We start from the raw sequence: 57,671 nt of genomic DNA, 5'->3' as shown, positions 1-57,671 counted from the left end.
CTCGACCGCGGCGTCGTCGAGGATGCCGGTGCGGACCGCGGTCGGGCAGAGGGCGGTGACGGTGACGCCGGTGCCGGCGAGTTCGGCGGCCAGGGTCTCCGACAAGGCCAGCACCCCGGCCTTGCTCACGTTGTAGGCCCCCATCCGCGGTGCGGTACCGAATGCGGCGGCCGAGGCGGTATTGACGATGGCTCCCCGACCGGCCGTGCGCAGCCGCGGCGCGAAGACATGGCAACCGTGGATCACGCCCCAGAGATTGACGTCGAGTACTTCGTGCCATTGCCGGAGCGGCGTCTGGCCGATCGGCTCGCCGCCACGCCCGATACCGGCGTTGTTGATCACGATATCCGCGGCGCCACCGAACCAGTCCTCCGCCGTATCGGCGAGAGTGACCACCTGCTCCGCGACCCGGACATCGCAGTCGACACCCAGTGCCGTACCGCCCGCGGCGAGAATCTCGGTGGCGGTGTCGTGTGCCCGATCCGCTTCGATGTCGGCGCAGACCACCCGGCCGCCACGGTCGGCCAGCTCGCGGGCGAATGCGCGGCCGATACCGCTGCCCGCCCCAGTGACCACCGCGTCCGCACGTTCGGTGCGCCGTGGGGTACCGAATGGATTGAGTCGCATGGGAACTCCCGATGCCGTCGCCGGCCGGTCCGGGCCCGCGGAGGGCCGATCGGTCTGTCGAGCATGGCCAATTGGTGTCGAGCGCCACCATTGGCCGCGCCTGCCACCAATTAGGCGCGCGATACGGCAGAATGTCAACCATGAGTGCGCAACGGTCCGCGCGTAAGTCTCGGCCTCCGGCCCCCGCCGGTGGCGACCGGATCGCGCCCGACGCCCGCCCTGCCACCGGCCGGGACGGGCCGCCGCGCAGGTGGGGTGGACGCACCTCGGAACAGCGTCGCACCGAGCGGCGGGCCCGATTGCTGGCGGCCGCACTGGAGATCTGGCTCGAACACGGCTGGGCGGCGGTCACCATGCGGGGGGTCTGCGGGCGGACCGCGCTCAACGATCGATATTTCTACGAACATTTCGCCGACCGCGACGAACTGCTCGCCGCCGTCTGGGACGACGTCTGCACCGAGGTCTTCACGGAGCTCAGTGGGGTGGTGGCCGACGGGGTGGGCCGACCGCCCCTCGAGACACTGCACGCCGCGGTCGCCCGCGCGGTCGAATTGCAGCTCGCCGGGCCCGCTCGCATCCTGTGTGCCGACCACGCCGGTAGCGCGATCCTCGAGGTACGTCGCTCGACCATGCTCACCGACGCGACCGATTGGCTGATGGCGGCCGCGGAACCCTACCTGCGCCCCGGCGTGGACCCGCTCGCACTGCGGATGAGCACCCTGATGGGAATCGGCGGATTCCTGGAACTGCTCGCCGCGTGGCGGGCCGGCACCGTCGATGTCGACGCCCAACGGATCATCACCCACACCGGTGCACACGCCACCGTGCTGTCCGCGCAATACCTCGAGATCGCGCCGTCCTGACCGCAGTCACCGCTCGGGGGCGGTGTCGTTCGAGCAGCTCGCCCGTACGACGGTGCCGATCAGTGGGCCGGAGTTCCTTCGGCCGGGCGCGCGGTGTGTGCTGCCGCAACGAGTGTGGTGCGGGTGAATTCGTCCAACGGGTAGAACAATTCGATCGCCAGCTCGGACAGCATCACATCCGCCGGGGCACCGAAGGTGGCCATGGTGCTGAACATCGACAGTTCCCCCGCCGGGGTGCGGATCCGGATCGGCACCTCGAACGGGCTCACTGGCGCGGCATTGACTGTGGGCTCGGCTGCCGGCTCCGGATAGGCGCACACCTCGGTGTGCAGGTCTCGCAGCCGTTCGTCGCCGGTGCTGTCGACCTGGCGAATCAGCCGGTGCAGAAACAACTCTCGCACCTGACGCGCATTGGCCAGCTGGGCGGACAAGCCGTCGGGGTGCAACACCAGCCGAAACACATTCGGCTGCGGCCGGAGCAGCTGTTCGGGAATCCCCGTCATCAGCACGTCCATGGCGCGGTTGCCGAGCACCACGTTCCACAGCCGGTCGACGACCACGGCTGGATACGGCTCGTGCGTGGTGAGCATGACCTCCAGCGCCGAACGGACCGCACTCATCTCGCTGTCGTCGAGTGTGCTCTCACCGTAGGCCGGGGCGAATCCGCCGGCGAGCAGAAGGGTATTACGTTCGCGCAGCGGCACTTCCAGTGTTTCGCACAGGCGAAGCACCATGGCCCGGCTGGGTTGTGCACGACCGGTCTCCAAATAGGAGATGTGCCGGGCCGAAATGTTCGCACTCGACGCCAGGTCCAGTTGACTCAATCGCCGGCGCTGCCGCCACTGTCGCAGCAACTGCCCGGCAGCCGGCCTGGTCGTCGAGGAGGTCACGGCGGCAGCATAACGGCGCCTCGCGCAGCAGTTCCATAACCTCGGAGGTTATTGAGAATCAGCACAGGTGCCCGGCATCGTCGTGGGGAGCCGTCCGGTTCAGTGCTGACAAGGAGCAATTCATGACAACTCTTACCGTGCCCACGGCACGCGTGGACGTGCGCACCATCCTGCGAATCGATGGCTGGAGCACCGGTGTTTTCGGCCTCGTGATGCTGGCCCTGGCCTACCCGCTACGAGAGCCGCTCGGGCTGCCCACGGCATGGTCGATACCGTTCGGGGCGGCGATGCTGGGCGGCGCCCTCGCCTTGCTGCTGATCGCCGGTTATCCGGAGATTCAGGCAAGGATGGTCGCCGGTGTCATCGTCGTCAATCTGGCGTCGGCGGTGGGAATGACCGTCCTGACCGTGACCGGAATCATCGCGCTGACCGGCTGGGGTGTTGCCTTCATGCTGATCGGCGCCGTCACCGTGGCAGTCTTCGCCGAACTCGAATACGTCGCGATGCGGCGGTCGCGATAACCGGTGCAGCGAGCGTGGTGTGCTAGGCGAGTAGGTCGGCGTCGATGCCGTATACCCGTTGAGCATTGGTCCGGAAGACCTGTTCGAGTTCTTCCGCGCTGCCACCACGGTCGGCCAGGACGTCGACCACCGCTTGGGCACTGTTCGCCACCGTCGTAATCGGTTTGTCCACCGGATAATTCGAGCCCCAGATCAGGCGCTGGGCACCGAAGACGTCGAAGGCGTGGTGCAGCAGCGGCGCGGTCCGGTCGAGCAGTTCGGCCACCGTGGTGGTGCTGCCACGCATCGGCACCGGATGACCGAGAATCGGCATGCCCAGTCCGCTCACCTTCGCCACGACATTGGGATGGGTTGCGAGCGTGGCGATATCGTCGCGCCACCGCACGAACAGCTCCCGTCGCCGGCCGGGATGAGTGCCGGTGTCCTTACCGATCGGCCCGAAGATACCGGCCGGGGTGCCGAGATGGTTCAGCACGATGGTCACCTCGGGATAGCGGCTCGCGAGGGCGGTGACCTCCGGAATCTGATGGGAATACACCCACGCCTCGAACGACAGTCCACGCTCGGCGAGCACGGCGAAACCGTCCAGGAAGGAGCGTTCCGACAGCGCTCCCTCGCCCTTGCAGAACGACCGCACACCCGAATCCGGGTGATGGGCGACCATGGTCCTGATACCGCGGAACAGCGGTGATGCCGACTGGTGCGCATCGACGAGTGCGGCGAATCCGGGTGCCGCCGGATCGCCGCCGCCGACAATGGCACCCAGCGCGGGAGTATCGACGCCGAACGGCAGGCTGGCCACCCAGCGCGTCTCGTCGGCCTTCGCGTCCGGGGCGCGGCCCGCCCATTCGACCTCGATGTGCACGATCGCCTCGACGGGCACCGCCTCGGCATCCGCGCGGTAGTCGGCGGGCAGATACGGGTGCAGGTAGGCGTCGGGCACCCCGACGAAATCACGATCCCGCTTGGGCGCCAGCCGGGACGCCTTGTCGACCGGCAACGGCACGAACCGGAACATCTTCGCCAGGGTGCTGAAATCCCGCGGTGTGGTGAGCGGGTCCCACTGGTGAATATGCGCGTCCACGACGCTGATACCGGCAAGGTTCATCGAAAGAGCTCCGTGGAAACCCCTGCCTTCAGGTGTGGGGAGGGGGCGGAGCTATGCGTTTTTCTGGTTCTCGACATAGCGTTTCATTGCCTCCGGGGTTGGGCCGCCGACGGCGGTGACGACGACGTACGAGTTGGTCCACAAGTTTGTTCGAGCCGCTGCTCGATGCGTCCGCCGAATGACTCGACGACGGCATTCCGGGCACCACGTGATCGGTGCAGCGGTAGACGACGTAGTCGTTCGAGCGGATCTCGCCCATCTGAACGGCATGTCGCTCAGCGCTGTATAGTCGAACGCATGTTCGAGATTGTGCGTTACTCCTACCGCTTGCGCCCCGGCGCGCGAGCGGTAGGCGCACTCGAATCCGAATGGCATCGGTGCAGATTCTTGTGGAACGAAGCCGTCTATCAGCAGCGTTCGGGACACAGACCGACATTTTCGAAGTTGTCGAAAATGCTCACCGAAGCGCGCGGCCGGACCGCGTGGTTGCGGGAAGGTTCTCAGGTCGCGCAGCAGCAGACCTTGCGGTGCTACGCGCAGGCACTTGACCATTCTTTCAAGGTGAAAGGTCGCGGCAAGCCGGTCCGGAAGTCCCGCAAGGTTTCTTTGCCGTCCCTGGATTACACGACGCGCGGCTTCTCGATCAAAGATCGAAAGCTCCGATTGCCCGGCAAAATATCGATCCCTGTGGTGTGGTCGCGAGAGTTGCCGTCCGCACCGACCTCGGTGCGCGTGTATCGGGATTCCCTCGGCCACTGGTATGCGTCGTTCGTTGTGCGTCGCGAGATAGACACCACCGTCCCCGCAGGAGTGGGGGCTATCGGTATCGACTGGGGTGTGTCCACCACCGCGACCACCACCGACCACGCCTACGACCTCCCATACGGAGGGTATCGGCGCCGTTGTGCCGCCGAACTCGCTCGAGCGCAACGGAAGATGGCTCGCCGTCGCCGTGCGCGTGGGCAAGCTCCGAGTGCCGGCTACCTGCGGGCTCGTCGCCGGGCCGCGAAGATCTTCAAGAGATCGGCCCGGCAGAACACGCACGCGGCTCGCGTGTGGGCGAAGCGTGTGGTTGCCGACCATCAGACGATCGCCGTGGAGGATTTCAAACCGAAATTCCTCGCCAAATCCACGATGGCCCGGAAAGCGGCTGATGCTGCGATCGGTGCTGCGAAACGAGAGTTGATCGAGCGTGCTACGCGGGCGGGGCGGAAGGTGGTGTTGGTTCCGCCCGCTTATACGACGATGACCTGTGCGAGCTGTGGTGCGAGAGCCAAGCAGCGGCTCGCGTTGGGTGTGCGTGTCTTCGAGTGTGCGATGTGTGGTCACACCGATGACCGAGATCGTAACGCTGCTCACGTGATCAGGGCGGCCACGGTAGAACTCGACCGTGTCAGTGTTGACGACGTAAGACATTGCCGGCCTCCCTCCGGGGCGGTTGGTGGTGCGGTCCGAGCTGGAAATCTCCCGGATTTATCCGTGGAGAAGAGTTAAGATCGCCTTCCGTCGCGTACGTACGACTATTCCGACCAGGGCATTGTCACATGGGAAAGGATCCGTGCGGGCCACATCGGCGACGGCGATCACACATTGCGGCGGTACTGTCCGCCGACGGCGAAGAAGCAGTCGGTGATCTGCTGCAATGTGCATACCCTGGCGGCGTCCATCAGCACGTCGAAGACGTTGTCGTCACCGCGGGCGGCGACCTCGAGCCGGGCCAGCGCGTCCCGGGCCTGCTCGCGGTGGGTCGCGGCGAATTCCTCGGTGCGCTGTAGCTGGGACCGCTTCTCGGTTTCGGTACCGCGCGCCAATTCCAGTACCTGGTGGGCCTCACCGTGCGGGTTCCGGAAGGTGTTCACTCCGATGATCGGCAGCGAACCGTCGTGTTTGCGATGTTCGTAGCGCATCGATTCATCCTGGATGCGTCCGCGCTGGTATCCGGTCTCCATCGCGCCCAGCACACCGCCGCGCTCGCTGATCCGCTCGAACTCCGACAGCACGGCCTCCTCCACCAGATCGGTGAGTTCGTCGATGATGAAACTGCCCTGCAGCGGGTTCTCGTTCATCGCCAGGCCCCATTCCTTGTTGATGATCAACTGGATGGCCAGGGCGCGTCGTACCGACTCCTCGGTCGGGGTGGTCACCGCCTCGTCGTAGGCGTTGGTGTGCAGACTGTTGCAGTTGTCGTAGATGGCGATCAGCGCTTGCAGCGTGGTCCGGATGTCGTTGAAGTTCATCTCCTGGGCGTGCAGCGAGCGGCCCGAGGTCTGGATGTGGTACTTGAGCTTCTGCGACCGGTCGCCTGCGCCGTACTTGTCGCGCAGGGTGATCGCCCAGATCCGGCGTGCCACCCGGCCGATGACCGAGTACTCCGGATCCATGCCGTTGGAGAAGAAGTACGACAGATTGGGTGCGAAGTCGTCGATATCCATCCCGCGGGCCAGGTACGCCTCCACATAGGTGAAGCCGTTGGCGAGGGTGAACGCGAGCTGACTGATCGGATTCGCCCCCGCCTCGGCGATGTGATAGCCCGAGATCGACACCGAGTAGAAGTTCCGAACCTCGTTGCGTACGAACCATTCCTGGATGTCGGCCATCATGCGCAGGCTGAACTCGGTGGAGAAGATGCAGGTGTTCTGGCCCTGATCCTCCTTGAGGATGTCGGCCTGCACGGTGCCGCGCACGGTGGCGAGCGTGCGGGAGCGGATCTCGGTGAGTTCCCCGGCATCGGGCTCGCGACCGTTCTTTTCCCCGAACCCGTCGACTGCCTGGTCGATGGCGGTGTTGAGGAAGAAGGCGAGAATCGTCGGTGCCGGCCCGTTGATCGTCATCGACACCGAGGTGGTGGGCGCGCTGAGGTCGAAGCCGTCGTAGAGAGCCTTCATATCGTCGACGGTGGCGATGGAAACCCCTGAGGTGCCGACTTTCCCATAGATATCGGGTCGTGGGGCCGGATCGTGTCCGTAGAGGGTTACCGAATCGAAGGCAGTGGAGAGCCGTTTGGCCTCGGCGTGCTCGGACAACACCTTGAATCGGCGGTTGGTCCGGAACGCGTCGCCTTCTCCGGCGAACATCCGGGCCGGGTCCTCGTTGTCGCGTTTGAAGGCGAAAACCCCACCGGTGAAGGGGAATTTCCCGGGCAGATTCTCCGACCGCAGGAAACGCAGCAGTTCACCGTGATCGGTGAAACGCGGGAGGGCGACCCGGGGAATCGAATTGTCCGACAGGGTGGTTCGCCGCAGCGGGGTGTGGATCTCGCGATCCCGGACCCGCACGACCTGTTCCTCGCCCCGGTAGGACTCGGCCACCTGCGGCCACTCCCGCAGCAGGGCAGCAGATTCCGCGGACAGCTTCGCACTCGCTCCCGCGAGGAGTGCGCGCAGCTCCGCCCGGGCCGCCTCCACCCGTGTGGCAGGGGAGTCGGTGCCGGACGGCCCGGTCTCGCCCTCGCTGTCGGCGCCGGGCAATTCGGCGAGGACCTGCTCGAACCGTTGCACCCGTTGCGCCGCGGCGACCTGACGCTCGGTCTCCGCGTGGTAGTCGCGCACGGCGTCGGCGATCTCGGCAAGGTAGCGCACCCGGCCCGGCGGAATGATCTGCGCGAACCGCGTGGAAGCGCGGGTGTCCACCGTCGGCAGCACCCCCGCCTGCAGCGGCAGTCCCCGCTCGCCGAGCAGGCCGGCCAGATGCTGGTAGAGCGCCGTCACGCCGTCGTCGTTGAAGGTCGCCGCGCTGGTGCCGAACACCGGCATATCTTGCGGCCCGGAGCCGAAGGCCTCCCGGTTGCGGACCAGCTGGCGGGAGACATCGCGCAGCGCATCCTCCGCGCCGCGCCGCTCGAACTTGTTGATCGCCACCACGTCGGCGAAATCGAGCATATCGATCTTCTCGAGCTGGGAGGCCGCGCCGAATTCGGGGGTCATCACATACATCGCGACGTCGACGTGGTCGATGATCGCGGCGTCGCCCTGCCCGATTCCCGGGGTCTCCAGGATCACCAGGTCGTAGCCGGCGGCCTTGCAGGCCAGAATCATCTCGTCGATATTGGTCGGCAGTTCGTGGGCGCCTCGGGTGGCCAGCGACCGGAAATAGATCTGCGGGCTGTCCAGCGAATTCATCCGGATCCGGTCACCCAGCAGTGCCCCGCCACCGCGCCTGCGGGTCGGATCGACCGCGAGGACCGCCACCCGCAGCTTGTCCTGCTGATCGGTCCGCATCCGGCGCACGAGTTCGTCTGTGAGCGAGGACTTCCCGGACCCGCCGGTGCCGGTGATGCCGAGCACAGGAACCGTGCGTCCGGCAGCAGCACTGCGCAGTTCGGCCAGGTCGGCGGCGGGAAGCGCGTCGGCTTGCAGGCAGGTGAGGGTGCGGGCCAGCGCGAAGCGTTCCCCGCCCAGTGTCGCGGCGACCGGCGTGGGCTCCGTCGACAGATCCACATCGCAGTCCCGGACCAGTTCGTTGATCATGCCCGGAAGTCCCAGTCGCTGCCCGTCCTCCGGCGAGAAGATACGCACCCCCGCTGCCGCGAGCCGCTCGATCTCCTCGGCCACGATGACACCCCCGCCGCCGCCGAAGATGTGCACGTGCCCGGCTCCGGCCTCGCGCAGCGCGGAGGCGAGATATTCGAAGTACTCGACATGGCCGCCCTGATAGGAGCTGACCGCGACCCCCTGCGCGTCCTCGGTGAGTACTGCGTCGACGACCTCGTGCACCGCGCGGTTATGTCCGAGGTGTATCACTTCGGCGCCCTGGGACTGCAGGATCCGGCGCATGATGTTGATGGCCGCGTCGTGCCCGTCGAACAGTGCCGCCGAGGTGACGAAGCGGACGGGATGGACGGGAACGTGCAGCTCGGCCATGTCATCCTCCAACCAGCGGCCGGACGGGCCGCAGCTACTTGGCGCTCCGATAGTAGGACGCCAAACCAACTCTACTGTGAGGTACGGCACTGCGCGATCCGTGGGGTGGATCACAGGGGTTCCAATACTTGGACGTCCAACTATAGGATGGCTGGGTACTGCGGCGCCTCGGCACGCATCGGCCACATTCGAGAACAGGACTGGCATGGTTCGCGAACTCACTCATTTCATCGGCGGGCAACAGGTCGCCGGAACCTCCGGCAAGTTCGGTGACGTCTTCAACCCCAGCACCGGTGCGGTGCAGGCCCGCGTTCCGCTCGCGAGCGTTGCCGAAGTGCAGGATGTGATCGCGAACGCCGCTGCCGCGCAGCCGATCTGGGCCGCGATGAACCCGCAGAAGCGGGCGCGGGTGCTGATGAAGTTCGTCGCGCTGGTGCAGGACGAGATGGATTCGCTGGCCGAACTGCTCTCGCGCGAGCACGGCAAGACCATTCCCGACGCGCGGGGAGATATTCAGCGTGGCCTCGAGGTGATCGAGTTCGCGATCGGTATCCCGCACCTGCTCAAGGGGGAGTACACCGAGAGCGCCGGCACCGGCATCGACGTCTACTCGATGCGTCAGCCGCTCGGCGTCGTCGCCGGTATCACCCCGTTCAACTTCCCTGCCATGATCCCGCTGTGGAAGGCCGGCCCGGCGTTGGCCTGCGGTAACGCCTTCGTGCTCAAGCCGTCCGAACGTGATCCCTCGGTGCCGTTGCGCCTGGCGGAGCTGTTCCTCGAGGCCGGCCTGCCGCCGGGGGTGTTCAACGTGGTCAACGGTGACAAGCAGGCGGTGGACACGCTGCTCACCGACGAACGCGTCAAGGCCGTCGGCTTCGTGGGCTCCACTCCGATCGCCCAGTACATCTACGAGACCGCCACCGCGCACGGTAAACGTGCCCAATGCTTCGGCGGCGCCAAGAACCACGCGATCGTCATGCCCGACGCGGACCTCGACGATGTGGCCGATCAGCTCATCGGCGCCGGATACGGCTCGGCCGGTGAGCGCTGCATGGCCATCTCGGTGGCCGTCCCGGTCGGTGAGCAGACCGCGGACCGGTTGCGCGCCAAGCTGGTCGAGCGGATCGAGAAGCTGACCGTCGGCCGCTCCGACGATCCGGGCGCGGACTTCGGCCCGCTGGTCGGCCGCGACGGTGTCGACCGGGTGAACAACTACGTCGGGATCGGTGTGGACGAGGGGGCCGAACTCGTCGTCGACGGCCGCGGCCTGACCGTGGCGGGTGCGGAGAACGGATTCTTCGTCGGCGCCACGCTGTTCGACCACGTCACCCCGCAGATGCGGATCTACCGCGAAGAGGTCTTCGGCCCGATGGTCGCGATCGTGCGGGCCGCCGACTACGAGGAAGCGCTGCGGCTGCCCAGCGAACACGAATTCGGCAACGGTGTCGCCATCTTCACTCGTGACGGTGACACCGCGCGCGATTTCGCCGCGCGCGTGCAGGTGGGCATGGTCGGCGTGAACGTCCCGATTCCGGTGCCGATCGCGTACCACACCTTCGGCGGCTGGAAGGCCTCCGGCTTCGGGGACCTCAACCAGCACGGCCCGGACTCGATCCGCTTCTACACCAAGACCAAGACCGTCACCCAGCGCTGGCCCCAGGGGCTGCGGACAGCACCGGTCGCCGATGCGGACGCGGACCACTTCTCCATCCCGACGATGGACTGATCATGTTCGTACTCGACGACGACGAACAGGCGATCGCCGATACGGCACGCGGTTTCGCCGACGAGTTGCTCGCCCCGAACGCGCTGGAATGGGACGAGCACAAACACTTCCCGGTCGACGTGCTGCGCAAGGCGGGTTCGCTCGGCATGGGTGGCATCTACGTCGGCGAGGACGTGGGCGGATCCGCGCTGCGCCGGCTGGATGCGGTCCGGATCTTCGAACAGTTGTCCACCGGCTGCCCGGCGATCGCGGCCTACATTTCGATTCACAACATGGCCGCATGGATGATCGACAGTTACGGCACCGCGGCGCAGCGGGATCGGTGGCTGCCCGGGCTCACCTCGATGGATCTGCTGGCGAGCTATGCGCTCACCGAACCCGGTGTCGGGTCCGACGCTGCGGCCTTGAGTACCAAGGCCGTTCGTGACGGCGACGATTATCTGCTCACCGGGGTGAAGCAGTTCATCTCCGGTGCCGGAAGTTCCGACGTGTACGTGCTGATGGCGCGGACCGACGATGCCGGTGCGCGCGGTATCTCGGCATTCATCGTGCCCGCGGATACCCCCGGACTCTCCTTCGGTGCCAACGAGAAGAAGATGGGCTGGAATGCGCAGCCCACCCGGCAGGTCATCCTGGACCAGGCCCGGGTGCCCGCGGACAACCTGCTCGGTGGCGAGGGCAACGGCTTCCGGATCGCGATGAACGGGCTCAACGGTGGCCGGCTCAATATCGCCGCGTGCTCGCTGGGCGGCGCGCAGACCGCATTGGACAAGTCCGTGGCATATATGGCCGAGCGCAAGGCTTTCGGCGCCCGGTTGCTCGACAATGCGGCACTGCAGTTCGACCTGGCCGATATGCGCACCTCGCTGGAGGCCGCGCGCACCCTGCTGTGGCGTGCGGCGGCAGCACTGGACGCCGATGCCCCGGACAAGGTGGAGCTGTGCGCGATGGCCAAGCGCTTCGGCACCGACGCCGGCTTCGAGGTCGCCAACAAGGCACTGCAACTGCACGGCGGTTACGGCTACCTGACCGAATACGGTATCGAGAAGATCGTGCGCGACCTGCGCGTGCACCAGATTCTCGAAGGAACCAACGAGATCATGCGGGTCGTCGTGGCCCGCTCGGTCGTCGGCGCGGCATGAGCGGTCAGGGCCCGGAGGAGGCAGCGTGCGTAACCACGGAGGGCCCCGCTCATGCCGAGTAGAAACAGCATGAGCGGTCAGGGCCCGGAGGAGGCAGCGTGCGTAACCACGGAGGGCCCCGCTCATGCCGCATAGGTACAGCATGAGAAGTAAGGAAAAAACGATATGAGCGAAGCGGAAGTACTGTTCGACAAGCGTGACGGCGTCGGCCTCATCACACTCAACCGGCCCAAGGCGATCAACGCGCTCAATCATCCGATGGCACAGGCGATTCTGGATACCTTGCGCGACTGGGCCACCGACGGCGAGGTGCGCACCGTGGTGCTCACCGGCGCGGGCGAGCGTGGTTTGTGCGCGGGCGGCGATATCGTCGCCATCCACACCGATGCGAAGAACACGGTGGCCGCGGGGGATTCGGCCTATGCCGGTGCCGAGTCGCCGTCCGGGCAGTTCTGGCGTGACGAGTACATTCTCAATGCCCTCATCGGCCGTTACCCCAAACCGTATGTGGCAGTGATGGACGGCATTGTGATGGGCGGTGGCGTCGGCCTGTCCGCGCACGGTCGGTACCGCATCGTGACCGAGCGGTCCATGGTCGGCATGCCGGAGACCGGAATCGGCTTCATCCCCGATGTGGGCGGCACCTATCTGTTGTCGCGGGCGCCGGGTGAGCTCGGCACCCATGTCGCGTTGACCACCGCGCGGATGAGCGCGGGTGACGCCATCGCCGCCGGTTTCGCCGACTATTTCGTGCCCTCCGACCAGATTCCGGCGCTGCTGGACGAATTGCGTCGAGCGGATGCCCCGGTGGCGCTCGCGAAGTTCGCTCAGCCCGCGCCGGAATCCGAACTGGCAGCCCAGCGCACGTGGATCGACGCCTGCTACAGCGCCGCCACCGTGGAGGAGATCGTCGCGGGACTGCAGCGCCACGACACTCCCGAAGCGGCCAAGGCGGCCGGTGACGTGTTGTCGAAATCGCCTGTCGCACTGAAGGTCACACTCCGTTCACTGCGCAATGCGCGTGGCGCGCAGAGCCTGGAGGAGGCGTTGAACGAGGAGTACCGCGTCTCCTCGGCCGCCCTGACCAGCCACGACCTGGTGGAGGGAATCCGGGCCCAGGTGATCGACAAGGACCGCAACCCCCAGTGGTCGCCCGCAACCCTGACCGAGGTCACCGACGCCTTGGTCGACAGCTACTTCGCTGAGCTCGGCGATCGCGAACTCGGGCTTACCCCACAGGAGCAGCGATGACCGACAATTGCGCAGCGGGTTGTCGCTGCGACCGGGTGCGGGTGTCCCGCAGAACACAGGAGCAGCGATGACCGACAATTGCGCAGCGGGTTATGGCTGCGACCGGGTGCGGGTGTCCCGCAAATCACAGGAGCAGCGATGACTTCCGCAGATAATCCATCCGCCCAGAAGGTGGCGTTCCTCGGACTCGGGCACATGGGTGGTCCGATGGCCGCCAATCTGGTGCGCGCGGGCTACGAGGTGTTGGCCTTCGATCCGGTTCCGGCTGCTCAGGATCAGGCCCGTGCCGACGGCGCCACCGTGGTCGATACCGCGGTGGCGGCGGCCGCGGAGGCCGAGATCGTGATCACGATGCTGCCCAACGGCCGCATCGTGCTCGACGTCTACGGCGACGTGTTGCCGGCCGCGAAGCCCGGGACCCTGTTCATCGACTGCTCCACGATCGATGTCGCCGATGCGAAGAAGGCTGCCGAAGCCGTTGTGGCAGCGGGGCATCGGGCGCTGGATGCGCCTGTGTCCGGTGGGGTCGGTGGCGCGACCGCGGGCACCCTCACCTTCATGGTGGGTGGCGAGGCGGCGGACTTCGACGCCGCCGCGGCGGTGCTCGACGTGATGGGTGGCAAGGTGGTGCACTGCGGCGGCGCGGGTGTCGGCCAGGCCGCCAAGATCTGCAACAACATGATGCTGGGCATCTCCATGATCGGCCTGTCCGAGGCGATCGTGCTGGGGGAGAAGCTGGGCCTGACCCACGACAAGTTCTACGACGTGGTCTCCACCGCGTCGGGCCAGTGCTGGTCGCTGACCACCTACTGCCCGGTGCCGGGCCCGGTCCCGACCAGCCCGTCCAACAACGATTATCAGCCCGGTTTCGCGACCGCTCTGATGAACAAGGATCTCGGTCTGGCTGCCAACGCGTTGCGTGACAACGGCGTCGACGGCCGTTTCGGCCTGCTGGCTGCTGAGATCTACGAGCAGTTCAACCAGGCGGCGGCCGGCAAGGACTTCTCCGCTATTGTCACCGACATTCGTCGCCGATCCGGACAAGAGCCGGGAAAGGACACACTGTGAGCGACTTCGAGACCATTCTGCTGGAGCGCACCGGCCGCGTCGCGGTGATCACCTTGAACCGACCGAAGGCACTCAATGCGCTGAATTCGCAGGTCCTGACCGACATCACGGCCGCGCTGGATGAGCTCGAAGCGGATGCCGGGATCGGTGCGGTCGTGCTGACCGGTTCGGAGAAGGCGTTCGCCGCCGGCGCCGACATCAAGGAAATGCAGTCCAAGTCCTATATGGACATGTACCTGACCGATCATTTCGCGGGCTGGGACCGGCTCAACGCCTTCCGTAAGCCGATCATCGCGGCGGTATCCGGTTACGCCCTGGGCGGTGGCTGCGAGCTGGCGATGATGTGCGACATCCTGATCGCTTCCGACACCGCGAAGTTCGGTCAGCCCGAGATCAAACTGGGTGTCATACCCGGCATGGGTGGGTCGCAGCGTCTGACCCGCGCGGTCGGCAAGGCCAAGGCGATGGACCTCATCCTCACCGGCCGCAATATGGGCGCCGAGGAAGCCGAACGTGCCGGCCTGGTCGCCCGCGTCGTCCCCGCCGCCGACCTGCTCGCGACCGCAATGCAGGCTGCCGAAACCATCGCGGGCATGTCGCTGCCGTCGGTGATGATCGCCAAGGAAGCCGTGGACCGCGCCTACGAGACCACCCTCACCGAGGGCCTGCGTTTCGAACGCCGCGTCTTCCACTCGCTGTTCGCGACCGAGGACCAGACCGAGGGCATGACCGCTTTCGTGGAGAAGCGGGCCGCCAACTTCGAACACCGCTGAGTCCGCGCACTACGGCCACCGGCCCGGCCGTTCCCCGCTTCGCAGGGAACGGCCGGGCCGGTAGTCGTTGTGCGGTGCCCGCATTCGCCGTTCAGCGCACCGGCACCATGGCGTCCTCGTAGCCGAGTTCCACATCGTGCGCACTTCCGGTGCCGGTCACCGTCACATTGCCGGTCACCGACGGGTAGCTGCGGGCGACCACGACGTAGTCGCCGGTGGGCAGATCGGAGACGACGTAGCGGCCTTCGGTGTCGGTGCGGGCGGTGGCGACCAGTTCGCCGGTCGTGTCCAGCACGCTCACCTGTGCGTTGGCGACCGCGCGCCCTTCGGCCTGTACCGCGCCGACCAGGGTTCCCATCGACTCGAGTTGTGCGTCGTACCGCATCAGGCCGGTGTCGGGCACCGTCAATGTTGCGGCGTTCGGGTGCATACCGGCGGCGACGACGGCGACGGTATGTGTTCCGGACGGAACGCCGCGGCAGACGTAGGTGCCGTCCTCGTCGGTGATCGCCGAACCCACGACCTCCCCGGACAGATCGGTCACCGTGACGATGGCACCGGACACGGGTGCGGCGCTGTCGCTGCGGCGCACCGAGCCCGCCAGTTCACCGGAACTCGACAGCGTCAGATCGACGCGCTGCGGCCGAGCGCCGATGACGACATTGACCGCCACCGGGCTGTGACCGTTCGCGGAGGCGATCAGCACGTAGCCGCCCGGGCCGGGTGCCGCGACGGCGTAGCCGCCGTCCGCGTCACCGATCGCCCGCGAAACCTGTTTGCCGTGCTGGTCGATCAGGGTCAGCACGGATGCCGGTACCGGTTGGCCGTTCTCCCGGCCGATCCGTCCGCCGATCGATGCACCGGGGGTGACGTCCGCAGTCGCGAGTTGCGCGGTGGCTTCGGGCACCACACTGCCGGGCAGCGGCGCGGGATCCTCGTCCGAGAGCACCGGCGCAACCGATTCTGCCTCGGCACGGTTCGCCCGCACGGTCGGCACGATCGCTGCCGCGGCCGCACCTAGTACGGCGACACCGCCGAGGAACCAGAACACATTCGTGTAGCCGGAGTCCGCGGCGAAGCCGCCGGCGGTATGCGCACCCGAGGTCAGGATGACCCCGGAAACCGCGCTGCCGATGGCGCCACCGACGGTACGGACATTGGCGTTCATTCCGGTGGCCGCACCGGTCTGAGCGGGCGGTACCGCCGCGACGATGATGGCCGGCATCGACGAGAACGCCATGCCGATTCCCAGGCCGAGCAGGGCGCCCGACACGTAGACGACCCAGCTCTGGTTGTGCCCGACCGCGAGCATCACGAATCCGGGAATCGCGATGACGGCGCCGATCAGGACGATGAATTTCGGGCTGATCCGGGCCGACAGTGGCCCGACCGCGAAACCGATGAGGAACATCGCCACCGACATCGGCAGCATGTACACACCGGACTGGGTGATACTCGCGCTCAGTCCGTAGCCGGCGGCGGCCTCCGGGGTCTGCAGCAGCTGCGGCAGGAAGGTCATCATCGCGTACATGCCGGCGCCGATCAGTACGGCGACCAGGTTGGTCGTCCACACCGCCGGGATGCGCATGGTCCGCATATCGATCAGCGGGGTGGCCGATTTCAATTCGACCACGATCCACAGTGCCGCGCAGACCACTGCCGCGACGAAGAGCCCGAGTGTGGGTACCGAACCCCAGCCCCACGACGGGCCCTGGCTGACGGCCAGCAGCAGTGCGATCAACCAGGCCGACAGCAGAAATGCGGCGAGCCAATTGATCCGGCCCGGACTGCGTACCGGAGATTCGGGAACGAACAGCACCGCGGCGACCGCGGCGATGGTCGTGATGATCATCGGCACCCAGAACAGCCAGTGGTAGTTCAGGTGATCGACGATCGGGCCCGCCAGGATCAGTCCGACACCCGATCCGACGGCGATCAGCGATGAGGCGATGCCCACCGCGCCGTGCAGTTTCCGCGCCGGGAACTCGTCGCGAATGATGCCGAAGGCCAGTGGAATCACACCGCCGCCGAGACCCTGGATGACGCGCGCGACGATCATCACCTCGACGGAGTCGGTGAGTGCCGCGATCAAGGAGCCGACCGCCAGCGCGACGAGCGTGACGACCAGCATGCGTTCCTTGCCGACCTTGTCACCGATGCGACCCAGAATGGGGGTCGCGACCGAGGCGGACAGCAGGTAGCCGGTCATCAGCCAGGTCGCGGTGGCCTGGGTGGTGTGCAAGGCCGGTATCAGCAGCGACAGGACCGGTACGACCATCGACTGCAATAGAGCGTATGCGGATATTCCGAGCAGTAGCACCGCGAAAACGACGTTGTAATGCGGGCGGGATTTGGCGAGCGCCACGAGTACGCGTTCCTCCCACGAGATGAAGCGGAGAAGTTCTCCGGTTAGGCACTTTAACAAGAAGCGGAGACATGCCTCCATTTATATTCCGTGTGATCTACACCTCGTCCGATGCGGGAATAACTAAGCGGAGAACGCGTCCGGTTGAGCCCCGGGTTAATATATGGACAAGTTCTCCGGTTATCTCGAGACCGAACGGAGAGTTCATCCGCTTCCACTGGAGGAATCGTGAACGCACTGTCGCCCGAGCGACCGATGCGCGCGGATGCGCGGCGCAACTACCAGCGCATTGTCGAATGTGCCCGGGAGGTCTTCGCCGAATACGGCCCCGATGCGCCCGCCGATGACATCGCGCGCCGCGCGTCGGTGGGGACCGGCACGCTCTACCGGCATTTTCCGAATCGCGACGCGCTGGTCGAAGCGGTCTACCGCTCGAGTATCGAAGCTCTGGCCGAACTCGCCCACGAATTGGCCGATACCCACACACCCCTCGCCGCTCTGGAGCAGTGGTTCCGCGCGCAGGTGCACTATGTCATGGACAAGCGCAGCGTGGCGGCCACCCTCAAGGCGGCGATGGACCACGGCTCGCCCACCTTCACGCTGTGCACGAAGCTGATCGTCGATGCCGCGGCCGCGGTGCTCGTCCCCGCACAGCGGGCCGGCCTGGTCCGCCCCGAACTCGAACCGCGGGATCTGGTTCGCCTCGGCCACGGTCTCGGTGTCGCCTGCGACACAGCACCCGCCGCTGCCGAACGTCTGATGACGGTCGCGCTGGCCGGACTGCGCACGCCGCCCGAGCGGTAGCCCTCATATTCGATTGCCCGGGCGGCGGTGCGGCCGTAGCCTCTCTCCGTTCGAATTCCACCGACGGAAATGGAGTGCATATTGTGGACCCCCTGACCGAACGCGAGATCCGCTCGTCGTTCGTCAACTGTTCCAAGGGCGATGCCAAACGCATGCCGGTCCCGCGCAACCTGGACGCCCAACCATGGGACGACCTGGACTTCTTCGGCTGGACCGACCCGGCGATGCCGGGTAGAGCATGGTTCGTGACGCCCTACGACGACCGCCTGATCGGGGTGGCGCTGCGTTACGAGCGCGGTGGCACCGCAAAAGCTCAGCTCTGCTCGATCTGTATGACCACACACACCGGCGGTGGAGTCTCGCTGCTGGCCGCGAGTAAGACCGGGGACTCCGGGCGTCGCGGCAATACCGTGGGCATACCGATGTGCACCGACCTGGCGTGCTCGCTCTACGCGCGCAACAAGAAGCGTCCGGCGCTGGGTAATCGCTACCGCGAGGATCTGACCGACGAGCAGAAGGCCGAACGCGTGCGAACCAACCTGCGCGCCTTCGTCGACCGCCTCTACACCTGATCCGAAGTCGCCGACCGAGAGGAGGTAGATGCCGTGCGCCGACACTTCAGACACGCAGGCACTACCCGAACGCCCCGAGACCGCACCGCCGGACTCGGGGCGTAGTTGTATCCGCCGGCCTCGGGGCGTAGTCGTTTCCCGGCCGCGCCTTTCGTGCGGAGTCGTATTCGTTCAGTCCGGAGTCGAGACCAGATATCGCTGCACGGTGGCGCCCACCGTGGTCACGATCTGCTCGCGCGACAACGCGACCACCGGTTCCAGTCGGAGCACATAGCGGCACAGCGCCAGTCCCAGAATCTGGCTGACCACCAATCCTGCCCGCCGCGGCGCATCTGCGGGGTCGCCGATCCGCATCACCATCGGCATCAACTGTCCGGCGAAGACCTGCTGAAAACGTTGCGCGACAGTGTCGTCGGAGACCGATGAGCGCAGCAGTGCCAGCAACAGTTCATTGCCGGGGGACGTCTCCCACAACTCCAGGAACCGGAGCGCCACTGCTTCTCCGAGTGCGTCCTCGGCGACCGCGCCGAGATCCGGTAGTCCCAGGTCGACATCCAATGCGGCGTCGAACAGCCCCTCTTTGCTGCCGTAGTAGCGCATCACCATCGATGGATCGATGCCCGCGTCGCCGGCGATCGCCCGAATCGTCGCCTTAGCGAAACCTTCTCGTGCGAAATGGCGGCGGGCGGCATCGAGGATCGCCGCCCGTGTCGAATCCGAACGGCGTGAGCCAGTCTCCTCGGTCATGCCAACAAGTGTAGGCCAACAAGTGTTGACTCGTGGTGTGGACCGGTCTACCGTCAATGCCAACAGTTGTTGGCAAACAGTCGTTGACACACTTGGAGTCATCATGAGCAGCGTCGTTCCGATTTCCGCCGATGTCGTCATCGTCGGCGCCGGTCCCGCCGGGCTGACGGCCGCAATCACCCTCGCCGACGCCGGCGTCGAGGTGGTCGTGCTGGATCGGCTGGCCGCCGGCGCGAACACCTCCCGGGCGGCGGTCGTCCATGCCCGCACCATGGAGGTGCTCGACGAGCTGGGTATCGCCTCGACCCTGCACGACCTCGGTATCGAGGTGCCGCATTTCGTCCTGCACGACGGCACCCGGCGCCTGGCCCGGATCGGATTCTCGGAGCTTCCCACCGAATTCCCGTACACCCTGATGGTCGGCCAGGAGACCACCGAGGCTGTGCTGCTCGACCGGCTGCATCGTGCGGGTGGCGCGGTACTGCGCCCCTACGAGGTGACCGCGACGATCCCCGGTGACGAGTCGGTGACGGTCGAATACACCGATACCGCAGGAACTTCCGGCACGATCCGGGCGCGCTACGTGGTCGGCGCGGACGGGATGCACAGCCGAGTCCGCACGGCGGCCGGGATCGGCTTCACCGGCTCGACCTATCCGGAATCGTTCGTCCTCGCCGATGTACGGATGCAGTGGCCGTCCTCGCGCGAGGAGGTATCCCTGCACGTATCTCCGGAAGGAGTCACCGTCGTCGCGCCGCTACCGGACGACGAGCACAACCGGTTCCGCGTGGTCGCCACCGTCGCCCGAGCTCCCGAACAACCGACGCTCGACCAGGTGCAGAACCTGCTCGACGCCCGCTGCCCCGGCGCCCGGGTACACGAGGTGCTGTGGAGCTCCCGGTTCCGGGTACACCACCGGATCGCCGACCACTACCGGGCCGGGCGCATCCTGCTCGCCGGTGACGCCGCCCATGTACACAGCCCCGCCGGCGGTCAGGGGATGAACACCGGTATTCAGGACGCCGCACTCCTGGGCAGCCTGCTGGCCCGGGTGCTCGGCGGCGAGCCGGACACACTGCTGCAGGACTACGAGCGAGCCCGCCGTCCGATAGCGCTCGGCGTGGTGCGTTTCACCGATCGCATGACGCGGATGGCGACGCTGCGTGCACGTCCGGCACGTGCACTCCGCAATGCCGCCATCCGGATCGCCACCCGTGTCCCCGCTGTCCGGAGGGCCCTGGCCTTCCGGCTCGCCGAACTGGCCACGCGCTGAACGACCTTCGAATTCCGTTGACCGAGACCAGGTGACGAATTGAACGCGGAGACGGGTAAACGTACCGGTGCGGGCCGCGAGGCTCGCATGTCGAAGGGACTTCGGATGAAGCTGGTGTACGCCCTGTGGGGCACGAATCTCGCGGATTCGCTGCGTTCGCCTGAGCTGCGATCTCAGCTCGCTGCGATGGGAGCGACCGCATTGCAGGTCAACATCCGCGATGCCGATGTGGCTGATGCGCAGATGCAGATCAATACGTACGACCAACCGGTCGCCGCGGTCGTCAGTGTCTGGACCGAAAGCGACAGCGACCCGGTCACCGAGGCCCTCGGAGCGATCTGCTCGCGGATCGACGGCTGGATCGTCGACGAACGCGAACCGTTGGTCGCGCCGGCGCCCGCCGAGGGCACCCGCTACGACGCGCTGGCCAATGTCGCCCTGCTGCGGATTCCGGAGGGACTCGAACGCGAACAGTGGCTGCGGCACTGGCAAGACGTGCACACCACTGTCGCTATCGAAACGCAGTCCACCTTCGGTTACGTGCAGAACGTAGTGGTCGAAGCCATTACTCGTGGCCCGCGGGTGGACGCGGTCGTCGAAGAATTGTTCCCGATGGCCGCGATGACCGACTGGCATGCCTTCTGGGGCAGCGGAGGTGACGAGGACGAACTGCGCCGCCGCGCCGCACGGATGGCGGAAAGCACCACCGTCTTCGGCGCAAATCGCAATGTCGACGTAGTCCCGACCAGCCGCTACCGCTACGACCTGACGACGGACTGATCCGCGCGACTCCTGCCGCGCCACAACCGAAGCCGATACCTCCGCGGTTCCGGCCGGACCGGCGCTCCCGGTAGTAACGGCGGCGAGGATAGGGTCGGCAATCGACCGCCCACCCGCGCCGCCGACCGCCAGGAGCGCCTATGACCGATAATTGCGTAGCCGATCATTGGCGTGACCGGGTGCGGGTGTCCCGCAGGCGGTGGGCGCCTATGACCGATAATTGCGTAGCCGATCATCGGTGCGACCGGGTGCGGGTGTCCCGCAGGCGGTGGGCGCCTATGACCGATAATTGCGCAGCCGATCATCGGCGTGACCGGGTGCGGGTGTCTCGATGACGTGCTGCGGCCCGAATCGCCGCCGTGTCCTGTCCGCCCTCGCTGTGGCGGCGGCCGCACCGTTGGCCGGTGCGCTGCCGGCGACCGCTGGTTCTGCTCGCGCGCAGGCGCATTCGCTGATCGCCACCGACCTGGAAGTCGTCACCGTCACCGACACCACGGCGATCTTCACCTGGACCACTCTCGCTCCCGGTGCCTCCGGAAAACCCGAGCCGGTAGATGCTGGAACCGAAATCCGTATTGCACCAGCCGATTCCCGCTCCCCGGCGAAACCGGCGACGATCACCGATACCGGCCCGACCCCGTATCACTTCGCGGAGGTCACCGGGCTCGAACCGGGCCGCCGCTACCGGTTCGAGGCCTGGTCCGACGGCGTGCTCGCGGTCGCGGCACCGGAATTGGTGACTCATCTGCCCGGCGCGCCCGAATGCACCGGTGAGTTCGGTACCGCGGTGCCACCGCCCGGGCGGCTGCTGCGCACCCTGGCGCTGTGCAACGACGTGCATTTCGGCGAGGAGATCAGCGGGCTGATCGTGGCGGGCCTGCCACCGGGGGTGCGTCAGGAGCCGGGCCTGACTCCCTATACCGAGGTCATGCTGGATGCCGTCCTCGACGATGTGCGCCGGCCCGACCGTGGCGCAGACCAGCTGATCCTGGCCGGGGATCTGACCTCGGAGGCGACGCCCGGGCAGAGTCGTGCCATCCGCGACCGGCTGGATCGGTGGGGCCGGGCGGGCCGGGACTGGTTCGCTGTCCGGGGCAATCACGACCGGCCGCATACCGGGGCCGAATACGGCGGCTGCACCACCATCGGCGCCGATCACCACGACTGCTGGGGTGACAGCTTCCACCGTCGGGGGCAGTTCACCGAAAACCGGCTCGGCGGGCTGCGGTTGATCGGGCTCGATACCACCTCGGACGGTGCGGGCGGAAGTATCGGTGCCAACCAGTTCGACCGGCTCCGCGAAACGTTGCGCCACGATCCGGACCGGCCGACCGTCGTCTTCGGTCATCATCCGGTGACCGCCGAATCGGGGCTGACCAATATCGCAGGACCGAGCTTCGTGCTGAACCGGTCCGATGCGCTCACCCTGCAGCGCCTGTACCAATCGACACCGGGGGTGTTCTTTCATCACGCCGGACACACCCACCGCAACCGCCGCACCCGCCCCGATCTCCCGCTGGATGTGGAATTCCTGGAGGTGGGCGCGGTGAAGGAATATCCCGGTGGATATACGCTGCTACGCCTGTACGAAGGCGGTTACACGGTGAATTTCTACAAGACCCGCACCGCGGCGGCCCGGCGCTGGAGCACCCGCAGCCGAGCCGAATATCTCGGCCTGATGCCCGAGTACACGCTGGGGACCACCGCCGACCGTAACCACGTTGTCCTCGGTGACCTTTCGGGGCTTTCGTGAAGATCGAGCGGCGCACACCATCACCGCGTCCGGGCCAATACACTCGGCGTATGGCCGCACCACGCCCGCTTCCGCTGGACCCGATCGAAGAGGCCCACCGTCAGTGGACCTCGCACGGCTGGGGCGACGTCGCCGACGGCATGGCCGCGGTGACCGCGCTGGTGCGGGCCCAGCAGATCGTCATGGCCCGGGTGGACGAGGCGCTGCGCCCGTCCGGGCTCACCTTCTCCCGCTACGAACTGCTGACATTGCTCAGTTTCAGCAAGACCGGCGCCCTGCCGATGGCCATGGCCAGCGCGCGCCTGCAGGTCCACCCCACCAGCGTCACCAATACCGTCGACCGGCTCGAGGCTGCCGCGCTGGTCAAGCGGGTTCCGCACCCCAGTGATCGCCGCGCGACACTGATCGAGATCACCGACGCCGGCCGGGAGCTGGCCGCGTCGGCCACCCACGAATTGAACGAGAAGGTCTTCGCCCGGCCGGGCCTGCCCCCGAAACGGGTGGAACTACTGCTGCAGTTGCTGGGAGAATTCCGACGCGAGGCCGGTGACTTCGACAGCGGCGAAACCCCGACACGCTGGGCTTGACCGCTGCGACCGGGTGGCGACATCCCGCTGGGAAACCTTCCCATCCGGGTCCTGAAGGTCCACCATGGACGCCATGGTGCTGGTCCTGGGGGTATCCGCGGGTGCCGGAGGCGCGCGGGCGATGCTCACCCACTCCGATCGACCTCATCTGCCTCCGATCGACCAGTGCACCGTCGAGCGCCGGGCCGGAGCAGGGGTCGAGGAGCCGGTCTTCGAGGCCATCGACTCGATGCGGCGCTCCGCCGTGCGTCGAGACGAATTCGTCACCGGCATCACGGTGACGGCACGCTGCACGCTGCACGCCGAGGCGCTGCGCGTCGCCTCCGGTCGCACTCGCCTCACCATTGCCGACGAGCCTCTCGCACAGCTGCGCTACCTGCGTTTCAGCGGCCGCCTGCCCGACGACGGGCCGGTTCTGCTCTACGACCTGGGTGCCTCCGGTCTCACCCTCACCGAGGCGGACTGCCGCACCGAGGCGATTCTCGCGGGCACCCACAGCACTCTGCTCGGTGGTGACACGCACGACGTGTTGCTGCGCCGGCAGCTGGCTCGAGGCGGAGTGGATATCGATTCCGCCACCTGCCGCGACTACAAGGAGCAGCTCACCGGCACCCCGGTGGTCACCACCGAGGACCCCGCATCGGGGACGAGAATCGTGTTGACCCGCAGCGACTTCACCGATCTCGTGGAAGCGGGCATCCACCATTCGGTGTCGTATGTCCGGCAACTGATCGAGGAGACCGCCGTGGCACCGCAGGCGGTGGTGCTGCTGGGCGGATGTACTCGCAACCCCGGTATCCGCGCCGCCTTGGAACAGCTGCTCGAACTGCCGGTGATCTACGACCCGGAACCGGAGTTCGTCTCAGCGCGCGGAGCAGTACTGCTGGCCAGCGAGCGGCCGGCGGCCCGGCGGCTGCGCGGGATCCGGTTCGCACCGCCGGATCGGGTGTCGACGGTCTCGCGACGCAAACTGGTCGCCGCGGCGGCGGTGACGGTCGCCCTCGGGGGAACGGTGACCGGGCTGCTGGCTACCAGCCACAATTCGGCACACCCCGGCCCCGGAACGGTCCCGGCCTCGCAGTTGGAGGTCGCGGGGAGCAGTTCGCCGCCGTCGCCGCAGCGGTGAGCAATACGCGCGGGGCCACCGCACTGTCGCCGCGCGCAATTCCCGTGTCGGCCGGGCACATTGCTCTGCACACAGCCCTGAAGCGAACCAATCGGTGTGGGGCCGCGATCTATCCTCGATAGAGATAGATCGCACGACGGGGCGAGGAAACTGATGGAAATTGCGGATAATGAGGTGCCGGTTTATCGGCAGGTGTTCCTCAAAGATCTGGAAGCCATCGCTGCGCTCGAAGCGGAGATCTTCCCTGAGCCGTACCTGTACTTCATGCTGCGCCAGCTCTTCGACATGCATGGAAACCAGTGGCTGGTAGCCGAATTGGGGGGTGAGCTGATCGGTTATGCACTGACTATGGTGCGGGATGCGAAGGCTTTGCTGTTCACCTTGGCCGTGGCCACCGACATGCAGCACTGCGGTTCCGGCCGGGCGTTGCTCGAACGCGCCGTGCAGCGGTGCATCGCGGCCGGCGCAGTCGATGTCGAGCTGACCGTGGATCCGGGCAACCGGTTGGCGCTCAACATGTTCGAGCAGGCCGGATTCATCTGCGTCGGATTCGACAGCAGTTACTTCGGACCCGGTTGCCCTCGTCGTCTGATGCGATATAGGTCACAATATCTGTAGTGGGTTTCCCGTCGGACCGCACCGCACTACCGGTAGGGTTTTTCTATGGGGGATTCTGCACCTTTCATCAAGACGTTATCCGCTCGAATCTCCCGCCGGGCAGAAGAACTCGCGAGCATGATCGCGAGGCAGGAAGTCCCGGAGGCGGAGCTGATCGGCAAGTTGTTCGACTATGCCGATATGTTCCAGAACAGCCTGTTCGAAAAGTTCGAGCAGCTGCCGCCCCGCCGCTCACGCAACAGTCGCGCGCTGCTGTTCGACGATCTCTACGCGGTCGTGCTGCCCTCGAACGGCCCGGCCGGCACGGATGACTCGGCCGACGCCGACGAGCGTCCCTCCGGGGCATTACTGGCGGCACTGCTGGCCGCCGAGTCCGAATACCACGGGCCGATCAGGCTGAACGAACAGCAGAGCCTGCACTTGGCCGAGGTCTACGAGGGTCTGGGAATGCAGCTCACCGGGCTGCCTCGGCATGCCGCAGTGGCATTCCAGCGCGCGAAGGCGCTGTACCGCACGATCGAGGACCGTGATGCAGAGGATCGCTGCGGACTGCGACTGGCCAAGACTCGTACTCGTACCGCGCAGGGCTGGCGATACTGGGTCGGCCGGCTCGCCGACGTGTCGTGTGGGTACGGGTATCAGCCGTTTCGGCTGCTCTTCTGGGTGTTGTTCGCGCTCGTGCTCGTCACTGTGCTGACCTTCAAACTATCGGCTTTGGGGTTCGCTGACACCCTGTACCTGTGCGTTACGGGTTTCCTGAATCCGGTCGGGTGGGGCGACCTGAACGAGTCGGACGACCTACGCTCTGCTGCCGCGAAGCCGCTGTTCGCGGTCGAGGCCTGGGTGGGTGCGGTGTCGATGTCTGTCTTCTTTGCCCTATTGGTACGCAAATGGTTTCGACTCTGAGGCGCGCCGAAACGGCACGGAGTTCGGCTGTGCTAATTTTTCTCCCGTCGCACAGCGGTGCCGAGGTACCGCTTGCGCGCGCTGCCTCAGGTGTAACCGATGAAAGGGTTTGCAGGCGATGAGGATCCAGCCGCGGCGCCAAATTCTGAACGTGTGGGCCTCGATGCTGGCCCACTGCTACCGCGACGGCGAATGGGTCTGGGGCGGGCAGGCCGGCACCAACTCCATCGGTGACGCCGAGCAGCTGCTGTGCATCCTGTATCCGGCCACTCAGATCGAAAGTTTCGCACTGCACGATCCGGATCGGATCGCCGACGACGTCCGGGATGTGCTGAGCCCGTTGGGCCGGCGCATCGGCCCGCGGGTCATCCAGATACTCGACGAGTATCTGCAGCGCTACGAACGCGACGGGCAACCGATCTTCTCGGCGGACAGTTACCTGCAACACCCGCAGGAGGCCGCACCGGTGCCGGCGCAGCGGGAACTCGACGTCGTCGACTCGTACTCCATGTCGCTGACCCTGTGTCTGGCCGGATTACAGTTCGTCCGCGAGGTCCGCTCGGTGCGCAACAGGCGTACCGAGAAGCGCATGGAAGCAGCCTTGACCCTGGTGCAGGAGCGGCTCGCGCGTCGCCTCACCGCGGCGATGGTCGGACTCATCCGCAGTTTCGTGGTCCGCTTCGTGGATCCGGGCAGCCCGGACGGCCGGGCGATGCTGAGTATGTTCAATCAGACCGGCGAGGAAACCGGTGCGGTGGTGGCCGCGGTCGCACGCCGGCTCGAACGGGTACGCACCCGGCTACGGGATGCCACCCTCACCAGGACCTCCGAAGACGACGAGGACGAACTCGAAGACACCGGCCTACTGTTCGAATGCGGCTGGAGCTGGGGGCTGGTCCGCGACGCCCAGGAGATCGGCTTTGTCGACACTCCGCTGTCCACCGCGGAAGGGTATGCCGCACAACGGCCGTACCTGTATTTCACCGCTGTGGCGCTGGACGGCATCAACGACCTGAGCCGCTCGAGCACCCGCGAACTCGACCTACTCGACGAAGAGCAGCGCCGCCTCGCCGGCGCATTGCAACTGCGCTGGGAGATCGCCCAGCGCTTCTGGTCGACGATGGCGCGTTTCGGTACCGGACGGTGGCCGCTGGAGGACATTCCCTGGCGCACCGCGGACGGCAAGGAATCGGACTATTTCAGTCTCTCCATGTCCGCGCTCCTGATCCAGGATCTCGTCTCCCGTGAGGCCAGCGATGACGATCTCACCAGGGCCACCCCGATTTTCGGTGAACTGGCTCGCCGGGGACGAATAACCAGCCGGTTGACCGAGGACGATCCCGCCCGCGCCCTGCACTTCCCGGGAGTGGCGCTGTCGCTGGAGGGCAGCGAAACGGTCGGTGACGGGCCGCAATTGACCTGGGTGGTGTCGGACTACGCCCCGACACTGTTGAAGCGCACCCTGCAGGCGGCGCAGCTGTCCGGCACCCTCGCCACCCGTGATCAGCTGCTCGAACTGTCTCAGGCGACGATGACTCACCTGGAGCGGCGTGCCTTCACGGCCGGCACCGCCAAGGGATTGTGGGATGACGCGGACCGGTACTTCGCATCGGAATCCTATGGTGGCGAGCGGGTGTCGGAATCGTCGGACAGCAACGACGTGCCGTCCTGGTATTTCACCGAGCGGATCATCGAATGCCTGGTCGTCGCGGCGAAGGCATATCAGGACCCGCCGTTGCGCTCGGCACAGTCGTCGGCGCGTTCGCGGGATCTGCTCAGCGAGGCAGACCACCTGCTCAACCAGAGGTTCCTGGACCTCAGCGAGAACGACCACACACCGAATCGGCAGGCGCTGGAGCGGATCGAGTTGAAGTTGTCGCGGGCCCGGACCTGGATCGAGGAGCGTCCCGGTACCGCGCACAGCCTGTGCGCGGAAGCGCTGCGCGAACTGGACGAGCTCGAATTCGCCACCTCCGACGCGATGCGGGGTGAGTGACGTGGGCGGACACGAACCGATCATTGTTTTCGCCACCTCCGACAAGGGCGGTACCGGCCGGTCGGTGACGAGCTGTAATCTCGCCTATCGGCTCAGCATCAAAGGGCACAATGTCGCCTACCTCGACTTCGACTTCGGCTCACCCACTGCGGGCGCACTGTTCGAGATCGAGCAACTGGAGCGGGGGACCGACAGCGGCAACGGACTGCACTCGTTTCTCACCGGACGAACATCGCGACTGGCCTCGCACGATATTCGTGCGGCGACCAACCGTAAGGATCTGCAGTCGCCCCGGCACCCCTACCAGCTCGCGTTGGTTCCGGGTGATCGTGGTGGCGGTGAATTCGGTGTGTCCGCCGCCGTGGTGCAACGCTGTATCGAACTACTGGTGAAGTGCAGGCAGGAATACGACATCACCTTCGTCGATCTCAGTGCCGGACGATCGGCGGCACTGGAAATCGTGCTCAGTGCGATGGCTGCGTCGCAGTTGCGGAATGCCGTGGCGCGCTGGCTGGTGTTCCACCGCTGGACTCGCCAACATATTCTGGCCGCGAACGGATTGGTGCACGGCGACCACGGGCTGAAGCAGAACAGTGAGAGTATCGGCTACGGTTCGGATCGGTTGCTGGATTCGCTCCGGTATGTGCGTACTGCGGTCCCCTCGACCGGTGTGGCCGGGCACGAGGCAGGTGGCAGCGGCCCGCAATGGGCCTGGCTGCGCAAGCAGGACAAGATGCTGGACAACCTCGCGCAGATCAACAAGATCGGTACCAGTGTCACGCTCGGCGAAACACCGATGGAGCCGGTGCTGCAATGGCGCGAGCAGGTGATTCTGGATGCAGATGTCGATGCGAAGATCGCCAACGCGCAAACCAGGGAGGCGTTCGTAGCACTGGCCGACGACCTCGTCGATGAAGAGACGTGGAAACTGGCGGGTGATTTCTGATGCCCGGCTTCGGAGCGGGGTACAGCGAGGCCACCGAGCAGGTGCGGATCGCCCAGGTGGAATTGGCGCACGTATCGATCGAGGCCGGGCACTTCTATATGAGTGATCTGACCAACGGCATCGAACCCATGCGGTCGCAGTTCCGGCGGGTGAAAAGACTGGTCGATCTCTACACCCAGGAGATGAAAGACGAGTTCGGCGACTCCGCGCGGATCAGTACCTGTTTCCTGATCGATGACTACTTCGGCTCTGATACCAACCCCGGCGAGATACTGGAGAAAATTCTGGCGGTGGCCGCCGAATACGAGCTCCGGATCGATTACTTCGGGCGTGAGGCCGGTTGCTGGAGATCGCGACGGTTCGTGAACGGGCAGCCCACCGAGTGGGTCGAGTTGGCCGAGATGGTAAACACATGGGTAGTCGACGACCCGGTCCCCGCGACATTCGGTGCATCCCCACCCGATGCACGGTCGGGTTGGCTGTGCAATGGCTGGCGCTCTTCGGTTTTCGAGGCCAAGCCCGCCATGCAGATGTCGCAGTACCGGCCGTCGAAGGAATTCGGCCGCCGGGAGCATTCGATATTCCTGGATGTCGAGATGTGGAGCGAGGTTCTCGACGAAGCAGGTAACAAGCGCTGGTCGTGTCCGTTTCTGGCCTCGATCTGGCAGCTGCTGCGTTTAGGACTGATCCGCGACCAGGGGGCTCCGGTCGCTCAGCCGCAGCCTCGCCCCGCCACGTGGCCGGACACCTGGGACGACCTGCCTACGGTGGTTCAGCTGGAACCCCGCGCGGCACCGTTCGCCGCCTACCAGACGCTCTCTATCCTGCCGCCCACCTATGTGAAGATCGAACATGCGGTGCGGACGATCCTCGACCATGTGAACATCGACGAGGAACTGAAGGCACAGCCGGTCGTGCGTGGTGCGGCCGAGGGGGTCATCATCCCCGAGCAGATCACCGACCGCCTGCAGCACGTCTTCCTGAACCGGGTCGTCAGTGCGGGGTCCGCCGATGGCTCATGAGGCGGGCTCGACCACCACGATTGTGAGCGGCAAGCCGGTCCTGGCCGTATTCGGCGAGGTCCAGACCTGTCTGCTGCCGTCGCGGGAGGTCCTCGATATCCCGGCGACCGTCGAACTGCTGAGGACGGTGAAGCTCGGCAGCGCGCCGACCTCGCGGGAACGGCCGGTGCCGCTCGTCATGTCACCGAGCCGGCTCGAGGGGGTGGATTGTCATCTGGCCCAATGCCGTCCGGACCGGACCAGCGGCAAACGGATACGCGGCATCGGCACCGTCAGCTCGCGGTCGGTGGTGATCGGTGGCCGGATTCTGCAGGCCTCCTCGCAGACCGAAGTGGTGCGAGGCACCGGATCCGACCGACGGCCGTGGTCCCACTATCTGAGCAAGCCGGGCACCATCGAGACGATCAGCGGGGCCCCCTCCGGTCGTGCCCTGGCAGATGGCTATCTGCATTCGCCGGCCGGCGAGCGGCCGGAGCTGGCCTCGATCTGCCAGCGAATGGCGAATCTGACGCGAGTGAACCCTCAGCTCGATCAGGAGATCCCCTTCCGCGGCGCCGCGACCACCCGGTTGCGCTGGGCGGCCGAGGTGGCCGCCCCGTCCGGCGATTCGCTGCCGTTCTCGTTCCGGCTCGACAACGACACGGTCCGAACGCTACGAATCACCGTGCTGCACGGTGATATCGCGGAAATACGCCGGTTCTGCGAGGATCTCGCGGTCCATGACTGGTTGCTGACCACGATCAGCCGCGTGGCGGGCGCCTCCGGTGGGTTCGGCGCCCGGCCGGGTGCAATGGCGACCGATCTCCTTCCGGTACTGGATGAATTGGTGCCGCTGTGGATGCCCGGGACACATACGGTGCCGGGACTGGACCGGATCTGGTCGGACCTGGAAGCCGACCCGGGCTTCACCCGGCAGTGGACTGCACGCGTGGGGCAGCTGCGGGACCGGATGGCCGGCGCGACGCTGAGGGCGTCGCAACAGGTGAAGGTGCACTAGGAGCACCCCGGGCCGGGGCGGGGATGCACCCCTTGTCGCGATGAGAGGCCTGCACGCGCGGGACTGCTGTACGTCGCGTGCGTGAAACCGGTCACATTCGAAGGTGGAGGATGTGCTTCCACGGGACGTGCTCACGGCACGATCCAGGGCGTACGGGCGGACGGTGACACACAAGGTGCTGCCGCTCGGCGAATCAACGCTCTGACGGTTGTTGCGCGTCGTCCGCGTGAGGTTGTGTCCACTCGTGACACTCGGGACGGCTGACCTCGCAAACGTGAAAGACCCCCGACCGGTGTGCTGGTCGGGGGTCTTTCGTGTGTGCCCTCGGCAGGAATCGAACCTGCGGCCTTCTGCTCCGGAGGCAGACGCTCTATCCCCTGAGCTACGAGGGCGGGGATTGGACCCGGTCGACACCTGTGTGCACGTCGTCCGATCGGGCGGGGAAAGCGTATCGCATCACACGGCGTGTGCCAAAAGGACGCTCCGAGCAGGGGACTAGTGCAGGGGGTGGTGCCGACCGGATGCCGTCTCAGCCCGCCGGGGCGGATTCGCCGGGGAGCGGAACGCCGGGCATGCCGGGGATACCTGGAATGCCGGGAATTCCGGCAGGTAGCTCATTGTTCATCTGGCCGGTGGGCGACTGCTTGCTGTCCTCGTCCTCGGCGTGGTGGCGGATCTTGGGGACGAAGTAGACCGCCAGGGTGACGACGAGGACCGCGATCACCACCACGGCGCCGATGAGCGTCCACGGCACCCGGCGTCTGGTCGCTGCCTCGGATCCGCCGCTGATCGCGCCGCCGGGGGCGGATTTGGCGGCGGCACGGATCGCCTTCGCTGATTTGGCGCTGGTGTTCGGCATCGGCGTTGCGCTCTCTTCGGTGTCGAGGGGGCGTGAGGGGGTGCCGTAGCAGGTGCCCGCTGGTAGCGCACACCCACTCGGACCATAGGATAGAGACTCGTGACTCCAGCTGACCTTGCAGATCTCCTTCGTGCGACCGCGGCGAAGGTGCTCGTCGAACGTGGATGCGACCCTTCGGTCCTGCCCGACGAGGTCAAGGTGGAGCGACCCCGGAATCCGGAACATGGAGACTATGCCACGAATGTGGCGATGCAGGTGGGCAAGAAGGCGGGATTGAATCCGCGCGAACTGGCCGGTTTGCTGGCCGAGGCGCTGGCCGCTGCCGAAGGGATCGATTCGGCCGATGTCGCCGGTCCGGGATTTCTGAATATTCGGCTGGCAGCGGCCGCGCAGGGTGCGATCGTGGAACAGATCCGGGCGGCCGGAGCGAAATACGGCACCGCGCAGTCGCTCGCCGGCACGAAGATCAATCTGGAGTTCGTTTCGGCGAACCCGACCGGCCCGGTCCACCTGGGTGGTACTCGCTGGGCCGCGGTCGGTGACGCGCTGGGCCGCATCCTGGCCGCGCAGGGCGCCGAGGTCACCCGCGAGTACTACTTCAACGATCACGGCGCCCAGATCGACCGGTACGCCGAATCGCTCATCGCCGCCGCGACCGGTGCCCCGACGCCCGAGAACGGCTACGCCGGTACCTACATCACGGATATCGCCGGCCAGATCACCGCCGCGCATCCCGATGCGGTCGCGCTGCCCGCCACCCAGCGTCACGAGCTGTTCCGGCACGAGGGCGTCGAGCTGATGTTCGCGCACATCAAGCAGACCCTGCACGACTTCGGCACCGACTTCGACGTGTACTTCAACGAGAGTTCGCTGTTCGAGTCGGGTGCGGTGGACAAGGCGCTGGAACAGCTGAAGGCGTCGGGCAACCTGTACTCCAAGGACGGTGCGTGGTGGATCGCCAGCACCGAATACGGTGACGACAAGGACCGCGTCGTCATCAAGAGCGACGGTAAGTCCGCCTACATCGGCGGCGATATCGCCTACTTCCAGAACAAGCGTGCCCGCGGATTCGACCTGTGCATCTACATGCTGGGCGCCGACCATCACGGTTATATCGGCCGGTTGAAGGCCGCTGCCGCCGCGTTCGGCGACGATCCGAACACCGTCGAGGTGCTGATCGGTCAGATGGTGAATCTGGTGCGCGACGGTGTCGCCGTGCGGATGAGCAAGCGGGCCGGCACCGTGGTCACCCTCGACGACCTGGTCGAGGCGATCGGTGTCGACGCGGCCCGCTACGTGCTGGTGCGTAGCTCGGTGAACTCCAGCATCGATATCGATCTGGATCTGTGGACCAAACAGAGCAGCGAGAATCCGGTCTACTACGTGCAATACGCCCACGCCCGCACCTGCGCGGTGCTACGCAATGCCGCCGATTTCGCATTCGACGGGGTCGAACCGGACCTGTCGCTGCTGACTGCCGACGAGGAGGGCGAGCTGATCCGCACCCTCGGCGAGTTCCCCGCCGTGCTGACCAGTGCGGCATCACTGCGCGAACCGCACCGGGTGGCCCGTTACCTGGAGGAACTGGCCGGTGCGTACCACCGCTTCCAGACCAACAAGACGCTGCGCATTCTGCCGCAGGGCGACGATCCGGTCACTGCGGTCAACGCCGCCCGCCTGCGGCTGGTGGACGCCACCCGCCAGGTGCTGTCCAACGGCCTGACGCTGCTCGGCGTCTCCACTCCGGAGCGCATGTGAGCAGCCGGCCCCGTCCCCTGGTATCGAGCGCCGAACAACGAGTTCGGCCGACCCTGAACACCCCGAGGAAGGAATTATCGTGAGTGCGCATCCGGCGGGTCCTCGGCATGCCGAGATCCCCCACGCCCCCAACCTGCCGGAGCGGCCCGCGGACTCCGGCGAGATGATCGTTCTTCCGGACAACGTCTGGCCCCGCAACGCCTCGCGCGACAGCGACGGTGTGGTGCGGCTGGCCGGTGTTCCGGTTACCGAGCTGGCCGCGGAGTTCGGCACGCCGCTGTTCGTGGTCGACGAGGACGACTTCCGCTCCCGTTGCCGGGACATGGTGCGCGCCTTCGGTACCGGTGCACGTGTGCACTACGCCTCGAAGGCCTTCCTGTGCGGTGAGATCGCGCGCTGGGTCCGTGACGAGGGCCTGCACCTGGACGTGTGCTCCGGTGGTGAGCTTGCGGTCGCATTGCACGGTGGGTTCCCGGCCGAGCGAATCGCGTTGCACGGCAACAACAAATCAGTGGCCGAGCTGGAGCAAGCGGTGGCAGCCGGTGTCGGGCACGTTGTGGTCGACTCGCTGATCGAGATCGAGCGACTGGAGTCGGTCGCGGCCCGTGCCGGAGTGGTGCAGGACGTTCTGGTCCGCGTCACCGTCGGCGTGGAAGCCCATACCCACGAATACATTTCGACCGCGCACGAGGACCAGAAGTTCGGTTTCTCGATCGCCGGTGGCGATGCCATGCAGGCTCTCGCTCGGGTCTTCGAGGCGGACAATCTGCGCCTGGTGGGCCTGCACAGCCATATCGGTTCGCAGATTTTCGATATCGACGGTTTCGAGATCTCCGCGCGGCGCATGCTGCGACTGTTGCACGATGCGATCGAGAAGTTCGGTGTCGAGCGCACCGAACAGATCGCGACTCTGGATCTCGGTGGTGGACTGGGTATTTCGTATCTCCCGAGTGACGATCCGCCGCCCCTGGACGACTTCGCGGCAAAGGTGCGCGACCTGGTCGAGGCCGAAGCCTCGCAGATCGGCTTGCCGACGCCGACCCTTGCCGTCGAGCCCGGGCGGGCGATCGCGGGGCCCGGCACCGTCACCCTCTACGAGGTCGGAACCACCAAGGATGTCACCCTCGATGCCGGGGCGCAGCGCCGCTACGTCAGTGTCGACGGCGGGATGAGCGACAACATCCGCCCGGCGCTGTATCAGGCGGACTACGACTGCCGGTTGGTCTCGCGCTCCAGCGACGCCGCCCCGGTGGTGGCACGGGTGGTCGGAAAACACTGCGAAAGCGGCGATATCGTCATCCGCGACACCTGGATGCCGGCCGACGTTGCCCCGGGTGACCTGGTCGCGGTGGCGGCCACCGGTGCCTACTGCTATTCGATGGCCAGCCGGTACAACATGTTGACCCGACCGGCGGTGGTCGCGGTCCGCGACGGCCGGGCCCGGCTGCTGTTGCGCCGGGAGACCGTGTCGGATCTGATGAGCCTGGAAGCGACGGAGGTGCACCCATGACCGAGGCAGTAAACCAGGCCCACACCGGTGGATTCGGAGCCGAGCATCCGATCGGTGTCGCCGTGCTCGGGATGGGCAATGTCGGCACCGAGGTGGTGCGGATTCTGCTCGAACACGCCGATGACCTGCGTGCGCGGGTGGGAGCACCGCTCGTATTGCGCGGAGTCGCGGTCCGGCGTACCGACGTCGATCGCGGCATCCCTGCCGAATTGCTGACCACCGATGCCGAGGCACTGGTCGCACGGTCGGACGTCGATCTGGTCGTCGAGTTGATGGGCGGGATGGATACCGCCCGCAAGGCGATTCTCGCCGCGCTGCACGGTGGTAAGTCCGTGGTCACCGCGAACAAGGCGCTGCTCGCCGATTACACCGGTGAGCTGGCCGCCGCCGCGGAGGGCAGCCGGGCCGATCTGTACTTCGAGGCCGCGGTGGCCGGTGCCATCCCGGTGGTGCGTCCACTGATTCAGTCGATGTCCGGTGACCGGGTGAACCGCGTGGTCGGGATCGTCAACGGCACAACGAATTTCGTTCTGTCAGCGATGGACGAGACCGGTGCCGACTACGCCGGCACCCTGGCCGAGGCGACCCGGCTGGGCTACGCCGAGGCCGACCCGACTGCCGACGTGGAGGGCTACGACGCCGCCGCCAAGGCTGCGATCCTGGCCTCGCTGGCCTTCCACACCCGCGTCACCGCCGCCGACGTGTATCGCGAGGGCATCACCGAGATCACCGCGGAGGACCTCGAGACCGCCGACGCGGTGGGATGCACGGTGAAACTGCTCGCCATCTGCGAGCGCATGCCCGGCACCGACCGGCTCGCGCTGGACGGTTCCGTGGTCGAGACCCCGAGCCTGGCCGATGTGGTCGCACCGCAGACCGGCGGTAAGGATCGGGTGTCGGTGCGCGTCTACCCGGCGCTGATCCCGCGGCGGCACCCGCTGGCGACGGTCAACGGCGCGTTCAATGCCGTGGTGGTCGAGGCGGAGAACGCCGGCCGGTTGATGTTCTACGGCCAGGGGGCCGGTGGTGCGCCGACCGCGTCGGCCGTGATGGGCGATCTGGTGATGGCCGCCCGCAACAAGTTCTACGGTGGCCGCGCCCCCGGCGAGTCGGTTTATGCTGAGCTGCCGATCGCACCGATCGGTGACATCCCCACCCGCTACCACGTGAACCTGCGGGTTGCCGACCGCACCGGGGTTCTGCAGGCAGTATCCGGCAAATTCGCCGAGCACGGGGTCAGCATCTCGACGGTCCGCCAGGAGGGATACGACGAGGGTGCGCGACTGGTGGTGGTCACCCACCACGCCCCCGAGTCGGCACTGGCCGCTACGGTGGCAGCACTTGCCGAGTTGGATTCCGTCACGTCTGTGACCAGCGTCTTGAGATTGGAAGGCACCGAGGAATGAGTCAGACAGGAGCGCCGCTGTCGGCAGGGGCCGTGCACACCCCCTGGCCGGGACTGATCGCCGCCTACCGCGATCGACTGGCGGTCGGTGCCGACTGGGAGCCGGTCACGTTGTTCGAGGGTGGCACCCCGCTGGTGCCCGCGCACCATCTGTCGGAGCTGACCGGCTGCGAGGTGTATCTCAAGGTCGAAGGTGCCAACCCGACCGGTTCGTTCAAGGACCGCGGGATGACCATGGCGATGACCGATGCCAAGGCTCGCGGCCAGAAGGCGGTGCTGTGCGCCTCCACCGGTAACACTTCCGCGTCGGCCGCGGCCTACGCCACCCGCGCCGGAATGCACTGCGCGGTGCTGATTCCGCAGGGCAAGATCGCGATGGGCAAGCTGGCCCAGGCCGTCATGCTCGGCGCGAAGATCATCCAGGTCGAGGGCAATTTCGACGACTGCCTCGAACTGGCCCGGAAGGTCACCTCCGATTTCCCCGAGGTCGGGCTCGTGAATTCGGTGAACCCGGCCCGCATCGAGGGACAGAAGACCGCTGCCTTCGAAATCTGCGACGCACTGGGCAAGGCCCCCGACGTCCATGCGCTCCCGGTCGGTAACGCGGGCAATATCACCGCGTACTGGAAGGGATACAGCGAATATCACACCGATGGCATCACCACCGGTCGGCCGCGCATGCTCGGGGTCCAGGCCGCGGGTGCGGCGCCCCTGGTCAACGGTGCTCCGGTGAAAGACCCCGAGACCATCGCGACCGCCATCCGGATCGGTGCGCCCGCGTCGTGGAACAGCGCCGTGGCCGCCAAGGAACAGTCCGGCGGAGCCTTCCGGGCCGCGACCGACGAGGAGATCCTGGCCGCGTACCGGCTGGTCGCCGGCCGCGAGGGTGTCTTCGTGGAGCCCGCGTCGGCCGCCAGCGTGGCGGGTCTGCTGGCGGCGCGCGCAGAGGGATGGCTCGAGCCGGGCCTGACCGTGGTCTGCACCGTCACCGGCAACGGTCTCAAGGATCCCGACACCGCGCTGTCGGGGATGCCACAGGTCCAGGCGATCGCGGTGGATCCGGTCGCGGTGGCGCGCGAGCTCGAGTTGGCCTGAGTTGCGCGCGCGTGAAGGTCAGCTGATGGCGCAGGTACGGACGCTCCCGCCCGGTATCACCGTCACCGCGCGGGTGCCGGCGTCCAGCGCCAACCTCGGTCCGGGTTTCGACTCGCTCGGTATCGCCCTGGGTCTTTACGACGAAATCGCGGTACGTACCACCGATTCCGGGCTTACCATTCGGGTGGAGGGGGAGGGCGCCGACGATGTCCCTTGGGGCCCTTCGCATCTGGTGGTTCGCGCCATCGAGCGCGGTCTGGAGGCTGCGGGCCTGTGGGCCGACGGTCTGGACGTGGTGTGCCGCAACGTGATTCCGCATTCGCGGGGGCTGGGATCCTCGGCCTCCGCGGCGGTGGGCGGGCTGGCCGCGGCGCGCGGGCTGGCCGCCGAATTCGATCCGGCGTTGGCCGGGTCGGATGCCGAACTGGTGCAACTCGCCTCGGAATTCGAAGGTCATCCCGACAACGCCGCGGCCAGTGTGCTGGGCGGTGTCGTGGTCTCCTGGACCGAATCCGACAGCGCCGCCGAGGTGGACGCCAACATCTCCGTGGAGCATCATCAGCGGGTTTACCGCGCGGTGCGGCTGGAACCACATGCCCGGCTGAAGGCCACGGTCCTGATTCCGCAGGAGCGTTCCTCGACCGCGCATACTCGGGGTCTGCTGCCCGATATGGTGCCGCACGGCGACGCCGCCTTCAACGCGAGCCGCGCCGCCCTGGCCGTCGTCGCGCTGACCGAGCGTCCCGATCTGCTGCTGCCGGCCACCCAGGACCGCCTGCATCAGGGCTACCGTTCCGCGGCGCTGCCGCTGACCACAGCCTGGATCGCCCGGCTGCGCACTGGGGGGCTCGCGGCAATGGTGTCGGGTGCCGGCCCCACCATCCTCGCGCTGGGAACCGAAGAATTTCCGGACGACCTGCGTAAACTCGCCGCGGAGGACGGTCTGCGGGTGGTCGAGCCCGATATTTCCGCGGGTGTTCGCGTGGATTGACGGCGTGGCCGTCTTGCTGACGTCGGCGGACAGAGCTATTCTGGGCTGGTCCGTACATCGTGCGCGTCAGACGCCGGTGCTTCATCAGGGCAATCGCTCCAGCAGGCTCCTTGCTCGAATCAGGTGGCTCGGGGGCTCGAATCACTCGGGACTTCGGCTTCCATCTAGGGGATAGCGACTGGAATGATCAATCCCATTCAGTGAACCGGTGTCCGCGACCAGGTGGTTATCCCATCGGTCAGGCGGGGTAGGCGATACGGCATCCGAGCTCGGCACGGTGATCGGGCTTCGGGACGACCCCTCGAATATGCACACGGCAATCGAGGGAAGGAAAGGATCTCCGTGACAGATACGGACCTGCTCGCGACACCCGGGGTGGACACTGCAAATCCCTCGGACGGCCGCGAAAGTGACTCCGGACAGATTTCGAAGATGAGCGAACATACCGACGTCGCACGATCGGGGCTGACTGGAATGTTGTTGCCGCAGTTGCGTGCGCTTGCCGGAGAGCTCGGTATCCGAGGTACATCCGGGATGCGTAAGGGCGATCTCATCGCCGCTATCAAGGAAAATCAGGCCGCTGCCGCCGGTAAGCCGCCGCGCGGTGGTCGTAGCGATGCGAAGGGCGCCGACAAGAAGAACGCCGCGGCCCAGCCTGCGGCGGACGCGGCGGATTCCGCTGCGAAGTCCGCTCCGGACGCCGGCGCCGCCAAGGCCGAGACCTCCGCGAACGCTGCCGAATCGACCGGTAAGGAGCGTGCCAAGAGCGAATCGCCGCGCGGTGGTTCGCGCAACGGTCGTGGTCGCCAGCAGACGCTCGACGATGTCGCTGCGGAGCCCGCGCCTGCCAAGAGCGAGCCTGCCAAGAGCGAGGCCGCGTCGGCGTCGAAGAACGAGGCGGCGGAATCTGCTGCGCGCCCGGCCGATTCGGGCGACGAGTCCGGTCGTGACGGCGGTCAGCGGGGGCGGGGCCGCCAGCGCCGCGGCCGCGACCAGCGTGGCGACGGTGACAACCGCGGCGGTGATGCACGCTCGGATCACAAGGGCGAGTCGAAATCCGATTCCGGTGACGGCAAGTCCGATCAGGATCAGGGCGAGCGTCGTCGCGATCGCAACCAGTCCGGCGGTGGCCAGAATCAGTCCGGTAACGGGCCGGCGCGCGGTGGCGACGACGAGGAAGGCGGCCGCGGACGTCGTGGCCGGCGCTTCCGCGAGCGTCGCCGTGGCGGGCGCGACCGTGACGGTGGTGACGGTCGCGACGTCGAGCTGCGCGACGACGATGTCCTGCAGCCGGTTGCCGGCATCCTCGATGTGCTCGACAACTACGCCTTCGTTCGTACCTCCGGTTACCTGGCCGGTCAGAACGATGTGTACGTCTCGATGAACATGGTGCGCAAGAACGGCCTGCGTCGCGGTGATGCGATCACCGGTGCGGTCCGCGCCCCTCGCGAGGGTGAGCAGGGCAATCAGCGGCAGAAGTTCGATCCGCTGGTGCGGCTGGACACCGTCAACGGCTCCGATGTCGACGCTGCCAAGCGCCGGCCGGAGTTCAACAAGCTGACTCCGCTGTACCCCAATCAGCGGCTGCGGCTCGAGACTGCGCAGAACCCCAAGCTGACCACGCGCGTGATCGACCTGATCATGCCGATCGGTAAGGGACAGCGCGCCCTGATCGTGTCACCGCCGAAGGCCGGTAAGACCACGATCCTGCAGGACATCGCGAATGCGATCGCCACCAACAACCCCGAGTGCTACCTGATGGTCGTGCTGGTGGACGAGCGTCCCGAAGAGGTCACCGATATGCAGCGCTCCGTGCGCGGTGAGGTGATCGCCTCCACGTTCGACCGGCCGCCGAGCGATCACACCTCGGTCGCCGAGCTGGCGATCGAGCGGGCCAAGCGCCTGGTCGAGATGGGCCAGGACGTTGTCGTGCTGCTCGATTCGATCACTCGTCTGGGTCGTGCCTACAACAACTCCTCGCCGGCTTCGGGCCGCATCCTGTCCGGTGGTGTGGACTCCACCGCGCTGTATCCGCCCAAGCGGTTCCTCGGCGCGGCCCGCAACATCGAGAACGGCGGCTCGCTCACCATCATCGCCACCGCGATGGTGGAGACCGGTTCCACCGGTGACACGGTGATCTTCGAGGAGTTCAAGGGCACCGGTAACGCCGAGCTCAAGCTCGATCGCAAGATCGCCGAGCGCCGGGTGTTCCCGGCTGTGGACATCAACCCGTCCAGCACTCGTCACGACGAGCTGCTGATGTCTCCGGACGAGATGGCGGTCGTGCACAAGCTGCGCCGGGTGTTGTCCGGACTGGATTCCCAGCAGGCGATCGATCTGCTCATCGATCGGTTGAAGAAGTCGAAGAACAACGTCGAATTCTTGATGACGGTCTCGAAGACCGCGCCGGGTGCGCTCGACGAGTAACCGGACGCACGCACACTTCGCGGCGGTTCGCGCTTTCGGGCGCGGCCGCCGCGTCGTATTTCCCGGGGCTCCGGTGGGCGGCGGCGTCGGGTGGCGACGCGGCTCGACGACGGGAGGTCGGGGGAGTGCGATGGTGGTGCGGCTGCGTGTCGTCGTCGCGCGGCGTTCGTGGCGAATAGAACAGCATGCCGACCATCGCGGCGCCGCCGATCAGCCCGATCAGGATGAGTGCGGTGGCTCCGGTGATGGACCCGGTCGAGAACGAGACCGCCGCGAATTCGTAGGTCTCGGGGGATTGCGCAGGCGCCGGCGCGGGTGCAGGCCGGTCCGGTGCGGCGACGAGCCCGGCCACGGCGGTGAGCGCGAGAGTGGCGAGGACCGATCCGGCGTAGATCTCGGTCGCATGCCGGCGTCCCGGCAGCATGCGGATTCGGCGGCGATGCGCGCGATGGGCTCCGGGCGACGGCGACCGGGATCTACTCGTCCCCCGTGCGACCTGGAAGTTCACTGGTTCACCTCGGGTCGTCGGTTGGTTTCGTCGGAATTGTGGCTCTGCCATGAATCTACGAACAGTGGTGTTCGCATTCCCGAGTAGCCGACTACTCGAATTCAGCGTGGCTCGAGCACGGCACATTCGCGTGCCGTTACTTTCCGGGGCCGAGGATCCTGGGGCATCGGATCGCTGCGACAGCGATGGGCGAATCCCCGACGGGTGCGCGGAACAAATCCGTTCCGGGGTGCGTTGTGCGTGCGTATCGGCGGTTCTGGCATACTGGATCGCCGGTGCGTCTGCGATCTGCAGACCATCCCGCCTAGTCGGTTCCGGTTCACGTCCGTCGAGGGTCACACAGCAGATCAGGTTGTGGGCTCGGGCGACCCGGGGCCAGATCGAGAGGACACCCATGAAGGCAGGAATCCACCCGGCATACGTGCCGACCACCGTTGTCTGCGGTTGCGGCAACACCTTCCAGACTCACAGCACCAAGGAGTCGGGCCAGATCACCGTCGAGGTCTGCTCGCAGTGCCACCCGTTCTACACGGGCAAGCAGAAGATCCTCGACACCGGCGGCCGCGTCGCCCGCTTCGAGGCCCGTTACGGCAAGCGCGCCAAGAAGTCCGAGTCCTCGGAAGCCAAGTAGCTGTCCCGCCAACGCCCGTCCTGCCTTCGCAGGCCGGGCGTTGGTGTGTTTCTGGTGCCCGAAACTCCCAGCAGGAGGCAGTACTCCCATGGCCGACAAGATCACGGCCCCATCCGCTATCGACGATATTCTGGCCGAACACGCCGGCCTGGAGACGCAGCTGTCGGACCCGGCGCTGCACAACGACCCGGCCGAGGCCCGGCGCGTCGGTAAGCGGTTCGCCGAACTGGCGCCGATCATGTCGACCTACACCAAGCTCACCGCCGCCCGTGACGACCTGTCCGCGGCGCGTGAGCTGGCCGCCGACGACGCCTCCTTCGCCGCCGAGGTCCCCGACCTCGAGCAGCAGGTCGACGAGCTGGAGAACACACTCACCGACCTGCTGGCCCCGCGTGACCCGCACGACAGCGACGATGTCGTACTCGAGGTGAAGTCGGGGGAGGGTGGTGAGGAGTCCGCCTTGTTCGCCTCCGACCTGGCGCGCATGTACCTCCGCTATGCCGAACGCCACGGGTGGAAGGTGGAGGTGCTCGACGCGAACATCTCCGATCTGGGCGGCTACAAGGAGGCCACCCTGTCGATCAAGAGCCGCGAGCCGAGCCGGGACGGGGTCTGGTCGCGGTTGAAGTTCGAAGGCGGGGTGCACCGCGTGCAGCGGGTGCCGGTGACCGAATCACAGGGCCGCATCCACACCTCGGCCGCCGGCGTCCTGATCTATCCGGAACCCGACGAGGTCGAGCAGGTCCAGATCGACGAATCCGATCTGCGTATCGACGTCTACCGCTCCTCGGGTAAGGGCGGGCAGGGCGTCAACACCACCGACTCCGCGGTCCGCATCACCCATCTGCCCAGCGGCATCGTGGTGACCTGCCAGAACGAGCGTTCGCAGCTGCAGAACAAGCTGCGTGCCATGCAGGTGCTCGCCGCACGGTTGCAGGCACTGGCCGAGGAGCAGGCCGATGCCGATGCCGCCGCAGGCCGGGCCTCACAGATCCGCACAGTGGACCGTTCCGAGCGCATCCGCACCTACAACTTCCCCGAGAACCGCATCACCGACCATCGCATCGGGTTCAAGGCGCACAACCTGGACTCGGTCCTCGACGGTGACCTCGATGCAGTGCTCGACGCGCTCGGCGAGGCGGATCGCGCCGCCCGGCTGGCCGCCGAGTAGCACCCCGAGGGTGGTGTTGCGCCGGCCGCTCGCGCGGGGCCGGCGGCGCCGACCGGGCGTGAGATCGGCTCTGCGCGCCCGTGACATCATGGGGTATTCGCCGGGTTCTCGATGTTCGGCCCGGCCCTTCTCCAGGAGGCTGCACTCTGCACGGCAATCCATCCGGCGAGGCGGGTACGCGCCGTGTGCCGCTGCGCCCCGCGGTCAACGCGGCTGCCCGCACGCTCGCGTCGGCGGGGGTCCCCAGCCCGCAGATCGATGCCGAATATCTGGCTGCCCGTGTGCTCGAGGCCGAGCGCTCGCGGCTGGCATTGATTCCGATGGTGACTCCGGAACAACTCGAACAGTTCCACACGCTGGTGGCGCGCCGCGCGGACCGGGTGCCGCTGCAGCATCTGACCGGTACCGCGTCCCTGGGGGAAGTGGATCTCGACGTGGGGCCGGGGGTTTTCGTGCCACGTCCGGAAACCGAGCTGCTGTTCGCGTGGGCCCTGGCGCGACTGGAGGCGGCCGGACACGACCGGCCGCCGATGGTGGTGGATCTGTGTACCGGATCGGGCGCGCTGGCGCTTGCGATCGCCCACGCCAGGCCCGACGCCCGGGTGCACGCGGTGGAGCTGGATCCCACGGCCCGGCGGTGGGCTCAGCGCAATGCCGATCGGCAGCAGGCGCAGGGCGATACCCCCGTCACGGTGTCCGCGGGCGATGTGACGAGCGCGGATGTACTGGCCGAGCTGAACGGCCGCGTCGATCTGGTCGTCGCCAATCCGCCCTACATTCCCACCGGCGCGGTGCTCGATCCCGAAGTGGCCGAGCATGATCCGCATCTGGCCTTGTTCGGTGGCGTCGACGGATTGTCCGTGATCGCACCCATGATCAGCACGGTGGCGCGACTGCTGCGCCCGGGCGGATTCGTCGCGGTCGAACACGACGACTCGCACGGCTCCGAGGTCGCGGCGTTGTTCGCCGCCCACGGCGGATTCGACCAGATCACCGAACATCCCGATCTGGCCGGCCGCCCCCGCTTCGTCGCTGCACGGTTGCGGACCTAGCGTCTTTCGCTCGATCGAGTGGTCCCTGCGGCGTGCGGGCGCGCATTCAGCGGGTATGCCAGTTGGTAACTGTTGCGGTGGACTACTACCGTTCGGTGATAGTTGCCACTCGGTCGCCACAGCCGGGCCCGACGCCGGGCACAGTGCCGAGAGACACATTCAATAGACTCGGCGCCGTGAGTACCGTCTACGACTGCTCCGATCCCGATTCTCGTGCCGCCGGGCTGACTGCTGCGCGGACCACCTTGAAATCCGGACGGCTGGCTGTCATCCCCACCGACACGGTCTACGGAATCGCCGCGGACGCGTTCGATTCCGCTGCCGTGGCCGCCCTGCTCGCGGCCAAACGGCGTGGGCGCGATATGCCGGTGCCGGTGCTGGTGGGTTCGTGGAACACCATCGACGGACTCGTGTTCTCCGTACAACCCAGAGCCCGCGATCTGATCCGCGCGTTCTGGCCGGGCGGGCTCAGCCTGGTGGTGCAGCAGGCGCCATCGCTGGCGTGGGATCTGGGGGATGCCCGCGGCACCGTGATGCTGCGCATGCCGCTGCATCCCATCGCGCTGGAATTGCTGCGTGAGGTGGGGCCGATGGCGGTATCGAGTGCGAACGTCTCCGGACAGCCGCCGGCCACCACGGTGACCGAGGCACGCGACCAGCTCGGCTCGCTGGTGGGTACCTACCTCGACGGTGGCCCCGCCGACCACGGCGTGCCCTCGACGATCGTCGACCTGACGGCCGATCGCCCGCGAGTACTGCGCGCGGGCGCGGTGACGCTCGAGCAGCTCGGTGAGGTCCTGGGCATGTCACCGGACGAGCTGTCGCCCGAGACGGCCGGCTGACGGCACGGTAGATGGTCTTCAGTCAGGGCGCGGTCGTCCCGCTGCGCGAGCTGCTTCTGGTCCTGCTCGTGTCGGCGGTGGTGACGATGTTGTCCACCGGCGGAATTCGAACACTGGCGATCGGTTTCGGCGCCATCGCGGTCCCGCGTGATCGTGATGTGCACCTGGAACCGATCCCACGCATGGGCGGTGTCGGTATCTATCTCGGCGTACTGGCCGCGGTGTTGTTCGCGCACCAGCTCCCCGCGTTGCGCCGGGGCTTCGACTATCCGCACGATATTCCGGCGGTACTGGTCGCGGGCACGCTGATCGTGCTCGTGGGAATCGTCGACGATCGGTGGGGGCTGGACGCCCTGACCAAGTTCGTCGGCCAGATCACCGCTGCCGGAGTCATGGCCGTGATGGGGCTGAGCTGGGTCGCCATCTACAACCCGTTCAGCAACACCACCGTGGTACTCGATCAGCTGCAGGGCGGCGTGGTGACAGTGGCGATCACGGTCACCATGATCAACGCGATGAACTTCGTCGACGGACTCGACGGTCTGGCCGCGGGGTTGGGCCTGATCGCGGCCGTCGCGGTATTCGTGTTCACCGTCGGTTTGCTCTACGAGCAGGGCGGCGCCACCGATACCTTCCCGCCGGCCCTGTTGGCCGCCGCGCTGGCGGGCGGATGCCTGGGATTCCTGCCCCACAATTTCAATCCGGCCCGCATATTCATGGGCGATTCCGGTTCGATGCTGATCGGTTTGATGCTGGCTGCCGTCTCGACCGGCGCCTCCGGCCGGATTCCGCTCACCGGATACGGCCCGCGCGATATCGTCGGCCTGCTTTCACCGCTGTTGCTGGTGGGGGCGGTGATGTTTATTCCGGTGCTGGATCTGGTGCTGGCAATCGTGCGGCGCGTGCGCGCCGGAGTGAGTTTCTCCACACCCGACAAAATGCATCTGCACCACCGCCTGCTCCAGATCGGCCATTCGCATCGGCGGGTGGTGCTGCTGATCTACTTGTGGGTCGGGGTGCTGGCCTTCGCCGCGGTCGGCTCGTCGTTGATGGATCGCCGGGTGGTGGTGCTGCTGTTCGCGGCGGGCCTGGTATTCGCACTGGTGGTGACGGCCGTCCCGTCACTGCGGGAGCTCGCCGGGCTCCGCGGTCGCCGCAAGTAAGGGCCTAGTAAAGTAGCGACTGTGAGCACGGCACCCGAATATCATCCCGATGCCCCGCTGCGAGCGGCGCTGCGTTACGGCATTGCCGGACTCTGTGTGCTGGTGGTGGTTTCGGTTGTTGCCGGTTCGATTGTCGCGGGCTGGGCCGGCTTCTGGGGGGCCTTGATCGGCTCCGCGATCGGTGGCTTCTTCATTCTCACCACTGCCGCTCTCGTGTTGTTCAGTGCGAAACTGGACAGCGGGATTCAGGGGATGGTGATGCTGGGAAGCTGGGTCGGCAAACTGCTGATCGTGATGGTTGTGGTCGCGATCGTGCAGCGCTTCGATTTCTACAGTCCCGGTACCCTGTTCCTGACGGTCGTGGGTGCGTTGCTGATTGTTCTCGGGGCCGAAACATATGGACTTCTGCGGCGGCGTGTTCCGGTGATCGATCCACCCTCCGGCCCCGTCGACCAAGATCGTTCCAATATTTGAACCGACCCCCTACACGTTGTCGTAGACACCTTGGTAAACTCTTTACCGTAAGCATCCATAAACACGGGGCCGACCGCATCAGGACTGATGTGAGAGGTTATGCTTACTGCTGTGCCGGATCTTCTGTGCGGAGTTTCCGGCCCTGCACCGTCGACGATGTCGCCGACGTACAGACGCCACAGTGGGACTTACCCGCGCAGCTGCTGACGAACTCGAGCCGACCTGAGTCGACCCCCCTGATCGTCAATGTCCGATCGAACCGCGAGATCGAGGTTGTCCCGCGGCCCGAACACGGGAGAGAACGCTGAGCGTCACCACTTTGGCGGGCGAGTTCCACGCGCCTTCGCTGCAAGACTTCTTCCCTCCGGCTCTGCTGTTCGAGGGGACGCCGTTCGAGCTCGACCGTTTGATGCTGATCCGCATCATCATGGCGGCCGTTCTGGCCGCGGTCATGTTGCTCGCATTCCGCAGTCCCCGCCTCGTACCGCGCGGTCTGCAGAACGTCGCGGAGATCGGACTGGTGTTCGTTCGCGAGCAGATCTGCGAAGAGATCCTCGGCAAGGAAAGCGGCCGGAAATACTTCCCGCTCATCGCCACGATCTTCTTCACGGTCTTGTTCCTGAACTTCTCGAGCGTCATCCCGTTCTTGAACATCTCCTCGAACGCCCGCGTCGGTATGCCGATCGTGCTCGCCGCGATCGCCTATATCGCGTTCAACTACGTGGGTATCCGCAAGTACGGGTTCTGGCGGTACATGCGCTCGTCGATCGTGGTGCCCAATGTGCCGATCGCGCTGCACGTACTGCTGATTCCGATCGAGTTCATCTCGACCTTCGTCCTGCGTCCGTTCACCCTGACCGTCCGACTCATGGCCAACATGCTGTCCGGTCACATCATGCTGGTGCTGTTCTTCAGCGCCACCCAGTTCTTCCTGTTCGACGCCGTCTCGTGGATGAAGATCTTCTCGCCGTTCTCCTTGCTGGCGGGATTCGGATTCACCCTGTTCGAGCTCTTGGTTGTCTTCCTGCAGGCCTACGTGTTCGCACTGCTGACCGCCGTCTACATCTCCCTGGCGCAGCACGCCGACTCGCACTGACCGCACAACCGCACAAGAACTGCCCCACCGGCCGCCGGGTGGGTGGGCAACAGAAAGGGAAAGAAATCTCATGAGCCTCTCCTACGTGGCCGCCGAACTCGCCCAGAACTCGGAACCGGTGAAGGGCTACGGCGCTATCGGCTACGGTCTGGCCGCGATCGGCCCGGGTATCGGTGTCGGCATCGTTGTCGGTAAGGCGATCGAGGGCATCGCTCGTCAGCCCGAGCTGCAGGGCACCATCCGGACCAACATGTTCCTGGGTATCGCCTTCACCGAGGCGCTGGCCCTGATCGGCCTCGTTGCCGGCTTCATCTTCTGATTCCCATGAACAGCATGTATCTGCTCGCCGAGGATGCGGAGGATATAAACCCCCTCATCCCGGAGACCTACGACATCGTGTGGTCGCTGGTCTGTGTTGTGGTCATCGGGTTCCTGTTCTACAAGTACGTGGTTCCCCGTTTGACGAAGGTGCTCGACGAGCGCTCACAGAAGATCGAAGGCGGCATGGAAGCGGCCGAGGCCGCGCAGGCCGAAGCCCAGCAGACCCTGCAGCAGTACCAGCAGCAGCTGGCGGAGGCCCGGCTGGAGGCGGCACGCATCCGCGAGGAAGCGCGCACCCAGGGCCAGCAGATCCTCGCCCAGCTGCGGTCCGAGGCGCAGGCCGAGGCCGATCGCATCGTCACTGCGGGTCACGCCCAGCTGGATTCGCAGCGTCAGCAGATTGTTACCGAATTGCGGTCCGAGCTCGGCCGCACCGCGGTAGACCTGGCCGAGAAGATCATCGGGCAGTCCGTGGCGGACGAGGCCAAGCAGGCCGCGTCCATCGACCGGTTCCTTACCGAGCTGGATGAGAAGGCCGGCATCGGGGTCGGCAGGTAACCTGCGCCTGAGAGGTTCGTCCGGTGACATGAGTCACCGGACGTGACCGAACCGGTGCCCCGGAATTCAACTCAGTGAAAGTGGGAAGCATGTACGCAGCGAGCCGCGAGGCGAGTTCCCGTGCGAGGGAAGCTCTTTCGGCCGCACTGTCCGCGACCGGTGACATCACCATCGCAACGACGGGTTCCGAACTGTTCGCCGTAGTCGACGTGCTCGACGACCAGCGTTCGCTGCGTGTCGCGCTCGCGGATAAGTCGGTGTCCAGTTCGGTGCGAGCCGAACTGGCCGAACGCGTGTTCGGCGGCAAGATCAGCGCGGCCACGCTGGCCGTGCTGACCACGGCCGTCGCCCAGGACTGGTCCCGTACCCGGGATCTGGTCGACACCCTGGTGGTGCTGGGGCAGGAGGCGCTGTTGCGTGCCGCGGCCGACCGCGGCCGTATCGACGCCGTCGAGGACGAGCTGTTCCGGCTGGCGCGCATCATCGAGGACAATCCGAATCTGGAGCAGGCCCTCACCGATCACGCCACCTCACAGCAGGCCAAGCGCGAACTGCTGGCCCGGCTGCTCACCGGCAAGGTCGAAGACATCACCATGCAGCTGGCCGAGCAGGCCGTCGGCCGTTCGCGTGGTGACGCGGGCATCGCCTTCGATCAGCTGTCCGAGCTGGCGGCATCCCTGCGCAAGCAGATCGTCGCCTACGTTCGTGCGGCCACGGAGCTGACGCAGCAGCAGCGGGAGCAACTCGCCGCATCGCTGCAGCGGATCTATGACAAGCCGGTCACCGTCCATGTGCAGATCGACACCAGCCTGCTGGCCGGTGTCGTCATCCGCATCGGTGACGACGTCATCGACGGCAGTGCGGTCGGTCGACTGCGCCGTCTGCGCCAATCCCTGGCCTAGCCGGCCTCGGCGGCCCGGCACCCACCCCGACATTCCAGACCACAGCGAGAGCAGGAAGAACCATGGCGGAGCTGACGATCTCCCCCGATGAGATCCGTAGCGCGATCGAAAGCTACACCCAGAGCTACACCCCCGAAACCTCGATCGAGGAAATCGGCACGGTTACCGACACCAGTGACGGCATCGCGCACGTCAGCGGCCTGCCGTCGGCGATGACCAACGAGATCCTCGAATTCCCCGGCGGCGTGCTGGGTGTTGCGCTGAACCTCGACCCCGACGAAATCGGCGCGGTCATCCTCGGTGAGTTCAACGGCATCGAAGAGGGCCAGCAGGTCCGCCGCACCGGTGACGTGCTCTCGGTGCCGGTCGGCGACAACTTCCTCGGCCGCGTCATCGACCCGCTCGGCAAGCCGATCGACGGCCTGGGCGAGATCGAATCCGATGAGCGCCGCGTGCTGGAGCTGCAGGCCGCGACCGTGCTGGAGCGTCAGCCGGTCGAGGAGCCGATGGCCACCGGCATCACCGCCATCGACGCACTGACCGCCATCGGCCGCGGCCAGCGTCAGCTGGTCATCGGCGACCGCAAGACCGGTAAAACCGCGCTCTGCATCGACGCCATCCTGAACCAGAAGGCCAACTGGGAGTCCGGCGATCCGACCAAGCAGATGCGTTGCATCTACGTCGCGATCGGCCAGAAGGGCTCCACCATCGCCGGTGTGAAGTCCGCGCTCGAGGCCCACGGGGCGCTGGAGTACACGACGATCGTCGCGGCACCTGCGTCTGATTCGGCCGGTTTCAAGTGGCTCGCGCCCTACACCGGTTCCGCGCTCGGCCAGCACTGGATGTACCAGGGCAAGCACGTCCTGATCGTGTTCGACGACCTGTCCAAGCAGGCCGAGGCCTACCGCGCCATCTCGCTGCTGCTGCGTCGTCCGCCGGGCCGCGAGGCGTATCCGGGTGACGTCTTCTACCTGCACTCCCGCCTGCTGGAGCGTTGCGCGAAGCTGTCCGACGAGATGGGCGCCGGTTCGATGACGGGTCTGCCGATCATCGAGACCAAGGCCAACGACATCTCGGCGTTCATCCCGACCAACGTCATCTCCATCACCGACGGCCAGGTCTTCCTCGAGTCCGACCTGTTCAACAAGGGTGTGCGTCCGGCCATCAACGTCGGTACCTCGGTCTCCCGTGTCGGTGGCGCCGCGCAGACCAAGGGCATGAAGAAGGTCGCCGGTTCGCTGCGTCTGGAGCTGGCCTCCTACCGCGAGCTCGAAGCGTTCTCCGCCTTCGCCTCCGATCTGGATGCCGCCTCGCTGGCCCAGCTCGAGCGTGGTGCCCGCTGGGTCGAGCTGCTCAAGCAGGATCAGTACTCCCCGGTTGCGGTCGAGGACCAGATCGTGTCGATCTTCCTGGTCGACGCCGGCTACTTCGACACCGTGCCGGTCGCCGACGTCCGCCGCTTCAACAACGAACTGCTCGAGTCGCTGCACCGCAGCGCCGCCGCGGCGTTCGAGTCGATCGAGGGTGGCAAGGTGCTGCAGGGCGAGGCCGCCGACTCCATCAAGGCCGAGACCGAGCGCTTCAAGCAGGGCTTCCTGGCTTCCGACGGCAGCCGCGTGGTCAACGAGGCCGGCGCGGGCGAACTGGACCACGAAGAGGTCGAGTCGCTGTCGGTCACCCGTAAGCACGTCGAGAAGTAAGCCGGGTCCGACCATGCCGACCAATCCGATACGCGGGATACGCGAAGGGAGTGTGAACCGCTGATGGCGAACTTGCGTGAACTGCGCTCCCGTATTCGTGGTGTGAGCTCGATCAAGAAGATCACCAAGGCGCAGGAGCTGATCGCGACCTCGCGGATCAGTAAGGCCCAGGCCCGGGTCGCCGCCGCGAAGCCGTACGCGGAAGAGATCACCAAGGTACTGAGCGAACTCGCTGCTGCCTCGTCGAATCTCAACCATCCGCTGCTGACCGAGCGGGAGAACCCGAGTCGGGCCGCCGTCCTGGTCATCACCAGTGACAGCGGTATGTGCGGTGGCTACAACGCCAACGTGCTCAAGCGCGCGGAGGAGCTGCTGACCACACTGCGCTCCGAGGGCAAGGAGCCGGTGCTCTACGTCATGGGCAACAAGGGCCTGACGTACTACACCTTCCGGCGCCGGTCGGTGTCGGGTTCGTGGACCGGCTTCTCGCAGCAGCCGCACTACACCGACGCCTCGGCCGCCTGCGGTCATCTCGTCGACATCTTCATGGCCGGCTCCGGCTCGGAGGTCGAGGCACCCGGCGGCGCGGGCACGATCGAGGGTGTGGACGAGGTACATATCGTCTACACGCGCTTCGTGTCGATGTTGTCGCAGGTTCCGGAGGTGCGCCGGATGGCGCCGATCCAGGTGAGTTTCGTCGACGAGAACTATGAACTCGGCGAGGATATGCTGACCGACTCTCCGGACGCCAAGGTCAGCTCGCTGTACGAGTTCGAACCGGATGCGGACAAGCTGCTCGGCGCACTGCTGCCGAAGTACATCAACACCCGCATCTACTCGTCGCTGCTCGAGGCGGCGGCCTCGGAGTCGGCCGCGCGCCGCACCGCGATGAAGGCCGCCACCGATAACGCCACCGAGCTGGTCGATTCCCTGAGCCGTCAGGCGAACTCGATCCGCCAGGCGAACATCACACAGGAAATCAGTGAGATCGTCGGTGGCGCGAACGCGCTGGCGAACTCGGACCGCGACTAAGCCCTAGCCACCCATGGAAGAAGACAAATGACCGCAGCTGTCACGCAAGAGAACACAAGCCGGGCGGGCGCTGGCACAGGCCGCGTCGTCCGGGTAGCCGGCCCCGTTGTGGACGTCGAGTTCCCGCGCGGAGCGATCCCCGAGCTGTTCAACGCTCTGCATTCGGATATCGTCCTGCCCTCGGTGGCCAAGACGCTGACCCTCGAGGTGGCGCAGCACCTGGGCGACAACGTCGTTCGCACCATTTCGATGCAGCCCACCGACGGCCTCGTCCGTGGCGCGCCGGTGACCGATACCGGCAAGCCGATCTCGGTGCCGGTCGGCGAGGTCACCAAGGGCCATGTCTTCAACGCCCTCGGCGACTGCTTGGACACCCCCGGTCTGGGCCGCGACGGCGAGCAGTGGGGCATCCACCGCGAGCCGCCCGCCTTCGATCAGCTCGAGGGTAAGACCGAGATCCTGGAGACGGGCATCAAGGTCATCGACTTGCTGACCCCGTACGTGAAGGGCGGCAAGATCGGTCTGTTCGGTGGTGCCGGTGTCGGCAAGACCGTTCTGATCCAGGAGATGATCACCCGTATCGCGCGTGAGTTCTCCGGTACGTCGGTGTTCGCCGGCGTCGGTGAGCGCACCCGTGAGGGCACCGACCTGCACCTGGAAATGGAAGAGATGGGCGTGCTGCAGGACACCGCCCTCGTCTTCGGCCAGATGGACGAGCCGCCGGGCACCCGTATGCGTGTCGCCCTGTCCGCGCTGACCATGGCGGAGTACTTCCGCGATGTACAGGGCCAGGACGTGCTGCTGTTCATCGACAACATCTTCCGGTTCACCCAGGCCGGTTCCGAGGTCTCGACCCTGCTGGGTCGTATGCCCTCGGCCGTCGGTTACCAGCCGACCCTGGCGGACGAGATGGGCCAGCTGCAGGAGCGCATCACCTCGACCCGTGGTCGTTCGATCACCTCGATGCAGGCGATCTACGTTCCCGCCGACGACTACACCGACCCGGCGCCGGCGACCACCTTCGCCCACCTGGATGCGACCACCGAGCTTTCCCGCCCGATTTCGCAGAAGGGTATCTACCCCGCCGTCGACCCGCTGACCTCGACGAGTCGGATCCTCGAAGCGTCCATTGTTGGCGACCGGCACTTCGCGGTGGCCAACGAGGTCAAGCGGATTCTGCAGAAGTACAAGGAACTGCAGGACATCATCGCCATCCTCGGTATGGACGAGCTCTCCGAAGAGGACAAGGTCCTGGTGGGCCGTGCCCGTCGCCTGGAGAAGTTCCTCGGCCAGAACTTCATCGTCGCCGAGAAGTTCACCGGCAACGTGGGTTCGGTCGTGCCGCTGGAGCAGACCATCGACGACTTCGACCGGGTTTGCAAGGGCGAATTCGACCACCTGCCTGAGCAGGCGTTCAACTCCTGCGGTGGCCTGGACGACGTCGAGGCGGCCGCGAAGAAGATCGCCGGGAAGTAGTCACCATGGCGGACATGTCAGTTGATCTGGTCGCCATCGAGCGGCGGCTGTGGTCGGGGCAGGCGAGTTTCGTCGGCGCCCAGACCACCGAAGGGCAGATCGGTATTCTGCACGGCCACGAGCCCGTGCTCGGCCAGCTGGCCGAGGGCGGCATCGTGACCATCGAGAGCACCGAGGGTGAGCGGATCGTCGCCGCCGTGCACGGCGGGTTCTTCTCCTGCACGGGTGAGGCCGTCCGGATTCTCGCCGAATCCGCCGAATTCGCTGCCGATATCGATATCGATGCGGCACGTGCGGTGCTGGCCGATCCGAACTCTTCGGAGCAGGAACAGAATGTGGCGACCGCCCGGCTGCGTGCGGTCGAGGCGAAGACGGACTGATCGTCTCCGAACGCTGTCGAGGCGATCTGCCGCCGAGCACAATCGAATAGCACTGCCCGTGTGGCGGTCCGGACATCCGGACCGCCACACTGCTGTTCGGGGACGGCCGCAGGGGATATGCGCAGGCCGGAGCATCAGGCACGGCCGAGACCGGGAGCTGCCGGGCTGCGGCGGTGGTGACGGTCGGGAGAAAAACTTTCGGATCGGCTGACCGGCTGTGTGCCGCGGCGGTGCGGTTTGTAGACTCGCTGCGGGAGCGGTCTTGTCCGGGCAGGGCACGGCGCTGCCGTTGGCGCAGGGCGATGCGAAGGGACGGACCTGGATTGCGGACCGGGATGGTGCTTCTGATCATTCTGGTGCTGTTGCTGGTCGGCGTGGCGCTGGTCTCGCTGTATCGCCTGATCATGTTGCGCCGCGGCGGCACTGCGGCGATTCTGCGGGTGTTGCCCGCGCAGGGCGGCCAGGGGTGGCGGCACGGCCTGATCCGCTACGGCGAGGGCCGGCTCGTGTTCTACAAACTCACCAGTCTGAAACTCGGGCCCGACTCGACCATCCGGCGCCTCGGCATCGAGGTGGTCGATCGTCGCTCCCCGGTGGGCGACGAGTACGACATCATGACCGACGACATCATCGTCATCGCGGTGTCCGACGGCGACGGAAGCTATGAACTCGCGCTGGATCGTGGCTCGCTGGCGGCGTTCCTGTCGTGGGTCGAGTCGAGGCCTTCCGAACGGATCCGGCGGCGGCCGGGGCCCTGATCAGAAATACGGTGATCACTACCCATGAGTGTGCATCTGACCAAGATCTATACCCGCACCGGTGACGACGGCACCACCGGTCTGAGCGACTTCTCCAGGGTGCCGAAGACCGATCCCCGACTGATCGCCTATGCCGACTGTGACGAGACGAATGCGGCTCTCGGCGTAGCGCTGGCGCTGGGCGGGCCCCCGGTGCGGATCGCCGAGGTCCTGCGGCAGGTGCAGAACGATCTGTTCGACGCGGGCGCGGATCTGTCGACTCCGGTGGTTGCGAATCCCAAGTACCCGCCGCTGCGGATCACCCAGCCCTACATCGATCGCGTCGAAGGCTGGTGCGACGAGTTCAATGCCGGACTGACCCCGCTGAATTCGTTCATCCTTCCCGGCGGCACCCCGCTCGCGGCACTGTTGCACGTCGCCCGGACCGTGACGCGCCGCGCGGAGCGTTCGGCGTGGGCCGCGGTCGAGGCCGACCCGGACGGGACGAACGTGCTTCCCGCGAAATACCTGAACCGGCTGTCGGACCTGCTGTTCATCCTCGGCCGACTGGCGAATCCGGACGGTGACGTGCTGTGGCGGCCGGGCGGTTCGGAGACGGACGGACCGGGCGCGACCGACGAGCCCTCCCGTTAGGCTGGCCCCCGTGAGCGAGCTTGCGAGCCAACAATTGATACAGCGTGCGGCGCGCACGGCACCGCCGGCGTCGGCGAGGAGGCGCTGTGAGTGAACGCTTCCTGGTGACCGGCGGCCATCGGCTGGTCGGCGAGGTGGCCGTAGGCGGCGCGAAGAACAGCGTGCTCAAGCTGATGGCCGCCGCGCTGTTGGCCGAGGGGACGACGACGATTACGAACTGCCCGGACATCCTGGACGTCCCGCTGATGGCCGAGGTGCTGCGCGGGCTGGGCTGCGATGTGACGGTCGACGGTTCCGTGGTGGCCATCACCACGCCGGCGGAACCGAAGTATCACGCGGACTTCCCGGCGGTCACCCAGTTCCGTGCCTCGGTGTGTGTGCTCGGCCCGCTGATGGCGCGCTGCAAGCGTGCGGTGGTGGCACTGCCCGGCGGCGATGCCATCGGTTCGCGGCCACTGGATATGCATCAGGCCGGTCTGCGACTACTCGGCGCGACCAGCGAGATCGAGCACGGCTGCCTGGTAGCTCGCGCCGATGAACTGCAGGGCGCGCGCATCCGGCTGGACTTCCCTTCGGTCGGGGCGACGGAGAACATCCTCATGGCCGCGGTCCTGGCCGAAGGGGAGACGGTGATCGACAATGCCGCGCGCGAGCCGGAGATCGTCGACCTGTGCACGATGCTCAATCGGATGGGTGCGCGGATCGACGGCGCCGGCACCTCGGTCCTCACCATCGCAGGTGTGCGCAAGCTGGTGCCGACCACTCACCAGGTGATCGGCGACCGGATCGTGGCCGCTACCTGGGGCATCGCTGCGGCGATGACCATGGGGGATGTACGAGTCACGGGCCTGAATCCGAAGCACCTGTCCTTGGTGCTGGACAAGCTCCGCTCCTCCGGTGCGCGAATCACCTTCGAACCCAACGGGTTCCGGGTGGAGCAGCCGGAGCGGCCGCGTGCGGTGAATTTCTCGACCCTGCCGTTTCCGGGGTTCCCGACCGACCTGCAACCGATGGCCATCGGCCTGGCGACGATCGCGGAGGGCACTTCGATGATCACCGAGAACATCTTCGAGGCGCGCTTCCGGTTCGTGGAGGAGATGATCCGGTTGGGTGCCGATGCGCGCACCGACGGTCATCACGCGGTGATCCGGGGGATTCCCCGTTTGTCGAGTGCACCGGTGTGGTCCTCGGATATTCGCGCCGGCGCCGGGCTGGTCCTGGCCGGACTCGTTGCCGATGGGGTCACCGAGGTGCACGACGTCTTCCACATCGACCGTGGGTACCCCGACTTCGTGGAGAACCTGAGGGGACTCGGCGCCGATGTCGAACGCGTCGGTGTTGCGGCGTAGTCGGTGACATGACGAATTATCGCTCTGACCAGGCGATTTGACTTCGTATCAATGTGTGCGTAACTTATTCCAGGTCAGAGCGACACGGACACCGACCCCGGGCCGAGAGGCCAGGGGAAAACGAGGTAGTACGGAGAGCGCCTGGCGATCACACTGGTTCGACCGGGGTCCGATTTGGTTCGGATCGGATGGTTGAGCTAAGCTAGAAAAGTTGCCTCACCGATCAATCAGAACAACTTCTGGGCGATGGTGTGTGCGTG

General features: G+C 66.3%; 51 protein-coding genes and 1 tRNA gene (1 of these 52 running past the window's edge). 44 read left to right on the top strand and 8 right to left on the bottom strand.

The window, feature by feature from the left end; translation table 11 throughout:
• Window positions 1-627, bottom strand: partial view of an SDR family NAD(P)-dependent oxidoreductase gene (locus tag NV2_RS10925; RefSeq protein ID WP_067871480.1) — the 5' portion only. Its footprint begins 210 nt before the window's first position; only the first 627 of its 837 coding nucleotides appear in the window; the start codon lies at window positions 625-627; its stop codon lies off the left edge, out of view.
• 140 nt (window positions 628-767) lie between these two features.
• Between NV2_RS10925 and NV2_RS10920 the strand changes: the two genes are divergently transcribed.
• On the top strand, window positions 768-1,490 hold the full coding sequence (locus tag NV2_RS10920; protein WP_084474327.1) for a TetR/AcrR family transcriptional regulator: 723 nt from the start codon (window positions 768-770) through the stop codon (window positions 1,488-1,490).
• A 59-nt stretch (window positions 1,491-1,549) separates the two neighbouring features.
• Here NV2_RS10920 and NV2_RS10915 read toward each other — a convergent pair whose 3' ends face one another.
• Entirely contained in the window at window positions 1,550-2,380 is an 831-nt protein-coding gene (locus NV2_RS10915; protein WP_067871479.1) for a helix-turn-helix transcriptional regulator, read from the bottom strand.
• Between the two features lie 122 nt (window positions 2,381-2,502).
• Here NV2_RS10915 and NV2_RS10910 point away from each other — a divergent pair, with 122 nt between their 5' ends.
• On the top strand, window positions 2,503-2,901 hold the full coding sequence (locus NV2_RS10910) for a hypothetical protein (RefSeq protein WP_067871478.1): 399 nt from the start codon (window positions 2,503-2,505) through the stop codon (window positions 2,899-2,901).
• A gap of 22 nt (window positions 2,902-2,923) precedes the next feature.
• Here the strand turns inward: NV2_RS10910 and NV2_RS10905 are convergent, their stop codons facing one another.
• On the bottom strand, window positions 2,924-4,009 hold the full coding sequence (locus NV2_RS10905; RefSeq protein WP_067871477.1) for an amidohydrolase family protein: 1,086 nt from the start codon (window positions 4,007-4,009) through the stop codon (window positions 2,924-2,926).
• A gap of 297 nt (window positions 4,010-4,306) precedes the next feature.
• Between NV2_RS10905 and NV2_RS10900 the strand changes: the two genes are divergently transcribed.
• The gene (locus NV2_RS10900) at window positions 4,307-5,503 is read left to right on the top strand and encodes an RNA-guided endonuclease InsQ/TnpB family protein (protein ID WP_067871476.1); all 1,197 of its coding nucleotides are present in this window, start codon (window positions 4,307-4,309) and stop codon (window positions 5,501-5,503) included.
• An 89-nt stretch (window positions 5,504-5,592) separates the two neighbouring features.
• On the opposite strand, the gene icmF is transcribed toward NV2_RS10900, so the two are convergent.
• Complete coding sequence (icmF, locus tag NV2_RS10895) at window positions 5,593-8,868, bottom strand: fused isobutyryl-CoA mutase/GTPase IcmF (RefSeq protein ID WP_067871475.1); 3,276 nt, start codon at window positions 8,866-8,868, stop codon at window positions 5,593-5,595.
• Between the two features lie 205 nt (window positions 8,869-9,073).
• Between icmF and NV2_RS10890 the strand changes: the two genes are divergently transcribed.
• The 5 genes from NV2_RS10890 (at window position 9,074) to NV2_RS10870 (ending at window position 14,828) form a co-directional block, all read left to right on the top strand.
• Window positions 9,074-10,594: a CoA-acylating methylmalonate-semialdehyde dehydrogenase gene (locus NV2_RS10890; RefSeq protein ID WP_067871474.1), complete on the top strand. Its 1,521-nt coding sequence runs from the start codon at window positions 9,074-9,076 to the stop codon at window positions 10,592-10,594.
• Window positions 10,595-10,596: 2 nt separating this feature from the next.
• Window positions 10,597-11,736, top strand: a complete 1,140-nt coding sequence (locus tag NV2_RS10885) for an acyl-CoA dehydrogenase family protein (RefSeq protein WP_067871473.1) — start codon at window positions 10,597-10,599, stop codon at window positions 11,734-11,736.
• A 165-nt stretch (window positions 11,737-11,901) separates the two neighbouring features.
• Window positions 11,902-12,987, top strand: coding sequence for an enoyl-CoA hydratase/isomerase family protein (locus NV2_RS10880; protein WP_067871472.1), 1,086 nt, complete (start codon window positions 11,902-11,904; stop codon window positions 12,985-12,987).
• Window positions 12,988-13,065: 78 nt separating this feature from the next.
• Complete coding sequence (gene mmsB / locus NV2_RS10875) at window positions 13,066-14,055, top strand: 3-hydroxyisobutyrate dehydrogenase (protein WP_373863551.1); 990 nt, start codon at window positions 13,066-13,068, stop codon at window positions 14,053-14,055.
• Window positions 14,052-14,828, top strand: coding sequence for an enoyl-CoA hydratase (locus NV2_RS10870; protein WP_067871470.1), 777 nt, complete (start codon window positions 14,052-14,054; stop codon window positions 14,826-14,828). Before mmsB ends, NV2_RS10870 begins: the two co-directional genes overlap by 4 nt.
• Before the next feature lie 91 nt (window positions 14,829-14,919).
• Here the strand turns inward: NV2_RS10870 and NV2_RS30750 are convergent, their stop codons facing one another.
• A complete protein-coding gene (locus NV2_RS30750) occupies window positions 14,920-17,193 on the bottom strand; it encodes an MFS transporter (protein WP_210749135.1) in 2,274 nt (757 codons plus the stop codon).
• 228 nt (window positions 17,194-17,421) lie between these two features.
• Between NV2_RS30750 and NV2_RS10860 the strand changes: the two genes are divergently transcribed.
• Together NV2_RS10860 and NV2_RS10855 are read left to right on the top strand one after the other, a co-directional pair.
• The gene (locus NV2_RS10860; RefSeq protein ID WP_157102853.1) at window positions 17,422-17,997 is read left to right on the top strand and encodes a TetR/AcrR family transcriptional regulator; all 576 of its coding nucleotides are present in this window, start codon (window positions 17,422-17,424) and stop codon (window positions 17,995-17,997) included.
• An 83-nt stretch (window positions 17,998-18,080) separates the two neighbouring features.
• The gene (locus NV2_RS10855; RefSeq protein WP_067871469.1) at window positions 18,081-18,569 is read left to right on the top strand and encodes an FBP domain-containing protein; all 489 of its coding nucleotides are present in this window, start codon (window positions 18,081-18,083) and stop codon (window positions 18,567-18,569) included.
• 171 nt (window positions 18,570-18,740) lie between these two features.
• Here NV2_RS10855 and NV2_RS10850 read toward each other — a convergent pair whose 3' ends face one another.
• Window positions 18,741-19,316 carry a TetR/AcrR family transcriptional regulator gene (locus NV2_RS10850; RefSeq protein ID WP_067871468.1) on the bottom strand — a complete coding sequence of 192 codons (576 nt, stop codon included), beginning with the start codon at window positions 19,314-19,316 and terminating at the stop codon, window positions 18,741-18,743.
• Window positions 19,317-19,419: 103 nt separating this feature from the next.
• Between NV2_RS10850 and NV2_RS10845 the strand changes: the two genes are divergently transcribed.
• From NV2_RS10845 to NV2_RS10795, 11 genes are all read left to right on the top strand, one after another.
• Complete coding sequence (locus tag NV2_RS10845) at window positions 19,420-20,589, top strand: FAD-dependent oxidoreductase (RefSeq protein ID WP_067871467.1); 1,170 nt, start codon at window positions 19,420-19,422, stop codon at window positions 20,587-20,589.
• Window positions 20,590-20,628: 39 nt separating this feature from the next.
• Complete coding sequence (locus tag NV2_RS10840) at window positions 20,629-21,369, top strand: EthD domain-containing protein (RefSeq protein ID WP_245662544.1); 741 nt, start codon at window positions 20,629-20,631, stop codon at window positions 21,367-21,369.
• Between the two features lie 331 nt (window positions 21,370-21,700).
• The gene (locus NV2_RS10835) at window positions 21,701-23,122 is read left to right on the top strand and encodes a metallophosphoesterase (RefSeq protein ID WP_067871465.1); all 1,422 of its coding nucleotides are present in this window, start codon (window positions 21,701-21,703) and stop codon (window positions 23,120-23,122) included.
• A gap of 50 nt (window positions 23,123-23,172) precedes the next feature.
• Window positions 23,173-23,709, top strand: a complete 537-nt coding sequence (locus NV2_RS10830; protein ID WP_067871464.1) for a MarR family winged helix-turn-helix transcriptional regulator — start codon at window positions 23,173-23,175, stop codon at window positions 23,707-23,709.
• A 64-nt stretch (window positions 23,710-23,773) separates the two neighbouring features.
• Window positions 23,774-24,835: a DUF7159 family protein gene (locus tag NV2_RS10825; RefSeq protein ID WP_245662543.1), complete on the top strand. Its 1,062-nt coding sequence runs from the start codon at window positions 23,774-23,776 to the stop codon at window positions 24,833-24,835.
• A gap of 153 nt (window positions 24,836-24,988) precedes the next feature.
• Entirely contained in the window at window positions 24,989-25,453 is a 465-nt protein-coding gene (locus NV2_RS10820) for a GNAT family N-acetyltransferase (protein ID WP_067871463.1), read from the top strand.
• A 117-nt stretch (window positions 25,454-25,570) separates the two neighbouring features.
• Complete coding sequence (locus tag NV2_RS10815; protein ID WP_067871462.1) at window positions 25,571-26,359, top strand: hypothetical protein; 789 nt, start codon at window positions 25,571-25,573, stop codon at window positions 26,357-26,359.
• A 118-nt stretch (window positions 26,360-26,477) separates the two neighbouring features.
• The gene (locus NV2_RS10810; RefSeq protein ID WP_067871461.1) at window positions 26,478-28,355 is read left to right on the top strand and encodes an SCO2524 family protein; all 1,878 of its coding nucleotides are present in this window, start codon (window positions 26,478-26,480) and stop codon (window positions 28,353-28,355) included.
• Between the two features lies 1 nt (window position 28,356).
• Entirely contained in the window at window positions 28,357-29,301 is a 945-nt protein-coding gene (locus NV2_RS10805) for an SCO2523 family variant P-loop protein (RefSeq protein WP_245662542.1), read from the top strand.
• Window positions 29,301-30,323, top strand: a complete 1,023-nt coding sequence (locus NV2_RS10800; protein ID WP_067871460.1) for an SCO2522 family protein — start codon at window positions 29,301-29,303, stop codon at window positions 30,321-30,323. The genes NV2_RS10805 and NV2_RS10800 overlap by 1 nt, the downstream gene beginning before the upstream one ends.
• On the top strand, window positions 30,313-31,320 hold the full coding sequence (locus NV2_RS10795) for an SCO2521 family protein (RefSeq protein WP_067871899.1): 1,008 nt from the start codon (window positions 30,313-30,315) through the stop codon (window positions 31,318-31,320). Before NV2_RS10800 ends, NV2_RS10795 begins: the two co-directional genes overlap by 11 nt.
• 319 nt (window positions 31,321-31,639) lie before the next feature.
• Here the strand turns inward: NV2_RS10795 and NV2_RS10790 are convergent.
• Together NV2_RS10790 and NV2_RS10785 are read right to left on the bottom strand one after the other, a co-directional pair.
• A tRNA-Arg gene (locus tag NV2_RS10790) sits at window positions 31,640-31,712 on the bottom strand.
• A gap of 137 nt (window positions 31,713-31,849) precedes the next feature.
• Window positions 31,850-32,179, bottom strand: a complete 330-nt coding sequence (locus NV2_RS10785) for a hypothetical protein (RefSeq protein WP_067871459.1) — start codon at window positions 32,177-32,179, stop codon at window positions 31,850-31,852.
• A gap of 99 nt (window positions 32,180-32,278) precedes the next feature.
• Here NV2_RS10785 and argS point away from each other — a divergent pair, with 99 nt between their 5' ends.
• The 23 genes from argS (at window position 32,279) to murA (ending at window position 57,411) form a co-directional block, all read left to right on the top strand.
• A complete protein-coding gene (argS, locus tag NV2_RS10780; RefSeq protein ID WP_067871458.1) occupies window positions 32,279-33,937 on the top strand; it encodes an arginine--tRNA ligase in 1,659 nt (552 codons plus the stop codon).
• A 79-nt stretch (window positions 33,938-34,016) separates the two neighbouring features.
• A complete protein-coding gene (gene lysA / locus NV2_RS10775) occupies window positions 34,017-35,447 on the top strand; it encodes a diaminopimelate decarboxylase (protein ID WP_067871457.1) in 1,431 nt (476 codons plus the stop codon).
• A complete protein-coding gene (locus NV2_RS10770; RefSeq protein WP_067871456.1) occupies window positions 35,444-36,853 on the top strand; it encodes a homoserine dehydrogenase in 1,410 nt (469 codons plus the stop codon). The genes lysA and NV2_RS10770 overlap by 4 nt, the downstream gene beginning before the upstream one ends.
• Entirely contained in the window at window positions 36,850-37,947 is a 1,098-nt protein-coding gene (gene thrC / locus NV2_RS10765; protein ID WP_067871455.1) for a threonine synthase, read from the top strand. The genes NV2_RS10770 and thrC overlap by 4 nt, the downstream gene beginning before the upstream one ends.
• Before the next feature lie 25 nt (window positions 37,948-37,972).
• Window positions 37,973-38,938 (top strand): homoserine kinase, encoded by a 966-nt coding sequence (gene thrB / locus NV2_RS10760; RefSeq protein WP_067871896.1) that lies wholly within the window; start codon window positions 37,973-37,975, stop codon window positions 38,936-38,938.
• 432 nt (window positions 38,939-39,370) lie between these two features.
• Window positions 39,371-41,365, top strand: a complete 1,995-nt coding sequence (gene rho, locus NV2_RS10755) for a transcription termination factor Rho (RefSeq protein WP_157102852.1) — start codon at window positions 39,371-39,373, stop codon at window positions 41,363-41,365.
• A 902-nt stretch (window positions 41,366-42,267) separates the two neighbouring features.
• Complete coding sequence (gene rpmE, locus NV2_RS10750; RefSeq protein ID WP_067871453.1) at window positions 42,268-42,504, top strand: 50S ribosomal protein L31; 237 nt, start codon at window positions 42,268-42,270, stop codon at window positions 42,502-42,504.
• An 88-nt stretch (window positions 42,505-42,592) separates the two neighbouring features.
• On the top strand, window positions 42,593-43,675 hold the full coding sequence (prfA, locus tag NV2_RS10745; RefSeq protein WP_067871452.1) for a peptide chain release factor 1: 1,083 nt from the start codon (window positions 42,593-42,595) through the stop codon (window positions 43,673-43,675).
• 185 nt (window positions 43,676-43,860) lie between these two features.
• Complete coding sequence (gene prmC, locus NV2_RS10740; RefSeq protein ID WP_084474321.1) at window positions 43,861-44,727, top strand: peptide chain release factor N(5)-glutamine methyltransferase; 867 nt, start codon at window positions 43,861-43,863, stop codon at window positions 44,725-44,727.
• Window positions 44,728-44,903: 176 nt separating this feature from the next.
• The gene (locus NV2_RS10735; RefSeq protein WP_067871451.1) at window positions 44,904-45,569 is read left to right on the top strand and encodes an L-threonylcarbamoyladenylate synthase; all 666 of its coding nucleotides are present in this window, start codon (window positions 44,904-44,906) and stop codon (window positions 45,567-45,569) included.
• 11 nt (window positions 45,570-45,580) lie between these two features.
• Window positions 45,581-46,732 carry an MraY family glycosyltransferase gene (locus tag NV2_RS10730; RefSeq protein ID WP_067871450.1) on the top strand — a complete coding sequence of 384 codons (1,152 nt, stop codon included), beginning with the start codon at window positions 45,581-45,583 and terminating at the stop codon, window positions 46,730-46,732.
• A 21-nt stretch (window positions 46,733-46,753) separates the two neighbouring features.
• Window positions 46,754-47,206 (top strand): Cg1360 family ATP-synthase-associated protein, encoded by a 453-nt coding sequence (locus NV2_RS10725; RefSeq protein WP_067871449.1) that lies wholly within the window; start codon window positions 46,754-46,756, stop codon window positions 47,204-47,206.
• A 319-nt stretch (window positions 47,207-47,525) separates the two neighbouring features.
• On the top strand, window positions 47,526-48,302 hold the full coding sequence (atpB, locus tag NV2_RS10720; protein WP_084474319.1) for a F0F1 ATP synthase subunit A: 777 nt from the start codon (window positions 47,526-47,528) through the stop codon (window positions 48,300-48,302).
• Window positions 48,303-48,372: 70 nt separating this feature from the next.
• On the top strand, window positions 48,373-48,621 hold the full coding sequence (locus NV2_RS10715; RefSeq protein ID WP_067871448.1) for an ATP synthase F0 subunit C: 249 nt from the start codon (window positions 48,373-48,375) through the stop codon (window positions 48,619-48,621).
• Between the two features lie 5 nt (window positions 48,622-48,626).
• On the top strand, window positions 48,627-49,181 hold the full coding sequence (locus NV2_RS10710) for a F0F1 ATP synthase subunit B (protein ID WP_067871447.1): 555 nt from the start codon (window positions 48,627-48,629) through the stop codon (window positions 49,179-49,181).
• 89 nt (window positions 49,182-49,270) lie between these two features.
• A complete protein-coding gene (locus tag NV2_RS10705; RefSeq protein WP_067871446.1) occupies window positions 49,271-50,083 on the top strand; it encodes a F0F1 ATP synthase subunit delta in 813 nt (270 codons plus the stop codon).
• A 62-nt stretch (window positions 50,084-50,145) separates the two neighbouring features.
• Entirely contained in the window at window positions 50,146-51,783 is a 1,638-nt protein-coding gene (gene atpA / locus NV2_RS10700; RefSeq protein ID WP_067871445.1) for a F0F1 ATP synthase subunit alpha, read from the top strand.
• Between the two features lie 63 nt (window positions 51,784-51,846).
• Window positions 51,847-52,815, top strand: coding sequence for a F0F1 ATP synthase subunit gamma (locus NV2_RS10695; RefSeq protein ID WP_067871444.1), 969 nt, complete (start codon window positions 51,847-51,849; stop codon window positions 52,813-52,815).
• 27 nt (window positions 52,816-52,842) lie between these two features.
• Window positions 52,843-54,291 carry a F0F1 ATP synthase subunit beta gene (atpD, locus tag NV2_RS10690; protein ID WP_067871443.1) on the top strand — a complete coding sequence of 483 codons (1,449 nt, stop codon included), beginning with the start codon at window positions 52,843-52,845 and terminating at the stop codon, window positions 54,289-54,291.
• A gap of 5 nt (window positions 54,292-54,296) precedes the next feature.
• The gene (locus NV2_RS10685) at window positions 54,297-54,671 is read left to right on the top strand and encodes a F0F1 ATP synthase subunit epsilon (protein ID WP_067871442.1); all 375 of its coding nucleotides are present in this window, start codon (window positions 54,297-54,299) and stop codon (window positions 54,669-54,671) included.
• Between the two features lie 335 nt (window positions 54,672-55,006).
• On the top strand, window positions 55,007-55,429 hold the full coding sequence (locus NV2_RS10680) for a DUF2550 domain-containing protein (RefSeq protein ID WP_067871441.1): 423 nt from the start codon (window positions 55,007-55,009) through the stop codon (window positions 55,427-55,429).
• A 24-nt stretch (window positions 55,430-55,453) separates the two neighbouring features.
• Window positions 55,454-56,062, top strand: a complete 609-nt coding sequence (locus tag NV2_RS10675) for a cob(I)yrinic acid a,c-diamide adenosyltransferase (protein ID WP_067871440.1) — start codon at window positions 55,454-55,456, stop codon at window positions 56,060-56,062.
• A gap of 86 nt (window positions 56,063-56,148) precedes the next feature.
• Window positions 56,149-57,411, top strand: a complete 1,263-nt coding sequence (gene murA / locus NV2_RS10670; RefSeq protein ID WP_067871439.1) for a UDP-N-acetylglucosamine 1-carboxyvinyltransferase — start codon at window positions 56,149-56,151, stop codon at window positions 57,409-57,411.
• The last annotated feature ends 260 nt before the right edge of the window (window positions 57,412-57,671 follow it).

It is taken from the genome of Nocardia vermiculata NBRC 100427 (genome assembly GCF_001613265.1).
Classification (GTDB): domain Bacteria; phylum Actinomycetota; class Actinomycetes; order Mycobacteriales; family Mycobacteriaceae; genus Nocardia; species Nocardia vermiculata.
Note: the sequence above shows the minus strand (reverse complement) of the source record. Positions and strands in the feature narration are given on the sequence as shown.

Coding starts and splice junctions, on each gene's coding strand:
- NV2_RS10920 (WP_084474327.1), top strand. CDS start 768: ATGAGTGCGCAACGGTCCGCGCGTAAGTCTCGGCCTCCGGCCCCCGCC.
- NV2_RS10910 (WP_067871478.1), top strand. CDS start 2,503: ATGACAACTCTTACCGTGCCCACGGCACGCGTGGACGTGCGCACCATC.
- NV2_RS10905 (WP_067871477.1), bottom strand. CDS start 4,009: ATGAACCTTGCCGGTATCAGCGTCGTGGACGCGCATATTCACCAGTGG.
- NV2_RS10900 (WP_067871476.1), top strand. CDS start 4,307: ATGTTCGAGATTGTGCGTTACTCCTACCGCTTGCGCCCCGGCGCGCGA.
- icmF (WP_067871475.1), bottom strand. CDS start 8,868: ATGGCCGAGCTGCACGTTCCCGTCCATCCCGTCCGCTTCGTCACCTCG.
- NV2_RS10890 (WP_067871474.1), top strand. CDS start 9,074: ATGGTTCGCGAACTCACTCATTTCATCGGCGGGCAACAGGTCGCCGGA.
- NV2_RS10885 (WP_067871473.1), top strand. CDS start 10,597: ATGTTCGTACTCGACGACGACGAACAGGCGATCGCCGATACGGCACGC.
- NV2_RS10880 (WP_067871472.1), top strand. CDS start 11,902: ATGAGCGAAGCGGAAGTACTGTTCGACAAGCGTGACGGCGTCGGCCTC.
- NV2_RS10850 (WP_067871468.1), bottom strand. CDS start 19,316: ATGACCGAGGAGACTGGCTCACGCCGTTCGGATTCGACACGGGCGGCG.
- NV2_RS10845 (WP_067871467.1), top strand. CDS start 19,420: ATGAGCAGCGTCGTTCCGATTTCCGCCGATGTCGTCATCGTCGGCGCC.
- NV2_RS10835 (WP_067871465.1), top strand. CDS start 21,701: ATGACGTGCTGCGGCCCGAATCGCCGCCGTGTCCTGTCCGCCCTCGCT.
- NV2_RS10830 (WP_067871464.1), top strand. CDS start 23,173: ATGGCCGCACCACGCCCGCTTCCGCTGGACCCGATCGAAGAGGCCCAC.
- NV2_RS10825 (WP_245662543.1), top strand. CDS start 23,774: ATGGACGCCATGGTGCTGGTCCTGGGGGTATCCGCGGGTGCCGGAGGC.
- NV2_RS10820 (WP_067871463.1), top strand. CDS start 24,989: ATGGAAATTGCGGATAATGAGGTGCCGGTTTATCGGCAGGTGTTCCTC.
- NV2_RS10815 (WP_067871462.1), top strand. CDS start 25,571: ATGATCGCGAGGCAGGAAGTCCCGGAGGCGGAGCTGATCGGCAAGTTG.
- NV2_RS10810 (WP_067871461.1), top strand. CDS start 26,478: ATGAGGATCCAGCCGCGGCGCCAAATTCTGAACGTGTGGGCCTCGATG.
- NV2_RS10800 (WP_067871460.1), top strand. CDS start 29,301: ATGCCCGGCTTCGGAGCGGGGTACAGCGAGGCCACCGAGCAGGTGCGG.
- NV2_RS10795 (WP_067871899.1), top strand. CDS start 30,313: ATGGCTCATGAGGCGGGCTCGACCACCACGATTGTGAGCGGCAAGCCG.
- NV2_RS10785 (WP_067871459.1), bottom strand. CDS start 32,179: ATGCCGAACACCAGCGCCAAATCAGCGAAGGCGATCCGTGCCGCCGCC.
- NV2_RS10770 (WP_067871456.1), top strand. CDS start 35,444: ATGACCGAGGCAGTAAACCAGGCCCACACCGGTGGATTCGGAGCCGAG.
- thrC (WP_067871455.1), top strand. CDS start 36,850: ATGAGTCAGACAGGAGCGCCGCTGTCGGCAGGGGCCGTGCACACCCCC.
- thrB (WP_067871896.1), top strand. CDS start 37,973: ATGGCGCAGGTACGGACGCTCCCGCCCGGTATCACCGTCACCGCGCGG.
- rho (WP_157102852.1), top strand. CDS start 39,371: ATGAGCGAACATACCGACGTCGCACGATCGGGGCTGACTGGAATGTTG.
- rpmE (WP_067871453.1), top strand. CDS start 42,268: ATGAAGGCAGGAATCCACCCGGCATACGTGCCGACCACCGTTGTCTGC.
- prfA (WP_067871452.1), top strand. CDS start 42,593: ATGGCCGACAAGATCACGGCCCCATCCGCTATCGACGATATTCTGGCC.
- NV2_RS10730 (WP_067871450.1), top strand. CDS start 45,581: ATGGTCTTCAGTCAGGGCGCGGTCGTCCCGCTGCGCGAGCTGCTTCTG.
- NV2_RS10715 (WP_067871448.1), top strand. CDS start 48,373: ATGAGCCTCTCCTACGTGGCCGCCGAACTCGCCCAGAACTCGGAACCG.
- NV2_RS10710 (WP_067871447.1), top strand. CDS start 48,627: ATGAACAGCATGTATCTGCTCGCCGAGGATGCGGAGGATATAAACCCC.
- NV2_RS10705 (WP_067871446.1), top strand. CDS start 49,271: ATGTACGCAGCGAGCCGCGAGGCGAGTTCCCGTGCGAGGGAAGCTCTT.
- atpA (WP_067871445.1), top strand. CDS start 50,146: ATGGCGGAGCTGACGATCTCCCCCGATGAGATCCGTAGCGCGATCGAA.
- NV2_RS10695 (WP_067871444.1), top strand. CDS start 51,847: ATGGCGAACTTGCGTGAACTGCGCTCCCGTATTCGTGGTGTGAGCTCG.
- atpD (WP_067871443.1), top strand. CDS start 52,843: ATGACCGCAGCTGTCACGCAAGAGAACACAAGCCGGGCGGGCGCTGGC.
- NV2_RS10685 (WP_067871442.1), top strand. CDS start 54,297: ATGGCGGACATGTCAGTTGATCTGGTCGCCATCGAGCGGCGGCTGTGG.
- NV2_RS10680 (WP_067871441.1), top strand. CDS start 55,007: ATGGTGCTTCTGATCATTCTGGTGCTGTTGCTGGTCGGCGTGGCGCTG.
- NV2_RS10675 (WP_067871440.1), top strand. CDS start 55,454: ATGAGTGTGCATCTGACCAAGATCTATACCCGCACCGGTGACGACGGC.